Annotated in this window: 45 protein-coding genes (1 of these 45 running past the window's edge); 25 read left to right on the forward strand and 20 right to left on the reverse strand. The window is 38.8% G+C overall.

Going from position 1 to position 57,671, the window contains the following annotated elements:
* Nucleotides 1-286: 286 nt before the first annotated feature.
* The gene (gene metG, locus RV13_RS11840) at nt 287-2,296 is read left to right on the forward strand and encodes a methionine--tRNA ligase (protein WP_010745405.1); all 2,010 of its coding nucleotides are present in this window, start codon (nt 287-289) and stop codon (nt 2,294-2,296) included.
* A 45-nt stretch (nt 2,297-2,341) separates the two neighbouring features.
* Here metG and RV13_RS11845 read toward each other — a convergent pair whose 3' ends face one another.
* From RV13_RS11845 to RV13_RS11860, 4 genes are read right to left on the reverse strand one after another with little or no spacing between them, the layout of a single operon-like run.
* Entirely contained in the window at nt 2,342-3,055 is a 714-nt protein-coding gene (locus RV13_RS11845) for a hypothetical protein (RefSeq protein WP_010745406.1), read from the reverse strand.
* A complete protein-coding gene (locus RV13_RS11850) occupies nt 3,039-3,740 on the reverse strand; it encodes a hypothetical protein (RefSeq protein ID WP_249024480.1) in 702 nt (233 codons plus the stop codon). Before RV13_RS11850 ends, RV13_RS11845 begins: the two co-directional genes overlap by 17 nt.
* Before the next feature lie 8 nt (nt 3,741-3,748).
* On the reverse strand, nt 3,749-4,606 hold the full coding sequence (locus tag RV13_RS11855) for an ABC transporter ATP-binding protein (RefSeq protein WP_010745408.1): 858 nt from the start codon (nt 4,604-4,606) through the stop codon (nt 3,749-3,751).
* Between the two features lie 2 nt (nt 4,607-4,608).
* Nucleotides 4,609-5,196 (reverse strand): TetR/AcrR family transcriptional regulator, encoded by a 588-nt coding sequence (locus tag RV13_RS11860; protein WP_010745409.1) that lies wholly within the window; start codon nt 5,194-5,196, stop codon nt 4,609-4,611.
* A 176-nt stretch (nt 5,197-5,372) separates the two neighbouring features.
* Here RV13_RS11860 and RV13_RS11865 point away from each other — a divergent pair, with 176 nt between their 5' ends.
* The 8 genes from RV13_RS11865 (at nt 5,373) to RV13_RS11890 (ending at nt 15,691) form a co-directional block, all read left to right on the forward strand.
* Nucleotides 5,373-5,678, forward strand: a complete 306-nt coding sequence (locus RV13_RS11865) for a hypothetical protein (protein ID WP_010745410.1) — start codon at nt 5,373-5,375, stop codon at nt 5,676-5,678.
* A gap of 19 nt (nt 5,679-5,697) precedes the next feature.
* Nucleotides 5,698-5,832 carry a hypothetical protein gene (locus RV13_RS21545; protein WP_255212359.1) on the forward strand — a complete coding sequence of 45 codons (135 nt, stop codon included), beginning with the start codon at nt 5,698-5,700 and terminating at the stop codon, nt 5,830-5,832.
* An 802-nt stretch (nt 5,833-6,634) separates the two neighbouring features.
* On the forward strand, nt 6,635-10,780 hold the full coding sequence (locus RV13_RS11870; protein WP_231371758.1) for a collagen binding domain-containing protein: 4,146 nt from the start codon (nt 6,635-6,637) through the stop codon (nt 10,778-10,780).
* Nucleotides 10,777-12,252 carry a SpaH/EbpB family LPXTG-anchored major pilin gene (locus RV13_RS11875; RefSeq protein WP_060789294.1) on the forward strand — a complete coding sequence of 492 codons (1,476 nt, stop codon included), beginning with the start codon at nt 10,777-10,779 and terminating at the stop codon, nt 12,250-12,252. Before RV13_RS11870 ends, RV13_RS11875 begins: the two co-directional genes overlap by 4 nt.
* A 4-nt stretch (nt 12,253-12,256) precedes the next feature.
* Nucleotides 12,257-14,161 carry a SpaH/EbpB family LPXTG-anchored major pilin gene (locus tag RV13_RS11880; protein ID WP_010745413.1) on the forward strand — a complete coding sequence of 635 codons (1,905 nt, stop codon included), beginning with the start codon at nt 12,257-12,259 and terminating at the stop codon, nt 14,159-14,161.
* Between the two features lie 16 nt (nt 14,162-14,177).
* Entirely contained in the window at nt 14,178-15,029 is an 852-nt protein-coding gene (locus RV13_RS11885; RefSeq protein ID WP_010745414.1) for a class C sortase, read from the forward strand.
* A gap of 79 nt (nt 15,030-15,108) precedes the next feature.
* Complete coding sequence (locus RV13_RS21020) at nt 15,109-15,258, forward strand: hypothetical protein (RefSeq protein ID WP_010745415.1); 150 nt, start codon at nt 15,109-15,111, stop codon at nt 15,256-15,258.
* Between the two features lie 169 nt (nt 15,259-15,427).
* The gene (locus RV13_RS11890) at nt 15,428-15,691 is read left to right on the forward strand and encodes a hypothetical protein (protein ID WP_010745416.1); all 264 of its coding nucleotides are present in this window, start codon (nt 15,428-15,430) and stop codon (nt 15,689-15,691) included.
* A 370-nt stretch (nt 15,692-16,061) separates the two neighbouring features.
* On the opposite strand, the gene RV13_RS11895 is transcribed toward RV13_RS11890, so the two are convergent.
* Nucleotides 16,062-16,574: a type 1 glutamine amidotransferase domain-containing protein gene (locus tag RV13_RS11895; protein WP_010745417.1), complete on the reverse strand. Its 513-nt coding sequence runs from the start codon at nt 16,572-16,574 to the stop codon at nt 16,062-16,064.
* A gap of 126 nt (nt 16,575-16,700) precedes the next feature.
* Between RV13_RS11895 and RV13_RS11900 the strand changes: the two genes are divergently transcribed.
* The 3 genes from RV13_RS11900 (at nt 16,701) to RV13_RS11910 (ending at nt 20,773) form a co-directional block, all read left to right on the forward strand.
* The gene (locus tag RV13_RS11900; RefSeq protein ID WP_010745418.1) at nt 16,701-17,552 is read left to right on the forward strand and encodes a leucine-rich repeat domain-containing protein; all 852 of its coding nucleotides are present in this window, start codon (nt 16,701-16,703) and stop codon (nt 17,550-17,552) included.
* Nucleotides 17,553-17,888: 336 nt separating this feature from the next.
* Nucleotides 17,889-18,731 (forward strand): BglG family transcription antiterminator LicT, encoded by an 843-nt coding sequence (gene licT, locus RV13_RS11905; protein WP_028020487.1) that lies wholly within the window; start codon nt 17,889-17,891, stop codon nt 18,729-18,731.
* A 134-nt stretch (nt 18,732-18,865) separates the two neighbouring features.
* Nucleotides 18,866-20,773, forward strand: coding sequence for a beta-glucoside-specific PTS transporter subunit IIABC (locus tag RV13_RS11910; RefSeq protein ID WP_010745420.1), 1,908 nt, complete (start codon nt 18,866-18,868; stop codon nt 20,771-20,773).
* A 44-nt stretch (nt 20,774-20,817) separates the two neighbouring features.
* Here RV13_RS11910 and RV13_RS11915 read toward each other — a convergent pair whose 3' ends face one another.
* A complete protein-coding gene (locus tag RV13_RS11915) occupies nt 20,818-21,735 on the reverse strand; it encodes a MurR/RpiR family transcriptional regulator (protein WP_010745421.1) in 918 nt (305 codons plus the stop codon).
* Between the two features lie 218 nt (nt 21,736-21,953).
* Here RV13_RS11915 and RV13_RS11920 point away from each other — a divergent pair, with 218 nt between their 5' ends.
* The 11 genes from RV13_RS11920 (at nt 21,954) to RV13_RS11965 (ending at nt 44,928) form a co-directional block, all read left to right on the forward strand.
* Nucleotides 21,954-23,345 carry a 6-phospho-beta-glucosidase gene (locus RV13_RS11920; protein ID WP_010745422.1) on the forward strand — a complete coding sequence of 464 codons (1,392 nt, stop codon included), beginning with the start codon at nt 21,954-21,956 and terminating at the stop codon, nt 23,343-23,345.
* Nucleotides 23,346-23,366: 21 nt separating this feature from the next.
* Nucleotides 23,367-24,800 carry a 6-phospho-beta-glucosidase gene (locus RV13_RS11925; RefSeq protein ID WP_010745423.1) on the forward strand — a complete coding sequence of 478 codons (1,434 nt, stop codon included), beginning with the start codon at nt 23,367-23,369 and terminating at the stop codon, nt 24,798-24,800.
* Nucleotides 24,801-25,448: 648 nt separating this feature from the next.
* A complete protein-coding gene (locus RV13_RS11930; protein WP_010745424.1) occupies nt 25,449-28,715 on the forward strand; it encodes a vWA domain-containing protein in 3,267 nt (1,088 codons plus the stop codon).
* 423 nt (nt 28,716-29,138) lie between these two features.
* Nucleotides 29,139-32,405, forward strand: a complete 3,267-nt coding sequence (locus RV13_RS11935) for a vWA domain-containing protein (RefSeq protein WP_010745425.1) — start codon at nt 29,139-29,141, stop codon at nt 32,403-32,405.
* A gap of 147 nt (nt 32,406-32,552) precedes the next feature.
* Complete coding sequence (locus tag RV13_RS20805) at nt 32,553-32,783, forward strand: prealbumin-like fold domain-containing protein (protein WP_028020486.1); 231 nt, start codon at nt 32,553-32,555, stop codon at nt 32,781-32,783.
* A 1,084-nt stretch (nt 32,784-33,867) separates the two neighbouring features.
* A complete protein-coding gene (locus RV13_RS11940) occupies nt 33,868-35,361 on the forward strand; it encodes an AcpB/EbpR/MafR family transcriptional regulator (RefSeq protein WP_060789297.1) in 1,494 nt (497 codons plus the stop codon).
* Nucleotides 35,362-35,773: 412 nt separating this feature from the next.
* Nucleotides 35,774-36,496 carry a pilin N-terminal domain-containing protein gene (locus RV13_RS11945; protein ID WP_010745427.1) on the forward strand — a complete coding sequence of 241 codons (723 nt, stop codon included), beginning with the start codon at nt 35,774-35,776 and terminating at the stop codon, nt 36,494-36,496.
* An 11-nt stretch (nt 36,497-36,507) separates the two neighbouring features.
* Nucleotides 36,508-38,193 (forward strand): SpaH/EbpB family LPXTG-anchored major pilin, encoded by a 1,686-nt coding sequence (locus tag RV13_RS11950; protein WP_010745428.1) that lies wholly within the window; start codon nt 36,508-36,510, stop codon nt 38,191-38,193.
* Nucleotides 38,194-38,742: 549 nt separating this feature from the next.
* Nucleotides 38,743-42,579, forward strand: coding sequence for a SpaA isopeptide-forming pilin-related protein (locus tag RV13_RS11955; RefSeq protein WP_010745429.1), 3,837 nt, complete (start codon nt 38,743-38,745; stop codon nt 42,577-42,579).
* Nucleotides 42,579-43,346, forward strand: coding sequence for a hypothetical protein (locus RV13_RS11960; protein ID WP_010745430.1), 768 nt, complete (start codon nt 42,579-42,581; stop codon nt 43,344-43,346). Before RV13_RS11955 ends, RV13_RS11960 begins: the two co-directional genes overlap by 1 nt.
* A complete protein-coding gene (locus tag RV13_RS11965; protein ID WP_010745431.1) occupies nt 43,336-44,928 on the forward strand; it encodes a SpaH/EbpB family LPXTG-anchored major pilin in 1,593 nt (530 codons plus the stop codon). Before RV13_RS11960 ends, RV13_RS11965 begins: the two co-directional genes overlap by 11 nt.
* 108 nt (nt 44,929-45,036) lie before the next feature.
* Here the strand turns inward: RV13_RS11965 and RV13_RS11970 are convergent, their stop codons facing one another.
* From RV13_RS11970 to catA, 14 genes are all read right to left on the reverse strand, one after another.
* Nucleotides 45,037-45,462 carry a hypothetical protein gene (locus tag RV13_RS11970; protein ID WP_010745432.1) on the reverse strand — a complete coding sequence of 142 codons (426 nt, stop codon included), beginning with the start codon at nt 45,460-45,462 and terminating at the stop codon, nt 45,037-45,039.
* A gap of 429 nt (nt 45,463-45,891) precedes the next feature.
* Complete coding sequence (locus RV13_RS11975; protein ID WP_010745433.1) at nt 45,892-46,536, reverse strand: histidine phosphatase family protein; 645 nt, start codon at nt 46,534-46,536, stop codon at nt 45,892-45,894.
* Nucleotides 46,537-46,911: 375 nt separating this feature from the next.
* On the reverse strand, nt 46,912-47,277 hold the full coding sequence (locus RV13_RS11980; RefSeq protein ID WP_081630590.1) for a YxeA family protein: 366 nt from the start codon (nt 47,275-47,277) through the stop codon (nt 46,912-46,914).
* Between the two features lie 176 nt (nt 47,278-47,453).
* Nucleotides 47,454-47,606: a hypothetical protein gene (locus RV13_RS21025; RefSeq protein ID WP_010745435.1), complete on the reverse strand. Its 153-nt coding sequence runs from the start codon at nt 47,604-47,606 to the stop codon at nt 47,454-47,456.
* An 87-nt stretch (nt 47,607-47,693) separates the two neighbouring features.
* Nucleotides 47,694-47,924 (reverse strand): helix-turn-helix domain-containing protein, encoded by a 231-nt coding sequence (locus RV13_RS11985; RefSeq protein ID WP_010745436.1) that lies wholly within the window; start codon nt 47,922-47,924, stop codon nt 47,694-47,696.
* A 251-nt stretch (nt 47,925-48,175) separates the two neighbouring features.
* On the reverse strand, nt 48,176-48,487 hold the full coding sequence (locus RV13_RS11990; RefSeq protein WP_010745437.1) for a carboxymuconolactone decarboxylase family protein: 312 nt from the start codon (nt 48,485-48,487) through the stop codon (nt 48,176-48,178).
* Nucleotides 48,488-48,623: 136 nt separating this feature from the next.
* Nucleotides 48,624-49,067 carry a GyrI-like domain-containing protein gene (locus tag RV13_RS11995; RefSeq protein WP_010745438.1) on the reverse strand — a complete coding sequence of 148 codons (444 nt, stop codon included), beginning with the start codon at nt 49,065-49,067 and terminating at the stop codon, nt 48,624-48,626.
* Nucleotides 49,068-49,391: 324 nt separating this feature from the next.
* Entirely contained in the window at nt 49,392-50,069 is a 678-nt protein-coding gene (locus tag RV13_RS12000; protein WP_010745439.1) for an HXXEE domain-containing protein, read from the reverse strand.
* A gap of 260 nt (nt 50,070-50,329) precedes the next feature.
* Nucleotides 50,330-50,563, reverse strand: coding sequence for a hypothetical protein (locus RV13_RS12005; protein ID WP_010745440.1), 234 nt, complete (start codon nt 50,561-50,563; stop codon nt 50,330-50,332).
* Between the two features lie 114 nt (nt 50,564-50,677).
* Nucleotides 50,678-50,806, reverse strand: a complete 129-nt coding sequence (locus tag RV13_RS21550) for a hypothetical protein (RefSeq protein ID WP_255212360.1) — start codon at nt 50,804-50,806, stop codon at nt 50,678-50,680.
* 602 nt (nt 50,807-51,408) lie between these two features.
* Nucleotides 51,409-51,717 carry a hypothetical protein gene (locus tag RV13_RS12015; RefSeq protein ID WP_010745442.1) on the reverse strand — a complete coding sequence of 103 codons (309 nt, stop codon included), beginning with the start codon at nt 51,715-51,717 and terminating at the stop codon, nt 51,409-51,411.
* Nucleotides 51,718-51,810: 93 nt separating this feature from the next.
* The gene (locus RV13_RS12020; protein ID WP_010745443.1) at nt 51,811-52,395 is read right to left on the reverse strand and encodes a DEAD/DEAH box helicase family protein; all 585 of its coding nucleotides are present in this window, start codon (nt 52,393-52,395) and stop codon (nt 51,811-51,813) included.
* Nucleotides 52,396-52,737: 342 nt separating this feature from the next.
* Nucleotides 52,738-53,046 carry a hypothetical protein gene (locus RV13_RS12025; protein WP_010745444.1) on the reverse strand — a complete coding sequence of 103 codons (309 nt, stop codon included), beginning with the start codon at nt 53,044-53,046 and terminating at the stop codon, nt 52,738-52,740.
* 747 nt (nt 53,047-53,793) lie between these two features.
* Nucleotides 53,794-54,444: a type A chloramphenicol O-acetyltransferase gene (gene catA / locus RV13_RS12030; RefSeq protein ID WP_010745445.1), complete on the reverse strand. Its 651-nt coding sequence runs from the start codon at nt 54,442-54,444 to the stop codon at nt 53,794-53,796.
* A 649-nt stretch (nt 54,445-55,093) separates the two neighbouring features.
* On the opposite strand from catA, the gene RV13_RS12040 reads away from it, so the two are divergent.
* Both RV13_RS12040 and RV13_RS12045 read left to right on the forward strand, forming a co-directional pair.
* Nucleotides 55,094-56,554, forward strand: a complete 1,461-nt coding sequence (locus RV13_RS12040) for an NAD-dependent succinate-semialdehyde dehydrogenase (RefSeq protein WP_010745447.1) — start codon at nt 55,094-55,096, stop codon at nt 56,552-56,554.
* 218 nt (nt 56,555-56,772) lie between these two features.
* On the forward strand, nt 56,773-57,671 hold the 5' portion of the coding sequence (locus RV13_RS12045) for an AcpB/EbpR/MafR family transcriptional regulator (protein WP_010745448.1). 622 nt of this gene lie beyond the right edge of the window; 899 of the gene's 1,521 nt are visible here — the first part of the coding sequence; the start codon lies at nt 56,773-56,775; its stop codon lies off the right edge, out of view.

Here is a 57,671-nt window from a genome sequence, read left to right on the forward strand (position 1 = left end):
GTAAAGAAAAAGGAGATTTTTTGCGTATAGAAATGATAAAAGAACGATATTTAGGATATGTGTAACAGTGGATATTTTGCGTTTTACTTATCATTAAACTGGTTTGTGTTCGAGATGAAGGCTGTTTCCATATTTTTTTATAAAAAATTGATGTCAAACGGTTAGCGGATACTTTTCTGAAGTTTTGATAGATAAATAATTGACCAACAAGTAGCAATCCATTTATTAAAAGCTATTAGCTTTTGTGGTATACTACGTAGGAATCTATTTTTAAAGGAGGAGCCTCATGGCAGAGAAAGAAACATTTTATATTACTACGCCTATTTATTATCCAAGTGGCAAACTGCACATTGGGAATTCTTATACAACGATTGCCTGTGATGCGATTGCTCGCTACAAACGCATGATGGGCTTTGATGTGTTTTATTTGACTGGGGTCGATGAGCACGGACAAAAAATTGAAAAGAAAGCCGATGAACTTGGCGTAAATCCACAGGAATATGTGGACAAGATGGCGACGGACATCAAGAAATTATGGAAGACGTTGGATATCAGCTACGACAAATTTATTCGGACGACAGATGACTACCATCAAGCGGCGGTCAAAAAAATCTTTGATCAATTGTTGGAGCAAGGCGATATCTATCTTGGCGAATACGAGGGCTGGTATTCAGTATCTGATGAAGAGTATTTCACTGAAACTCAGCTGGAAGAAGTGTATCGCGACGAAGAAGGCAATGTAATTGGCGGGAAAGCGCCAAGCGGGCATGAAGTTGAATTGGTTCGCGAGGAATCTTATTTCTTCCGCATGAGCAAATACGCAGATCGTCTATTGGAATACTACGAAGAGCATCCTGAATTTATTCAACCGGAATCTCGTAAAAATGAAATGATCAATAACTTCATCAAGCCAGGTTTGGAAGATTTAGCGGTATCACGGACAACCTTCAAATGGGGAATCCCAGTCAACGCGAATCCTGAACACGTGGTTTATGTATGGATTGATGCCTTATCAAACTACATCACCGCCTTAGGTTATGGTTCTGATGATGACAGCCTATTCCAAAAATACTGGCCAGCAGATGTTCAAATGGTCGGTAAAGAAATCGTCCGTTTCCATACGATTTATTGGCCAATCATGCTGATGGCGTTAGAATTGCCATTACCAAAAAAAATCTATGGGCATGGCTGGTTGATGATGAAAGACGGAAAAATGTCTAAATCAAAAGGGAACGTCGTGTACCCTGAAATGTTAGTCGAACGTTATGGCTTGGATGCGGTTCGTTATTATCTATTAAGAGCGATCCCATTCGGTTCCGATGGCGTATTCACACCGGAGGATTTTGTTGCGCGAGTGAATTATGATCTAGCCAATGATTTAGGAAATCTGTTGAACCGGACAGTTGCCATGATCAACAAGTATTGTGATGGCGTTGTACCCGCGTATAAATCGCTAGTAACTGATTTTGACAGCGAGCTGTCAACGACAGCAGCGAATGTTGTTAGCCGTTACCGTGAATCAATGGACAAAATGGAGTTCAACAACGCGTTGGCAGAGGTTTGGACGTTGGTTTCTCGTGCGAATAAATACATCGATGAGACGGAGCCTTGGGTCTTAGCAAAAGACGAAGAACGCAAAGCAGAACTAGACAGTGTCATGGTTCACTTAGCGGAAAGTCTGCGAATCGTAGCTATTCTATTGCAGCCAATCATGACTCAAACACCAAAACGTATTTTTGAACAATTAGGCTTGAATGTGGACATGATGAATTTAGAAAACATTCATTTTGGCGAATTCCCAGAAAATACAAAGGTTACACCAAAAGGTAAACCAATCTTCCCTCGTTTAGACATGGAGGAAGAAGTGGCTTATATCAAAGAGAAAATGTCTGAAGGCAGCAAACCTGAAGAAGAAAAAATCAAATGGAATCCAGAAGAAACAGAGTTGGTTTCTGTGAAGGATAAAGAAATTAAATTTGATGTATTTGATAAAGTCGAGCTAAAAGTGGCAGAAGTCATGGAATGTAAAAAAGTCGAAGGCGCCGACAAGCTGTTACAGTTCCGTTTGGACGCAGGAGACAAACAAGACCGCCAAATTTTATCGGGAATTGCTGAATATTACGCAGATCCAGAGAGCTTGGTCGGCAAGAAACTGATCATTGTAGCCAATTTAAAACCACGTAAAATGCGTGGAGAAATCAGCCAAGGGATGATCCTTTCTGCTGAAGCCCCAGATGGTACCTTGAAAGTGGTAGAAGCACCCGCAGATATGCCGAATGGCGCGGTTGTTGGATAGAAAATAGAAGAAGGTCGAAACTCAGAAGGATGAGTTTCGACCTTTTTATGCGCTCAATTTTGTCAGAAATTTTCTAGTGAATAATGCAATCCAAAGGAAGCTGGTAAACACTCCTGCTAAGAAGGAAACGCCAAAAAGGTCTTCTCGTGTTAGTTGCCCTAACCAATAAGTTGGAAGAACCCCAAGGAACCAACGCCATGAATCAAAAATAAACCATGGAATTAGCAGCCCAATCATAGTTATTCCGGTGAGCTTGGAAATCGCCAAACCTTCTACTCGGTTCGCTGCAAAAGCGACAACCATCATAGCAACGGCGCAACTAAACAATGAAGCAATAAAGGAAATGGCAAAGAGTGAGAGAAAAGTAAGGGAGGAGAGAGTAAACACTATTCCTAAAAGAATACTGTTAATGAACCCCCAAAGAGCCGGTATCCCAATTCTCGCCATCAAATAATGCAGCCGACCAGAAGGAGTGACTTGATAATAGCCACTAATCCCCTCATCGCATTCTTCTAGCAGCAGGAAGGCACTGGATATAGTTAATAGCGTAGGTGCTAGTAGTAACATCAGCCCATCAGTTAGAGCATAATAGTTGTTAATGGCTATAGAGAACTGTTGAACTAGAAACTGATTCACTATTGGCAAGAAAAAGTGAAAGGTAGCTCCCACTAGAAAAGGAGCCGGAATCAATACCAGCATAATCGGGTCACGTAACATCACTCGAAAACCAATAAAAAAAACTTTAAGAGTGGCGCGCATAGCTATTCCTCCTTGAAGGATTGATCTTTGAGGGGACACGATGAACTACTAGTACAAATAAGACACCTGTCCAAATTGAGAGCCCAAAAATCTTGAAAAGAAACGGCTCATGGAACTTACCAAATAGGTACTGAATTAATTTTAAGACCATTGTTCCCGGTAAAAATTCCGCAAAAGGAAGAGCAATTCCGAACAATGAGGCTATTCCTGGAGTCAAAAGCAACAAGGCTGGTGGAACGCTAAGCATCAAATAACTGTTGACGGTTTTGGCGAAGGTAGCCAGTAGCAATCCCACCAATGTGAAAAAGCCGGAGGAAATAAACACAATTCCTGCTAAAGCAAAGGGATTGATCCAGGACATAGTGATTGCAGCAATGATTGTTGCAGAACAAGTAGAAACAAGTCCTAAAGAGAGCATCTTTCCTAATACATATTCATAGCCCTTTAAAGGAGAGATTGCCATATAACTGTGCAGGTCTTCTTCTTGTTCAAGCAGCCATATTCCACCAATAAAGAAGTACCCTAAGACAGCTGGATCACCGAGAATAATCAATGAGCCAGTCAAACTTCTCAGTACAGGATCATTGATTTGACTGAGTATAAGAACATAAAAAAGCGTAAGAATACCGTAGATAAAATAAAAACCATACCGCATTTGATACTGCATATCTTGTTTAGTAGTCAAAAGGAATCTCATTGCAGCCGCCTTCCTGTCAAAGAAATAAAAACATCCTCCAAACTTTGTTCGATGGAATGAACGCGGATCACTTTTTTTGCTTTGGACATTGCTTGAAAATGAGGGTCGGAATATAGCTCATTTACAGGTAGCGTCCGTTGTTCTTCATTATTTTGCTGATTAAGGAACGTATAACGGACCTTATTTTCCTGAACGGAGTGTCGAAAAGCTTTTGGTGAATCTAAGGCCCGAATTTCGCCATCAACGATGAAAGCAACGCGGTCGCAGAGTTCTTCAGCGTCGTGCATATTATGTGTGGTAAGGATGATCGTCTTTCCTGCTTCCTGTAGCTCTTTGATCATGTCTTTTAGGATTCGAGCATTTGACGGGTCTAAACCACTGGTCGGTTCATCTAAGAAGAGTAGATCAGGCTTGTGCAGCAAACAGCGAATAAATCCGAGACGCGTTTTCATTCCTTTGGAAAAACGTGCGACGGGCTTTCGAGCATCCTCCCATAAATTCATTCGACTTAGCAGCGGTTGAGGATCTAATGATTCTTGTTGATATAAAGAAGAAAAATAGGTTAGATTTTCTAAAGCAGTGAATTTACCATAAAAATTGGGGAACTCGAAGTCCACACCGATTTTGTTATAGTAATCTTCGGAAAGCCGCTTCAGTGAGCTATCCATGACAGTCACTTCCCCTCGATAATCAGTCAAGGTGCCGGTCAAAATTTTCTGCAAAGTACTTTTCCCAGCACCGGAAGGACCCAAAAATCCAAAAATTTCCCCTTTTTTGACATCGAAATTGATTTGCTTCAAGGTATCTTGATTATTCTTTGGATACTGATAAAAAAGATTTTTAACTCGGATCATAACTATTCCTCCACTAGTTCATTCACCAGACCGTTTATCATAACAGACAATACTTGCATTCGCAGCGCTTCTTTTTCCTCTTCTAACAGAACGATCACGCCATAAAGGGCTTGAAACGCCTTTGTAACAACCTCGATTGGTTGAGTGAAACGTACACCATAATTACTCAAAAGCTGTAATACTTCAGCATCTTCATTGGAATGATGTTCTATGACTTCTGGAGGGAGTTTTCGGAACAATATCGCCATAGTCTCGCTATCCGTTTTTTGAATCAAAGGGTATTGATTCATCAGTTCAAACAGAAACATCACTGTCTTTTTAACCAACTCTTTTGGCGATAAGGAGCGATTTTCTGATAGATAAGCATCTAATTGTCTCCACATGTCCTTTTGACAATTAACCAAAAGCTCGAAATAGAGTTCTTCTTTGCTGGGATAAAAGGTATAAAAAGAGCCTTTTGCGATTAGGGAAGCTTTGGCAATCTCTTCAATGGTTACTTTCTTAAGTCCATACTCACAAAAAAGTTTCTCAGCAACATGAAGCAATCTCTCGGTGATCGTTTGCTTTTCTTGAGAGCTAAATTTTGGCATACAGTTCTCCTATCTATTTATATGACTAAAAAAAATATATGGTCATATAAATATAGCTTGTCCTGTATCATCTGTCAATAAGTATTGGAGCAAGCAAGTTATTCTGTTGTAAAAATTCTTTGTGCTAAGCTTTTGATAGTAGAATAAAAATATGAAGATTAAGAAGAGGTGATTTTATGCCATTTATCGCAATTTTAATAGATACACTGACCCTAGGAGGCTATTTTCTACAATTGAACAATGGAGGTTCCATATTTTATTTGTTAGGGTTGATCTTTCAGGGAATAGTGACGGTTCTTCTACTTTTCATTACGATTGGTTATCACGGGAAAAAGCTGACGAGCTTTCGTCCAGCAGGATATCCCTATCTAACGATTCGTTATGCCGTCATTCTTCTTTCTTTTCTAATAAATGCTATCGTGCTGTTTCTATACGGATTAAATTATTTTGGTATCAATGATGTCGTTTTCTCTAATTTTTAGAAGAGCTATCCTTTGGCGATTGAATAAAGAAACTGCTGAGTGTCAAAATGGAGGGATACCGATAGCCATGGAGTTTCGAATGGTGGAGCTGCCACCGTTACAAGCAGCATTTTCTGGTGTAGATGCGAATGTTGATTTTTCCGAACAGGGTTGAGCTCAAATGGAAAATTTTATACCGATAAGATTATTAAATAATTGAAAAGAATTAGTTAGTATCCCCTTTGGCTATTTTTCATTCGTAAAAAAGTGTGTTATAGTAACTTAATACGAAAAATATTTTTATGCGACACTTTAACTCATTTTAATGAAATTTAATCAAACTGGCGTAACTATAGGGTTACAAGGATGTATTAGAAGGATTTGGGAATACATCGTTTAAACGAGAAATAGTTAATTTTTAGTAATAGTCAACACCCTCAACTTTAGAATAATAAATATTGATTAGTTAGATAGCCCGCTCTTGATTGAGCGGGCTATCGTTCATTTTAGAGGTCCTAACCCCTTACTACTTAAGTAATAAGGGGTTAGGACCTTTTTTGACCAATTAAATTATGGATTTGAAAAAATTTGGGAAAACTCTTCTTGCTAGAAAAGACAATCAAAAATTGGAAGAAAGCTTGATTTATAAGCCTTGCTTTCTTCTTCATTATTGATAGAAATCAATTCAGTGAAATTTTTTTACAGAAATTGATTTCAGCTATTAAAAATTTTTTATCTATAACGTTAAACAAAAATTATTCTTACATTGTATAGGGGAATAGGCTTTTTAAATTACACGAGTCCTCTCTTTAGTAGTGCGGTTTGTTATTATTGTGCTAATTTGATGAATATAAAGTTTATTGTTAGGATTTAGATAAGATGTATTTTGTTATATTTGGGCGATTTGGAATAATTATAATTAATTTTTAGCGATTTTTTTATAGTTTTTTAAATTTTTGGAGGGGGAGATGGAGAATATGCGAAAAGCAAGGTGGATGCCCAGTTTGATACTAGTAATCAGTTTACTTTTTAGTTTGATCCCAATAAATACGAGCAGTCGTGCTGAAAATGTAGAAGCCCATAGTGACATCGAGGTAGTAGATACAACTATTTTGGACGCAATGGGTGAATTGAACTCGCCGGACAATCGTATCAAAGAATTAGAAACAGTAACGATTGAACTTGCGTGGCAAATGATTAGTGTGGATCTGATTGAAGAAGGAGAAACGCGAGAATTGACATTACCGGAGGAACTGAGTTACATCGAGCAAAATGGGATTCTTTCGGACGGGATGGGAAGCTTTCAAGTCAGCAATGGCATCCTTCAATTTACCTTTGCTCAAAATTACCAAATGACTCCTGATGAAAGGTTGCCGGACTATCAATCTGTCAAACATTACCAAGGAAGTGTGACTATTCAAGCAGAAGTACCTAAGAAGGGAAATTCCGACGTAACCCTTGATTTTGGTAATCAGGTTATGGAATCACTATTTATTGAAACAGAAGTTGAGAATAAGAATGAAGCTCTTCGAGAGGCAGGGCGAGACTTAAATGCTTTAGGAACTTGGGTGCTCCGCAGTATGAAAGTAACGGATGAAAATGGTGAGAACTTTTCGGAGGAGAAGCCACCAACCAGAGACAATAATATCCAAGTCGATTTTGAGTGGCAGTTGGAAAATGAGGTAGAGATCCAATCAGGAGATTATTATACTTATCAGTTGCCAGATTATTTTGCTGTCCATCAGGTAATACAGAATGAACCTTTAAAAAATGAAACGTCAGGTGGTGAACCTTTAGGCAGCTTTGATTTGGACATCAACGGTTTATTAACAATCAAGTTTAATGACGAGGCCGCTGAAGTAAGTAATCGTAAGGGAACGATTCATCTTTCTACACAATTAGATGTGAAACAGCATATTGAAGAGATAGTTACTGAAGAGCAAATTAATGAGGATGGTAGTACCAGTGGTGAAGTGAAAATCAAGATTGCTAAAGCGGCGATTAAAAAAACCGGATCGATCGGTAATGACAACATCATCACATGGGAAATCAACATCAATGAAAACAGTCGAAAGCTAGCAAATGTCAAAGTGACGGATTATTTGCAAGCAAACCATAAATTTGTAAGTATTAAATGCGAGGTTCCTGATGAAGCAGGCGATTGGAAGGAGGTAGGATCAGAATTTTATCATTGTTTGCACTTTGAACCACCAAATGATCGTTCCTATTTTGAACTATCCTTTCCTAATTTAGATAAGCAAAAGCAGAAACTGACTCACCCGGTGAAATTCATTGTTCGCTCAAGAATCACAGATTCCGGCAGTGCGAATGCTTATCAGAATACCGCTGCGATCACAGGATCAAATTTCATTGAGAATGGTGTAGAAGCAACAGTTTCTTTGGTTGATATCCCCAGCTATAAATTCTTGATCGATTCCGAATTTGAAAATGGTATTTTTGATTGGCGTATGAAGGCGACGATCAAAAATGATGGTGGAGAAATCATTGATCAGATGTATAAAAATGATCATTGGTCAGAGGGGGCACTGCATTATTTTGATCCTTCAACGCTTGCAATTACAGATGAGAAAGGGCGTACGTTGCAGGAGGATCAATGGTCGTTCATCAGGGCGGAGGAAGTAACGAAGAAAGATAAAAATGATGCCGACCAAATCGTTCGATTCGGCATCAAATTTGCTAAAGCGGGAATCTATTATCTTAGCTACAAAACAAAGGCTTTTGAGATTCCCCCACCTTTAAACGAGGAATTCGTAAATTATCTTTGGGTCGAAGGGAAAAAATATAATGGGAGCAGCGGTATCGATGATGAGGATACGTTAGGAGTAACTAAATCTCATCAGGGAACCGATTATATGAAACGCGAATTAACTTGGTGGACCACCATCAACAAGAACAAAATCGTGATGAAAAATGCCAAAATTGAAGACAAATATAGCAGCGTTAACGGCAATAATAAATCCGCTTTACGCTTAAATGAGGACACGCTACACATTTATCCGTTAAAAAAGGAAGCTGCGAATGATAATGATATTGATGAATCTCGTGAACTTAGAAAAGGAAAAGATTTTATCTTAGAGTCTAAAGGTGAGAATTACAAAGACGGGTTCGTGATTAGGCTGATTGGAGACTATGCAAGTACCGATGAGACGCTGCAGATTCGCTACAACACGCATTTTATGATGGAATATCAAAGCCCCTCTGGGTCAAAGAAAAGTAATTACTTTGTGAATTCAGCAATCGTAACTTATCAATATGAAGGCGAAGAAAGACAAGGATACGATTCAGATGAAACGGAAGTATGGATCGATTCTCGGATGGGGCAGAATGGCTGGAAATACGGGACTTTTGTGGCAAAGGGGGAAGAATATAAAAATCAGGTCAGTCCCTTTGCAGGAGAGAAGCCAGCAGAGGATTCCGTTTATTGGACCGTTCCAATAAATTCTTGGGGAGTTAAATTAAACGCTGGAACAATCATTTGGGAAGATATTCATGAAGGACAATCGAATCCAGAGGTCAAAATCCACAAAGTGATTTATGACCGACCAGAGTATGGATTAACAGGATACGGTGATCAGCTTGAGGAAGATATCGATTACGAGATTATCTCAAATGGAACCAACTCTGAAAATTTTGGCATCAAACTTTTAAAAGAGATCACTGAACCTTTTGCTCTTTTCATTAAAGTGAAGGCTGATGAAGATACCTTCAAATACAAGAATAAAGCCGAGATGGATTTTGAGGGTGAAAAACTCGAAGTGGAAGCCTTTGTTGAAAAGAGCTACAAGACAGATTGGCTGACTAAAAATGGCAGTCAGGAAATGGAGGATTCAGAAGCCAAGCTGCAGGCAAACTATGAAATCATATTAAATAAAGACAGTCGAACAATCAATGACCCAATCATCACTGATACCATTACGATCAATGAGCAAACTTTTCAGCAGGAAAATGGCTCAGTAAAAGTGAAAGCTTATAAAGCAATCAAGAAGGGGAATCTGTACGTGAAAGGTGAGGGTGTTGATTTGAGTAAAGAAGGTCGTTCTGTACAACTTTCTAACGACATCGAAAAGGGTACACAAACACTGACGATCTCTTTAGGTGAATCTATATCAGAGCCTTATATCATCGAATATTCCACGAACATAGATCCGGCCCTCAAAAATGGTACACAGATATCAAATAAAGCATCGCTTTTTGGAAAGGGGCATCTAATCACTGAAACGGTGAAGCAAGTGGAAGTGAAGTCGACTCAAGGTTCAGGCACTTCTAGCGGAGTTGATGGGGCGTTAAGAATTAGAAAAATTGATGAAAAAGGAGAATTGATTGACGCTATTGCTGAATTTGCCCTTTTCCGTGTTGATAAAGATGGTAAATTACAGGAATTTCTGCCGAGTATTAAGGTGAAGAAGGACCGGATCGTCCAAATAGGAGAGGGCGAAAGTATTGACCTTGAAAAAATATCAAATCTCCGTTATGGAAAATATGCAATACAAGAAATAAAAGCCCCTGATGGGTACGAATTAGATGACACCGTTCATAAATTTATCATCGATGGTAATCTACCTGAGCACGAATATCTTCATGAACACAAGAACAATAAACTCAAACCATTTGAATTGGCAATCTTGAAGAAAAGTATGATGGACGAACGCGAATTGCAGGGGGGAGAATTCGCGTTAAGTGAGGCTGGAAATGAACAGACACTGGCAACAGCAACCACTGATAAAAGCGGGATCGGAAAGTTCCAAGATGCCGAAAAAAATCCGTATCCACTGCTATTAGGAAAAGACTACATCGTTAAGGAGACAAAAGCGCCAGACGGCTTTGTCAAATTGAAAGGAGCGTTTACAGTTTCGATCTCCAAGCAAGGAGATGTCACCGTGAGGTACGATGGCGATGAGCTAGATAAACAGGATATAAGCGTCAAAAAAGGTGAAGAAGGAGAGAATGCTCAAATTCAGTTTACAGCTAGAAATAATCCGCGCACCCCTTTGCCGAAGACTGGGGGAGCTGGTGGGGCATTGCTGATAACGCTAGGTCTTGTCGGTTTGCTGGTTGGATTATGGTATCACTTTTCGCTAAAAAAAGAGGAGGGATGGTCATGAAAAAGCTAGTTAGGCTGATGATGCTGCTTGTGGTTCTCCTTTCAACTGTCGTGGGAATAAGCGAGCGTGTCTCTGCAGCAGAGATAGACACGATAACCTTTACGTTACACAAACTCGTATTTCCAGAGAATGGAATGCCGGATGCTATTCAGAATGATGGCGACGAACGTTTGAAGGAGTACGATGGCTTAAATGGTGTAACTTTTGATGTGTATGATGTCACGGCAGATTTCTATCGTTTATTAGATGACTCTGAGGACAAAGACGTGAAAAAGGTTCAAGCGAAAATGCAGAACATGGATGTTTCCGATCGAAAATTCATCGCACGTCAAGTAACAGCGACGTTGGGAGATAAAGATGGTATAGCCACATTCATCTTGCCAAAGCTTTCTGAGGAGAGTGAGGCCGTGTATCTCTTTCGGGAAAGTGCGGCACCCAGCGACGTAAAAAGTAAAGGAGCAGATATGATCGTGGCATTACCTGTATTAGATGCTGCTGGAGAAATTCTTGAAGGACCAATCCATTTATACCCTAAAAATGAGATAACTCAGCCTCACTTTGAAAAAAAGATTCTTGACCAGCAAACGAGTTATCAGCTAGGCGATCCAATCCAGTACAGACTAACGACTCAACTGCCTTCTAATCTATCAATGTACAGCAAGTACCTCATCTCCGATCAAGCAGACGCAAGCCTATTATTAGAGGCTAAATCTATCAAAGTCCAAGTAGCGGATAAAGCTTACGAGGGGTATCAGTTAGAAAGCTCGGACCATGGCTTTAGCTTGGTTTTTGATCTAGCAAAATTGAAGGAGCATACTGGAAAAGCTGTATCCGTCTCCTACACTATGACTTTGCAGGACACAGCGAAGATTGATCATGAAATCATTAATCGTGCGGAGCTTGAGACAGATTTTGACAAGATCATTCGTGAAAGGCAGATAAAAACAGGCGGGAAAAAATTCATTAAGGTCGATGCACTAAAGAAAGACCAGACATTGGCAGGGGCAGTGTTTGTCGTTAAAAATGAGAAAGGGCAATATTTGCAGCGTGATGAAAAGGCGTACCGTTGGACAGACAAAAAGGAAGATGCTGGAGTAGTCAAATTGACCTCAAATAAAGAAGGCTTCTTCGAAATCAAAGGACTACGCTACGGCAGCTATTCATTAGAAGAAGTGAAGGCGCCTGCTGATTACCTTTTGAGTGAAAAGAATGTTCCTTTTGATATTTCGGCAAACAGTTATAGCTTCTCCAAAGGCATTCTGCAGGTGGTCAATCAAAAAACTTCTTCAACAAGTAAACAGCCAGACAAACCAGGTTCAGCTCAAACGAAGAAACAAGCGGCAGCTGGAGCGCTTGCGCAGTATCCCAAAATGAATGATAGGAAAAACGTCTGGTTTGTTCTCTTTGGCGGATGCCTAGTCGGAATTGTCCTAGTGACAGTAGTTTTACGTAAAACAAAAAGGAGTGAATGATCCAATGAAAATCAAAAAAAGTTTGATTCTGATGATCGGTTTATTAGCAGCGGTGTTAACTCAAGGTTTGTTTGGTTCGGCTAGGACAGCAGAGGCGAAAGAGCCGAGTGAACAAACAGTTGTGATCCATAATCTTAAATATGAGAAACTACCAAATGAGATTCAAAACACTGGGGATAAGATGAATGATTTCACTGGTGAACCACTAGAGGGCTCCATCTTCACCGCTTATGATGTGACGAACGTCTATTGGCAAGCATATGAAGCTGAGAGTGGCGATCATGCAGCGAAGGAAACGGCCGCAATCGAAGCAGCAAAAAAAGCAGATACATCCAGTATAACTGGAAAAGTATTTCCCAAGACAGGAGCTGATGGACTGGCAGAGCGGGCGCTATCAATAACATCGGGAACGGAAAATGCCATCTATTTGATCAAACAAACCACTATCCCAGCTGGGGTCGTTCCAGCCAAATCTGAACCATTCGTGATTGGTCTGCCTTCACGTGATGAGGCTGGAGTATTAAGAGAAAAGGTGCATGTTTATCCTAAAAATGAATTGCCGACAAACGATGTGAAATTTATCAAATACGGCATTGACTCTGCTGGAAAGAAAGAGGTTTTACAAGGCGCGAAATTCATTTTGAAGAAAAACGAAGGCAATTACTATAATTCCGCAACGAATCAGTTCGACATATCGGAAGCTGAAAAAGATACGGCCGAAGTCTTCACCTCCGATAAAGAAGGTATTGTGAAAGTGGAAGGACTGATACTGTCACCAGGAGTCTATGAGTTTCATGAAATCGAAAGTGATGTAGCGACCGCTGAAAAACAAAGTGAGAACTCAGAGAATAACTATAAATATCACTTTAAAATCAACCCAAAGGTTTCAGTCACAGTTTCAGATGAATGGAAAGTGGCTAAATACAACTACTATGATCAAAAGCTTCAACCGAAAGAACTTAATGAACCATTTGGAGGTAATCTAGCAGAAGCATATAACTTCAAGGTCCCGAATGTAGAAAAAGACGTGGATGATACAGAGGTGCGGAATGGTCAAGAGCTTACCTATACCATCTCGAAAAAGATTCCTGAAGATGTCGGAAATTATCAAACGTATAAACTGATTGATACCTTTGATAATCGATTAGAGCTTTGTTGCAGCAAGGAGAAAATCTTAAATAGCATTAAAGTCGATGGTGGTGAACCAACCGGCTTGTCTCCTCAATTTTCTATGACTCCGAATTCAAATGAATTCTCTATAACGTTCACGCCGGCAAATTTAGCGCAGCATGCGACGAAAACATTGTCTTTTGAAGCCACAATGAAGGTTAAAGCAGGAACAGATCTGAAAGAAATCGATAACGATGTTGTCTTCGAAAACTCATTCCGTGATTCAAAAGACAAACAACGTATACAAACCTATGGCAAACGTTTCGTCAAAGTGGATAGTGGTACAGATAAAAAGCTAAAGGATGCTGAGTTTGCGATAAAAAATAATGCCGGTGAATTTATGCAACTAACGAATGAAACTACTGGTGAATCCGTTGAATCAGTGACAGGTTGTGCCAAAAACTATGTTGTTAATTGGGTCGCTGATGAAAAAGTTGCCACAAAACTCATTTCGGACGAGAATGGAAACTTTGGTATTTACGGTCTTGGAACAAATGAAGCTGATTACTATACTCTGATTGAAACAAAAACTCCGGATGGCTATGTGAAGTTAAAAGATATGTCGTTTACAGCTGATGGGGCAGAAGATAATCAAATTTTACGTGTTGAAAACAAAGCCAAAGGGATCTTGCCAATGACTGGAGGCATGGGGCTCGCTGGTCTGATTGCCATCGGAATCATCGGGTTAGCAAGTGGAATCCTATACTTCAAAAAGCGTACGCAATTAGCTGAAAAGTAAAGAAATTGGTGGTTCGATGAAGAAAAAACGCAGATATTTGTTTATAGATATTCTGATGCTTATAATCATGCTTGGCGGGGCGGGGGCGTTACTGTACCCTTTAGTAGGCGATGCGTTGAATAATTTTTGGAATCAGCAGGTCATCAATTATTACCAGGAAAAATCGAATGCAGAAAATCGGGAAGCGATCCAGCAAGAAGAGAAGCGAATCAAAGAAGAAAACAAAAAAATTGCTAAGATGGGGGTACCAGGAAACGATCCTTTTACAAAAAAGAAACCAGAAAACACAACACTGGAAAAGGATTATTATCAAAAGCATACGATTGCCGTCATTCGTATTCCGAAAATCAACGTCACATTACCAGTGTTCGACCAGACCGACAATTTGTTTTTGAAACGAGGGGCTGCCTTACTGGAGGGCACCTCCTATCCTGATGGTGGGAAGGGTATCCATACAGTGATCACTTCTCATCGAGGATTAAAAGAAGCCCGATTATTTAGTGATCTACCAAAATTAAAGAAGGGCAATCACTTTTATTTGGAGTACAAGAATCAGACTTTTGCCTATAAGGTGGACAAAATCCAAACCATTGAACCGACAGAAGTCGAAACACTGAATATTGTTGAAGACAAAAACTACGCGACGTTAATGACCTGCACGCCTTATGGAGTTAACAGTCATCGTCTTTTAGTCCGAGGAACGCGGATTCCTTTTAGTGAAGGGATGAAAAAGACGCTTGCCAAAGCGGATCGAGTTCATCGAAATCGTTCTCTTGCCATTCTGATTTTCAGTCTGTTACTAATGATTGGGATAGGTAGCATTGTTTTCAAACGAATTAAATCCTTGAAGGGACGGAAAAGAAGCTAGTACTCCAAATGATAGCGTTAACATCGCTCTCAACATCTGCTAAAATAACTGGTAGATAAAAAATGGAGGGATAGCGCGTATGAAGTTTAAAAGAGTGTTAGTCTTTACAGTCAAGGAGTTCAATAAAAACAAAGAAAAGGACGGCTATCTGCCGCAAAATGGAACAGTTATCAATGCCTTCGTTGGTTCGAATGGACTGAACTGTCTTGCAGTTGGATATGTAGTCTAAACTAAAAACAGTCCATTAAGGGCTGTTTTTGTTTTGAACTTCAATAACGCGATTTCTGGTGGTAAACTAAGGGTGCAGGAAGAAATAGTTATAAAAAGTTGCGGATGAATCAAACACGTGTGTCAATGCTGTTGTTTGTTGTCGTTTTTCTTGAAAGCAGGTGATTGGTATGGATCGTTATATGCTGGAGCAAATTGGTTTTGGAGGCATCATAGTTACAGGACTTTTGCTGCTGATTGCGGTACTGCCAAAGTGGACGAAGGGGCTTTTTATCGCGAGGTTTCCTTGGGAGTTCAGGAAAGATAGAGAAGATCCGAGATTCGAGACAGAGCGAAGGATCGGAAAAATGTATAGTCAGTTCATTTTTAAGTATGTACCACCCTTTTTTATCGGTTTTCTGTTGATTTTGCTCCTGTCCTATCTTATTTTATAGAAAGAGATGAGAAAGAATGACGTCGTTACAGTTTTTGTCCCTTGGCTTTTGTGTGTTAGGTCTTTTTGGTAGTCTTTCGCTAGTAACGCCTCATTTGCTTTGGAATGATTTGACCTATTTCTTTCGGAAAGATCGGAAAGAATACCTCACGTTTTCCAATCGCTATCATAGAAAAATGTAACTTACCATAGAGTTAATTTCTCTCGTCCTTTTTTTAGTCAGCTGGGTCGTTAGAATGGCCGTCTCTTTATTTGTTGTATACTTTATCTATAGTGTTTGCTAGGTTTTGGCAGAGGCCCTAATCCAAATACATTGGCTTAGAAAAAGCAAAAAGGACTAGAAAAAAATCTAGTCCTTTTATCGTTAGAGATTACGCATGCAATACTTCGACAATTTTCTCATTAAAATCAGGAAGATCGTCGGGTGTTCGGCTAGTAACAAGTTTGTTATCGACTACCACCGGTTCATCCTTAACGATTGCCCCCGCATAGCCAACATCGGGACGTACTGTGTCATAGGCAGTCATTGTGCGGCCTTTTGTTAGTCCTGTTTGGATAAATAATTGAGGCCCATGGCAAATAGCGAATAATGGTTCATTCTTATCTAAGAAATACGTAACGAACGCGACAAAACGTGAATCACTCCGCAATTGATCGGGTGAAAATCCACCTGGAATCAATAAAGCATCGAAGTCTTCAGGCTTCACTTCATCGATTCCTTTATCACTTTTGAACTTGGTTCCTTTTTTACCAGTAATTTCTTGATCGGCTTCAAAGCTGATAATTGTCACTTCATTGCCGTCTTTTTCTAATGCTTCTTTTGGAGAGGATAGTTCAACATCCTCTACTAAATCTGTGACGATTGCTGCAATTTTCTTGGTCATTGACTGTCCATCCTTTCTTATTTTAACTACTCTTTAACCCTAAAGGATAATCAATGAGAATTCAATTAATCTGTTTGCAGCTTCGTGATTAGGGTCAAGCTGTCGGACTCAAATAGGAGGTTTTTAATGAAACTAATAGCCATGAATCAAGGATTAACAAAGCTTCCAGCTTTAACAACTTCTGCTAAAACCTATACAGAGATCAATCTTTTTAATAACCAATTTAAGGCTTTTCCAGCAGAAATTTTTCAGATGGAGAGGGTAGAAATATTCAATATTTCTGCCAATAAAATCACCGAGATTCCTGATGAAATTAGCAAGCTGTCTCAATTAAAAAACATCGATTTTGGACATAATAAGATAAAGGAAATACCTGAATCCTTTTTTGATCTTGTAAATTTAAAAGAGTATGTCTACTTACATAACAATAAATTGAAGCAATTGCCTGACCTATTCACGCAACTGCCAGCGATTGAATATCTAAATGTAAGTGGAAATGAGTTAGCTGAACTACCAGCAAGTATCGGTAGTTTAAATAACTTGATTGAACTGCGGGCGATGGAGAATGAATTACGAAATCTGCCACAATCAATCGGCGAACTCAAGCAGCTTCGTGAGCTTCACTTAAGAGATAATCAACTCACTAGCTTTGTTTTTCCAGCGAGTCATTGGGAGAAGCTGCGGGTTTTAGACCTAGAAAAAAATGCTCTCACTACGTTTAAAATAAATTTTTCTATTACAAAAAATCTTCAAAGAATCAATTTGCGTCACAATCAATTAACCTCGCTTCCGATGGAAATAGGGGAGGCCACTTCATTGATTGAACTTGATTTGCGCAGCAATCAATTACGTACATTGCCAAAATCATTGTTGGAATTAGAAAATTTACAAAGACTTGATTTACGCTGGAATCACGAACTAGTCATACCTAGCTGGATCGCTGATTTAGGGCGAAAAGGCTGCATTGTCTATTGCTAAGAGGTAGAAGGCGTCTGTTCACAAAATTTCTTGTGAAGAAAAGTTTTTTTGTAAAACTTGTTGACAGCGCTTTCTGGATTTGTTAAGCTAACTTTGAATTAAATAGACCAAATGATGGATAGTGATTGTTTAAATACAAGCTAAACCTGATGATGTGTACGATTTATTTGTCGTGCCCTCATTGGGTTTTTTTGTTGCTCAAAATTAGGAGGTGACTTTATAAAAAACAACAATCTTGGGTTTGACAACGATTACGAAGGTATCTATCATTTTAAGTGAACGAAGTCAGTGGAAATGATTTTAAGTAGCGAATGTCACAGAACGGAGGAGCATTGGATGCAGATTCAGAAGATTTTGAATAACAATGTAGTCATCACGACCGATCAAAAAAATAACGAGATCGTCGCGATGGGGCGTGGTCTAGCCTTTCAGAAAAAAATAGGGGATGAGATCACCGAGTCGGCGATCGACAAAACCTATCACCTTGCGAATAGTGATTTATTCAATAAGTTTCAGGAGTTACTAGTAGATGTTCCAATCACCTATGTAGAAATCGCCAATGACATCATTGATGAGGCGAAGGTCACATTGAAGAATCCGTTAAATGACTCGCTCTATATCTCCATCACGGATCATTTATATGCGGCAATCCAACGAGTCAAAGAAGGGGTTCGTGTTCGGAATTTATTATTGTGGGATGTCAAACGTTTATTTCCAGATGAGTTTTCCGTCGGTGTGAGTGCTGTGAAGAAGATCAAAGAGAAGTTCAACATTGATCTAGGAGAAGATGAGGCAGGAAACATTGCCTTGCATCTAGTAAATGCACAAACAGAAAGTGACAATGAAGACGCCTATATGATGGCGGAGTTGATGCAGGAGATTATACAAATAACCAGCTATTATTTTAAAGTTCAATTGGATGAAGAATCTGTCTACTTTTATCGTTTTACAACGCATTTACGTTTCTTTGCTTCTCGCATCATGAACAAGCGGCAGCTAACGGATGAAACAGACAACGAACTACTGTTGATCATTCAAAAGAAATATCAGAACGCGTATCAATGTGTAGAGAAAATCGCTGATTTTATTAGTAAAAAGTATGCTTATGAAATGTCAAATGATGAGAAATTGTATTTAACGATTCATATCGCTCGATTGGTTCAAAAGGTAAGTGAATAAATGTGGCGCCCAATGACTTCTCGTGTCATCCCGGGTTACCGAAGAGTGAAAGGGCATACATTTAAACGCTGTTAAAAAATGGATCAATGGATCAAAGAAATCAATGAATTTAGTGCAAACAAGGAGGAAAAATAGTGGGTAAATATCGGGAATTAGCAGAAAAAATTGTCGCAAATGTAGGCGGCAAAGAAAATATCAACAGCTTAACGCATTGTATCACACGTTTGCGTTTTAAATTAAAAGATGAAAGCAAAGCGAATGATGACGTGCTGAAAAACATGGATGGTGTCGTGACCATCATGCACAGTGCAGGACAATATCAAGTGGTTATCGGCAATCATGTCGGACAAGTTTATGAAGACGTGGTAGATATGACGGGGCTTGGCGGTGAAAGCAGCGCACCAGAAGAAGCTTCTGGGAATATTTTTAACCGATTAATCGATGTAATCAGTGGGATATTCCAACCTTTCCTAGGTGCTTTAAGTGCCGGTGGGATGATCAAGGGGTTAAACGCATTGCTTGTAGCAGCAGGTGTTTTAACAGCTGAGAGCGGGACCTATATTGTATTGAATGCCATTGGTGACGCTATCTTTATGTTCCTGCCGATTGCGGTAGCGGTAGCTGCGGCTAAGAAATTCGGTGTGAATCAGTATGTTGGGTTAGTCATCGGGGGAGCTCTATGTTATCCAGCTATCCAATTATCCACGCTGACTGCCGGCGGAGATGTCCAGCCGCTTTACACTTTATTCTCTGGCAGCATGTTCGAAAGCCCAGTATACATGACATTCATGGGCCTACCGTTCGTTGCCAATGATTATACGAGTAGTGTTATTCCTTCGATCTTAATTGTCTGGATGGCAAGTAAATTGCAACGTCCGTTACGTAAGATCATTCCAGAAGTTATTCAAAACTTTTTCGTGCCATTTTTCTTATTGCTAATCGCATTACCTATCGGTTTCCTAGTTATTGGTCCAGTTATTACCATCTTGACTAATATGTTAGCAACTGGTTTCGACGGATTGTTGAAATTCTCTCCTATCCTATTCGGTTTGATCGTAGGTTTCTTCTGGCAAGTATTAGTAATGTTCGGCCTGCATTGGAGTCTTATTCCAATCGCGATTCTGCAGCTGGGAACTATGGGCTACTCAACAGCTTTAACAGGGATGTTTGGTGCCAGCTTTGCTCAAACAGCAGCAGTAGCGGCAATGTATTTCCGTCTGAAGAATCCAAAAGAAAAAGCATTGGTTGTACCGGCAGTTATTTCTGGTATCTGTGGGGTAACAGAACCAGCAATCTATGGCTTGTCTCTTCCTAAGAAAAAACCGTTCATTTTCTCAATGGTTGGTGGTGCAATATCAGGGGCCTTCATGACAGCGATGGGTGTACGTTCATATGTAATGGGCGGTCTAGGTGTCTTCGGTATTCCAAGTTATATCAATCAACAAACAGGAGATTCATCAGGAGCGATCTATTCAGTTATTGCGATCGTGATTGCTTCAGTTATCGGATTTGCACTAACATTCTTCTTCTGGAAAGATGAAGAAGCAGTAGAAGTTGAAGAAGGACAAAAAGCGATGGAAGTTCGCAAAGAAATCGTCACTGCTCCAGTAACTGGCACAATGATGCCATTGTCAACAGCGAAAGATCAAGCCTTTGCACAAGGTGTTCTAGGAAAAGGGGTTGTGATCCATCCGACAGTCGGAGAAGTAGTTGCACCGTTTGATGGCACAGTCATGACGATGTTCCCAACAAAACACGCGATCGGCTTAGTTTCAGATAATGGGTTAGAGCTATTGATCCATATTGGTTTAGACACAGTACAATTAGATGGTAAATACTTCGAATCCCATGTGGAGCAAGGCGCAAAAGTCAAACGCGGCGACAAACTTGTGACTTTTGATATTCAAGCAATCGAAGCAGCAGGTTATAGTGTAGAAACCCCAGTGATCATCACGAATTCAGCAGATTATCTAGACATCATTGAATCCGACAAACAAGAAAATGTGTGTAATGATGATGAACTACTGACTGTTTTAGTTTAGTTTCTTAAAAGGAAAAAAGAAGTTCGGAGCAATTGCTCCGAACTTTAATTTGGTCGAAAAGACTCAGTAAACTGAATTAAGGATTCTGGTGATTCGGCCATGATAGCAGAACTGGTTTTTCGTTTATCGACTAGCTCACTGACCTCGATCAAGTGATTCAGATTCTTTTGGTAATCCTCTGCAAAAATGCAGCTGTAAAGAACGTCCAAAAGATAGCAGATCGAAGAATTGATCGTGAAGTTGCCGATCTTGGAATACAATCGCTCGCGGGTAGTCATACGTAAAACGGCCTGACTAAAGGAAGCCAAGGTATTTTCACCGATGCTTGTTAGAGCGATAATTGGAATATTTTGTTTTTGCAGGATTTTTGCAATCTGCATAATAAAACCATTTTCACCGGTATAAGAAATCAAAATGGCACATGTATCTTCTTGACTATTGAAGGCTTCGTAGGCATCTTCCCCCATGGTTTGACTCATAACGACATTCTTTTGAATACGGCGCATTTTTAAGGCAAAATCTTGAGAAATCAATAAATTCGCGTTACTACCAAAGATTTTTATTTGCTTTGCATTTAATAGAAGCTGCTTCGCCTTTTGCAGTTCGTCGTGATTCAACAGACTCAAGGTATCATCGATCGTCGTTCGTTCTAATGAAGCAATCTTGTTAGCGATCGTCATCAAGCCGTCATTTGTTTGAAAAGGGAAGTTGGCATCCACATCTTCAAAATAGGTTTGCAGATATGTTTGTTCAGCTAAAAATTCTTCCCGCAGCTCTAACCAGCCTTTATAGCCAAGCTTTTTAGCGACACGGATCAAAGTGGACGGATGCACATAATTTGCTTCTGCGATTTCTTTGATCGTCAACGGTTCAATGGCCGTTCCTTTGGCTAAAATGTATTCTACCAAGGCGCTTTCTGCGTTGGAAAAATCTGTTTGCTTCATTTTTTCTGACAATAGCATAGCGATTCCTCCTTTGATTTACATCCATTATAAATTATTTGTAAACATGAATGTACTCGAATGAGGAAAAAAGGAAAATAATTCCACCGATATTTACAAAATAAACCGTTTTCAACTGCTTATTTGTGAATTGGAATGGAATTACTTGTAAATGCATTGAATTAAAATTTTACGTAACAGATAATAAGGTTGTAAATAAAACAGAAGGAGTCGATTGAATGTCAGCAGGAGTAAAAATCGCCACAATTGGTGGAGGAAGCAGCTATACACCGGAATTAATGGAAGGATTTATCAAACGCTATGATGAGTTACCAGTTCGCGAGATCTGGTTAGTCGATATTGAGGCAGGTCGTGAAAAGGTTGAGATCGTAGGCGCAATGGCTCAACGGATGTGGGATGCTTCGCCATATGATGTAAAAGTTCATATCACGTTAGATCGTGAAGAAGCTTTGAAGGACGCAGACTTTGTTACTACTCAGTTTCGTGTGGGTCTATTGGAAGCGCGGATCAAAGACGAGCGTATTCCAGCGTATTACGGCATGCTAGGACAAGAAACCAATGGTGCTGGTGGGATGTTCAAGGCGTTCCGAACAGTGCCAATCATTTTAGACATCGTAGAAGATATGAAACGTTTATGTCCAGATGCATGGCTGATCAACTTTGCTAATCCAAGCGGGATGGTGACGGAAGCAGTCGTTCGTTATGGTAAATGGGACAAAGTGATCGGCTTATGTAATGTACCTGTCATGGCACAAATGATCGAACCAGAGATGTTAGGCAAACAACCAGATGAATTGATCTATAAATTCGCAGGCTTGAACCATTTCCACTGGCATAAAGTCACAGACAATCATGGCAAAGATGTCACTATGGAAATCATTAAGAAAATGTACGAAGGCGACGAAACAGGGATGCCGAAAAATATCCATGACATTCCATTCCCAAGAGAAATTTTGGAACAAATGCAAATGATCCCTTGCGGCTACCATCATTATTACTACCAAGAAGAAGAAACACTTGCACATGCCTTAGAAGAGTACAAAACGATCGGCACACGTGCGCAGCAAGTAAAACAAACAGAAACAGAATTGTTTGAATTATACAAAGATCCAAACTTGGATTACAAACCAGAACAATTAGGCCAACGTGGCGGCGCTTATTATTCTGATGCGGCTTGTGAATCAATCGCTTCTATTTATGCGAACAAGAATACGCAATTAGTTGTTTCTACTAAAAATGATGGTGCTGTACCAGATCTTCCAGCCGATTGTGTGGTTGAAGTTTCTGCTTATATCGGCGGACAAGGGGCTCGTAATGTCGCATTTGGCGAATTGCCAACAGCAGAACGTGGCTGGCTGCAAGTCATGAAAGCAATGGAATTATTGACCATCGAAGCAGCGGTAACGGGTGATTACAATACAGCGTTGCAAGCATTTACCATCAACCCAATGGTTCGCTCTGGGAAAACAGCGCAACGAATCATGGATGAATTATTTATTGCTCACAAAGATCACTTGCCAAACTTCAAGGAAACCATCGAACGTCTAGAAAAAGAAGGCATCGAAGTCCAAGATGAAGTGGCACGTGAATTAGATTTGGAAAAAGTATAGAACAAAGAAAGCAGGGAAATTATGGGATTTAGAAAAGACTTCTTATGGGGCGGCGCAACTGCTGCTAATCAATGTGAAGGCGGATATAACGAAGGCGGACGCGGCCTGGCAAATGTAGATTTAGCGCCAGTTGGCGAAGATCGCTTTGCGGTGATCGCAGGGAAAAAGAAAATGTTCGATTTTGATGATGAACATTTTTATCCAGCAAAAGAAGCCATCGACATGTACCATCATTGGAAAGAAGATATCGCGCTATTTGCAGAAATGGGCTTTAAAACCTATCGTCTATCCTTAGCATGGAGCCGGATCTTCCCTAAAGGTGACGAAAAAGAACCAAACGAAGAAGGCTTGAAATTCTACGAAGACATATTCAAAGAATGTAAAAAATTCGGGATCGAACCTTTAGTAACGATTACCCACTTTGACTGCCCGATGCACTTGGTTGAAAAATATGGCGCATGGCGCAGCCGTGAATTAGTCGGCTTCTACGAGAACTTATGTACCGTCATCTTCAACCGTTACAAAGGTTTAGTAAAATATTGGTTGACCTTCAACGAAATCAATATGATCTTGCACGCACCATTCATGGGCGCCGGTCTTTACTTTGAAAAAGGCGAAAACGAAGAACAAGTCAAATATCAAGCGGCACATCATGAATTGGTCGCATCTGCTATCGCCACCAAGATCGCACATGAAGTCGACCCAGAAAACCAAGTCGGCTGTATGCTAGCGGCAGGCTCTTATTATCCATACACACCAAAACCAGATGATGTCTGGGCAGGCCGTCAAGAAGAACGCCAAAACTATTTCTTCATCGATGTACAATCTCGTGGCGAATATCCAGCCTATGCCTTGAAGGAAATGGCACGTAAAGGGATTGATGTGAAAATGGAAGAAGGCGACGCAGAGCTGTTGAAGACTCATACCGTGGACTTCATCTCCTTCTCTTATTACTCTTCTCGTGTAGCGACGACAGATCCAGAATTATTGGAGCAAACGGCTGGAAATATCTTTGCTTCTGTGAAGAACCCGTATTTGGAATCCAGCGAATGGGGCTGGCAAATTGACCCATTAGGATTGCGTATTACAATGAATGATCTCTATGATCGCTACCAAAAACCATTGTTCATCGTTGAGAACGGACTAGGCGCGGTAGATACACCAGATGAAAACGGCTATGTAGAAGATGATTACCGCATCGACTACCTTGCGCAGCATATCCAAGCCATGAGAGACGCAGTGGATGAAGACGGCGTGGATCTATTAGGCTACACGACTTGGGGCTGTATCGATCTAGTATCTGCCGGAACAGGTGAAATGAAGAAACGTTACGGTTTCATTTATGTAGACCGTGACAATGAAGGCAATGGGACCTTGAAGCGCAGCAAGAAGAAATCATTTGATTGGTACAAAAAAGTTATCGAAACAAATGGTGAAGATTTAAGCAACGAATAAAAAATTATCGAAGTCTGCATTCGTGCAGGCTTCTTTTTTTTGCTGAAATTAGCTATAGAAATCTGAGCTGAAAAAAACAACAATAATTATCTTAGAATTGCAGAATGAAATGAAACAGCAATTATTTTCTATTTGGTAATTATTTTGTATTTATTGAAAGATTAATAGCTAAATAAGCGGATTTGAATAGAATAACTATATAAAAAATCGAATGGTTTATTCAAAATTTTGAAAATGAATACCAAAAATTTTAAAACTGTTTAAATGAAATGAACTCAATAACACTTTGAATGAAAGAAAACAAGAGGAAATCGCCGTTTTTTCGATTTTCGATAACTATAATAATTAAATGATTACAAAAAAATGAGTAATTATTTTCTGGTAGTATGTAAGTGCAAGAATAAGAGAGTATGGAGAATACTGTAAATTAATAATTGAAAATTAAGTGGAAAATCTCTAGATTGGCGAATACACATATTATTTTTGATAAAGAAAGTCTCATTGTAAATAGCAAAATTGGGTAGGAATCTTCTTATGTTTGAAGCGACTTTTAAAGGAGAAGGGTGATTCTTTAAAAAACAAACAATGATAATTCCATATTTTTGTTGTGATTGGTAGAGTACGAATGAAAAAAGGGGGATAAAAGAAATGAGGAAATCGAAATTTCTAGTATTGGTATTGCTGCTTTTTTCGATTGTCATAGAAATGGCGATGCCGCTTATTTCTGTTCAAGCGAAAACCAATGAAATAGAGCTTGTTGATGACGAATCTTTAAAGCTTTCATATACATACGAAGAGAAGAAAGAGACAACGAAGTGGCAATTAACGTTTGATCGTCAGAGTGAAAAGGGCTATCAACAACGCTTGAAATTCAAACTAACGGATGCTAAAGACAAGACGATCGATTATTCAACAGTGGATATGGATCATCTAATCGAAGAAGACGGCTGGCTGAAGGAAAAAAATTTTTCCGAGAGCATAAATGATCAGCTGTCTTGGGAATTATCTTCGTCAGTCAAAAAGCTGAATGTATACGTTCAGCTAGATCAGGAAAAGACGGCGACCGAGGATGGGAAAAAAGCCAGCAGCCTGCAGGAAAACATTTTGAAACGGGAAGAACCGTTCGTGCTGGAAACAAAAAGCACGACAGAAAGCCAAACCAAAACAACACAGTCGTCTGAAAAAACAGCGACCCAAGCAACCAAAACCACCTCAGAAGCTTTTATCGGTCCTCAAAAAGAAGGGGTAAACGCAGCACAAAGAGCAGCCACTGCGACGAACGGAATTTCTAGAATGTATGCCAATCACTATGATGCAAAAACGCCTACGTACTTAGATAATGGGGGCACTCATCCTGAAAATTCCTGGCAACCGACTGGTCAAACCAATGTTATTAACCATCAAGGTGGGCAGGAAGGACAAAACGGTTGGGATAATAATGCTGGCTGGGATGTCACTCAGGATAATCATACAAACTCCTATATTCATTATGGACAAGATTTAAATAATAGTAACGTCGCCTTGAGAAAACTGGCTCAGCAAACCGATAAGGAAGATGAGTTCAAGGTCAAACTGAATGTTCGAGGGAATACGACTTATAAACCAGGAGTGGATATTGTCTTTTTATTGGATAACTCTGGGTCAATGACGGATGGTCTTCCTGGGAAGCCAAATGGACGAAAAACCGATGCAATAGCAGCTATGACAAAAATTGTTGATGAATTGAAAAAGGTTTATGTACCTTCAGCGGAGAACATTCGAATCGGTGCTCATATCTTTTCGGACTATCAATATAGTGCTTGGGGCAACAAACCTGGTCAACAAAGAACATTCCCATTAACGAGTAATACAGCCGCTTGGAGTAACATGGTGACTGTATATTCAGGTGCAACTGCAACAGGAGCGACATTTACACAACGTGGACTAAAAGAAGCACAAGATATTTTTGATGATGCCGGAGACACAACTGGTCGTCAACAATTGCTATTTGTTTTAACTGATGGAGCACCAAACTATAGCTGGGATACTGATGATACTGGAACCCCCAATTTGGACATGTTCGTTGACTTACTGCATTTTAAAAATTTTAAAACCGGAACGAAAGGAAGTTACAAAGTTGGTACACCTTTAGGAACTAGTGGTTATAAGACAACGATCATTCCGGCTTATAACGGAGTAATCAATAGTCATATCACCACCACAAACTCAACGGCGATGGATATCAAAAATGCGGGGATTGAAATTCATACGATTGCTGTAGAATTAACTCTCAACGTCAATGAGCCAGAAAGTAAACGGGCAGAGCAACTGCGCGGATTATACAAAATGTCGACTAAGAAAGCCAATGCGACAAACGGTCCATTGAATGACGTAGCGTCAGATTTTCACTTCTATAATGTAGAAAACGCGGATGATTTAGTCGACACCTTTAAAGCTTGGTATGACACGGTTATTCGAACGGTTGATAGAGGAATTATCTCCGATCCATTGGGAGATATGGTCGAGCTTGTTGGTGATCCGACATGGCGACAAGTGGACTCCACAGGGAAGGCTATCGAAGCCGATGCTGAGCCGCAAATCTCGGTCTCTTCGGATCGGCGGAAAATCGAAGTCAATAATATTAATCTGACGGCGAATCAGGAAATAGAGGTCGAGTATACGGTTCGCCTGAAGACGTCCGATCCTACGTTTGCTTCTAGTACTTGGTACCCAGCGAATAAGACAACGACCTTGAAGCCTACACCAGAACGGACGGGAGACAGATTGGATTTTGGCGTTCCTTCTGTCCGATTAAAAACAGCTGATTTCGTTATTCCAGTCAAAAAGATCTGGTCTGATAAGCATCAAAATCAGGAGAACTATTGGGGGTTGAGACCAAACAAAGTAACTGCTACGCTTCAACGATTGGACGGGGCGACTTGGCAAGATGTGGAATCAATAGACTTGAAGTCAACTAATAACTGGGAAGGAAATTTTTCAGCGGTAGAAGGCGGCGAAGATAAAACCTATCGCGTGGTTGAAGGATCGCGAACCGCAGGCTATAAAGCTCCTGTCGTGAATCAGCAGAACTTCACCTCTGAGAATATTGCCAGCGGAGGCATCACGATCACCAATGAGCTTTTGCGTGGGAACCATCAGTTCTGGAAGTTCATGGAGGATGGCACAACCAAGTTTACAAGTGATCTGCCAAAGTTCAAGGTAACACGCCGCGATGGAAAAGTATTAGCAGAGAATCTAACGCCAGACGCCACAGGAAAAGTTGCGATCAATGATTTTCCGATCGGCACTTATACTGTGGAAGAAACCTATGTGCCGGAAGGCTTCCAAAAGATGGCTGACTTTGAGATAGTCGTTACGGAAAATAATCCACCCACGTCCCTTGTATTTAAAGTGAATGGTCGTACTGACGATTATCATGCGATCAATCGATTGAAAGACTTTTCGGTAAAAGTGGAAAAGATTGACCCTAATGGTAACGCGTTGACTGGAGCAGTGTTCAAATTAACAGGGCCAAATGGATATGAGGAAACAATCAGCACCGGATCGACCTTTACTTTTACTGGTTTACGTCCGGGTATCTATTCTCTGAAAGAAGTTGATAATCCAGAAGGGTATCAGCGAATTCAAGAACCTATTGCGTTTGTCATCAATCAGGATGGAAGCTTCGATGTGAGCAGTCATCCGAATGTTAGTGATTCAAGCGGTGGGACTGGCTCCAATAATACGATCACTCTGAAAGTAACGAACAAAAAGGTGAAGCCGGGTACCTTACCGAGAACCGGTAATTCTGGGATCAAGGGATTTTTCTTAATCGCTGGAATGCTGGCGGTCACAGGAGGCACAGTAGGTGGGTTCTGCTTTTATAAAGTGAGAAAAGAACTCGCAAGAACAAGAGAGAAAATGAATGAGGAATAAAGGAAACAATAATTAAGTCAAATGATTGAGAGAGACAGCAAGTCTGAAAGCGGAAACCCTGCTTTCAGGCTGTTTTTTTGTAAATACAAAGGATAGTGGCTAGTCAACCATTGAAGATGTATAGTAATAAACTCATTCTGTCAATTTATTATTTCAAAAATGAGTAATAAATAAATTGAAAATATTTAAAAAAAAGGAATAAATAACGGTTTTAACAAGAGGATCTTTTTGTTTAAACTGCTTTTACAAATTTTAATAACGAAATATCTGGAATTTTTTTAAATAAAAGAGAAAAATAATTTCTGATATGATGTATTTATTAATAAAAGATGAAAAAACGGTGAGTAAAAGTTAGTGTAAAGACACACGAAACTAAAGCGCTATATATTTTTTCATCAGTAAAGGGTTAAAGGGGGAGATAAGATGAGGAAGGTAAATTTATTGCTGCTGCTAGTAGTAGTCTTGTCGCTTGTAGTGAAAGCAGCATTAGAAGTCATGCCTGTTTATGCTGAGGAACATGCGATTGAATTAATTGATAAGAAAAATTTAGACCTCCATTATATATATGAAGAGAAGGCAGAGGTGAATGCTTGGCAGCTCATTTTTAATCGCCAAAGTGAACGAGAAGAAGAACATCAGCTATTAAAGTTCAAAATCACTGATGAAAAGGACCATGTGATCGATTATCCAGAGTTTGAAAATATGGTCGAGAAAGATGGCTGGCTTGTTGAAAAGGATTTTTCTGTGAAGAGAGAAGATAAGCTATCTTTGCATTTATCGAAATCAATCAAGCGGCTAAATCTTTATGTACAGATGGATCAAAAAAGAAAAACATCAGATTCCAATGAAGTGAAGGAAGAAATTCAAGAGAATATTTTAGAGCGAAAAACACCTTATGTTCTAAATAGCAGTAAAAAAGAAACAACTTTCTCGACTACAGATGCTTCAGGAAAAGAGGAAGAGAAAGTAACTGTAAGTTCAGAGAAATTTATAGGCCCAAAAAAGGACATACAAAAAAATTCGTTGATCCAGACACAAGCAGCTAGAAATGTAAGCAGTCGAATGTACAGTCCTTTATATACGAATAAAGAAACAAAGTATAAAAACGATGCGGGAACTTATCCAGAATTTTCCTGGAAACCAACAGGTCAATCAAATGTGATCAACCATCAAGGAGGAAATTCAGGCCAAACTGGCTGGGATGGGGTGAACAGTTGGGATGTAGCGAATGACGACCATACACAGTCTTATATAAAATACGGAGATGATTCCTCCAATCCAAATATTCAATTACGAAAGTATGCGCAGCAAACCGATGAGCCAGATGAATTTAAGATAAAACTAAATGTCCGAGGGAATACGATCTACAAACCAGGGGTAGACATTGTTTTCTTATTAGATAATACAGGCTCGATGGCATCAAATAATAAGAAAACAAATAGCTTGAGTGCGTTAGAGAAAATTATTACAGAGTTGAAGAAAGAGGCTGATCCTACATCAAATGCGATTCGTGTTGGAGCGCATGTGTTTGCTAGTTATGATCCGGTAATTGAAGAACCACAATATGGCTGGAAAAGAGAAAATACACATTTCCAATTATCTAATGACCCAACAGATTGGGAGAAAATAAAGCCAGCTTATAAAAAAATTCTTGCTGAAGGCGGGACCTTTACACAACGTGGGCTACAAGAAGCAGCGGATATTATGAATGATCCATCAACAGATATAGGTGAGGAACGCTACAAATTATTATTTATGTTAACAGATGGTGCTCCAAACGCAAGCTGGGAACCATTGACAGCAGAATACAATAGTGCGATGTATTATGATCCAGTTTTGATTACCAGTTTTAACTCAGGGACATCTCCGAACTATTTACCAGGAAAAAGTTTAGGTGCAATTGGGATTAATACGAAGTTTGAAAGCAATCGCTATCTAACTGTTAACGGACAAATGATTCGAAGCCACTTAACGACAACCAACTCAACTGCCCAAATGTTAAAGGATCAAGGAATCGAAATGCACAGTATCGCTGTACAGATTACCTCACCGGGAAGTCCTGATCACTCGGCAGCAGAATTGCGAAAAGGATTGTATCGACTTTCTACCAAGAAGGCAACTGCTACAGGAGATGAGCCAGAAGATTATTTTTATTATCATGCGACAGATCCTACTGAGTTGACCGAACGGTTCAAGGATTGGTATCAAACAATCATTCGAACGGTGGATAAAGGGATCGTGACAGATCCATTAGGAGATATGGTCGAGCTAGTCACCGATAATGGAAAGGGACCGAAAGTAACGCAAGTAAGTAACGGTGCCCCTTTGATTGAGGATGGGGACAAACCCAATATCTCAATAGAAAATAGCAATCGTCAAATTAAAGTGGATAATATCAACTTAACACGTAATCAAGAGATTGAATTGGAATATACGGTTCGTCTAAAAGTCGACGATCCAACATTTGTATCTAATCAATGGTATCCAACCAATAACGAAACCATTTTGCGTCCAACACCAGAACGAACCAATGACCGGTTAGAATTTGGGCGGCCGTCTGTGAAATTTCAAAAAGCAGATTTTACCATTCCTGTAGAAAAAATATGGTCAGATACTCATAAAGGGAATGCGAACTATTGGAAACTGCGGTCTGATAAAGTTACCGTCACGCTACAAAAACAAAATGGATCGAATTGGCAGGATGTTGAATCCATCGATCTTGAGGCAGATAAGAATTGGAAGGGAAATTTTTCACCGGTTGAAGGTGGAGAAGCCAATACGTATCGAGTCATTGAACCAAACCGAACTGCTGGATATAAGCAGCCTTCCGTAAATCAAGCAAGTTTCACTTCTGAAACCATGATTTCAGGAGGAATAAAAATCACGAATGAACTTCTACGAGGGAATCATCAATTCTGGAAGTTCATGGAGGACGAATCGACGAAGTTTACGGATGATTTGCCGAAGTTTAGCGTGAAGCGAAGTGATGGAAAAATAGTAGTGGAGAATCTCTCACCAAACGGCGATGGAAAAGTTGCGCTGAACGATTTGCCGATTGGGGATTATATCGTTGAGGAAACATATGTACCAGTAGGCTTCCAGAAAATGGATGATTTACAGCTTGAGGTTCGCGAGAATAATCCGCCAACGTCACTGAACATCAAAGTAAATGGTCGTACAGATGATTATCACGCAATCAATCAACTGAAAGATTTTTCAGTAAAAGTAGAGAAAATTGATCCAATTGGGGACCCGCTTACTGGAGCGGTGTTCAAATTAACAGGGCCAAATGGGTATGAGGAAACAATCAGTACTGGATCAACCTTCAACTTTACTAGCTTACGCCCAGGAAGCTATACCCTAGAAGAAATTGATAATCCTGAAGGGTATCAACGAATTCAAGACCCTATTGTATTTGTCATCAATCAGGATGGTAGTTTTACCGTGAACAATCATCCTAACGTCAGTGATTCAAGCGGGGGTACTGAAGCTAGTAATACAATCAGTTTAAAAGTCACGAACCAAAAGGTAAAACCAGGTTCCTTGCCGAGAACGGGTAGCTCTGGGGTTAAGAGGTTCTTTATAGTCGCAGCGATGGTAACAATTACTGGTGTCACAGGAGGCAGTTTCTACTTTTATAGGATAAAAAAAGAGCTTGCGGAAACGAAAGAAAGAATGAACGGAAAATAGCGAGTATGAAGTAGCGACCGTATTTAAAATTGTCAACTTAGTCCATGAAGCAGCATGAAGTCGTATCGTTTACGATTTTGTGCTGTTTTTTTACACTACGTTTAAAAGTTATGAGCGAGTGACGGAAGCGTCCATTACAGATGGCCGGTGGGATTTATCGGCCATACTACGAGCCAAAAGTCGGGTCTTGTTGCCATTCATGATCTGTCTGCTGATGGGAACTATTTCCAATTAGTAGAAACAAAGGCACCAGTCGGATATATAAAATCTCAGGGGCAATGGCGATTGACGTTTGATGGAAATGGCTCTTTTGATTTGGCTAATTCGGTGGGATTGCAGGAGAATCAGATAATCTGTTACCTCCAGTATTTGAGCTGATCAATGAAGGGCAGTTTAGGGATTATTGTCGTCTGAAAAATAAACGCGCTCAAAGTCAATTACCCGAACCAGTCGGGGTTGGACGTCTATCAAAATTTTTCGTAAAAGCGATGACTTTCTGGTCATCAGGGTCAGTTCTTATCGGATTATATTACCTTAATCGCAGAATAAGATGACAAAAGAATGCACTTTTTCTAATGAAGTAAATGTTTATTGGGTTTCCTGCAAGCGAAATAACAGAAGAAACGGAAGAATTTCAGAAGAGAGAGCTCCTTTAGATAACTGTTGATCTTAAAAAATGAGCAAAACGTTATAAAATCATTAATCCGTACAGAAAACAATAATTGTTATCTGTTCCAAGATAATCAGGTGAACTGAAGATAGAATACTGAAAATCCGGTCATGTATAGGATAAGAATGGTTGTTAAACATGGACTTAAAGTATGAAAATTGCTTTAAGTCCTTTTTATTTCTTATCTTTTTTTTACTAATAACTTAAAAAATAAGAATTCAAATATTTTATTTAATATTTTCAAATTGAGTAACAATAATTTTTACACATTTTAAAGAAAAAGATTTAAATAACGATTTCTAATCGATAAATTAGATAATAATAGGGAAATAATGAGTTTTTAATAACTGATAAAAAATAAGTAATGAAAAAGCAAAAGGAAATAAGTTTGGTTATTATGAATATATAAAAGAAAATAGTAAAGAATTTGGGTCGTTACATTAAAAGAATAAAAAACAATAGACAAAATTGACTGTTTAAATTTAATCATTTTATTAAAAATTAAGTATATATGTTTTTAAAATATGACTACTTGATTTTTAGGTGCATCAATGTAAGAGTCAAAAACTACTTTATAAGAGATTGTGAGAGAGATAGCAAGTAACAAGCGACATCTTCAATGAGTATGTTATGCGGATAAGGGGATCCGCATTTCATAAATATGGTGAGTAACTGTTGGCAGAAAAATATTGAGAGAGTTGCATCTATGTGAAGAATTGGACGATCTCTTCATATAGAAGAAAAAGTTATTTGCTACGTTTTAAAAAGGGGAAGGACAAAGGGGATGAGGAAATGGATTTCAGAGAGGTTTTAGGAGCAAGTAGTTTAAGACGCTTACGTTTTGTTGAACTACTCTATGCAAGCCAGGTCGGTCTACCGAGTGACCAGCTGCTTGAAGAGCTAGAGTGTTCATTGCCTATCCTGTTGAAGGACGTCAAGATGATCAACGATGAGCAGGACGACTTTCACATTGAAAAATTCAAGGGACTGTATCAAATTCAAGTAAAGCCACACGTTAGTATCAATCGATTGTATGCGGATGTTCTTCAGCAATCACCAGAGTTTCAGATTATTGAAGAGCTGCTCTATGAGAAATGCTCAAGTATTAGTGACTTAGCCGATAAATTATATCTCAGTGCCTCAAATACGCAGCGTTATTTGAAGAAAATCGAATCGGCCTTTAAGAAGGCTGGGATCAAGCTGGATTATCGCCCTTTACGGATCGAAGGAAAGGAAAGCGTGATTCGTCATTTCTACTATCGTTACTTCTTAGAAAAGTCTGATCGGCTGGATTCTTTGTTTGCGGATCTAAAGGATTACCAGATCAAAGCAATTACCGATTTGGTGGATCAATTCATTCAAGTTAATCACTTAGAAAACCGCCATATCTTTAGGAAACGTCTAAGCTATAACATCTATATCAGTTTGTGGCGTATCAAAAATGGTCGTGCGTATCCAAAGGAAGAACTAGTCAGTCCGTTAAGCTTGCCGGATCAAGAGACACTAGATGCTTTTGAACGAATGGCATTAGAAGTTTTCCGTGTTCGTCTAACGGAGGAGGAGATCAAGGATTGTCTATGGCTTTCGTATGCGGACATGCTGATTTTCAGTGAAGATCAATGGAAATCAGCCATGAAGCAAAGTAGAAGTTACCGAGACCTTTATCAGAAGCACTATGAATTAGTCGAAGAATTCAATCGTCTATTGGGCCACTCGTTAGAAGAACTTGAGATGAGTGAGCTGACCATTGTTTTAGTGAACGACCAAAGGATGTACTCGCCTAAGGGACGCTACATTGATATCTTGTATCGACAACGGGGAATCTTTTTAGAAAAGATGATGGAGACCCACTATCAAGCGGTGAAAAAGGTATTGAAGATCGCGGAAACCTTCGTAAAACGAAACCGAATCTATCAAGAAAATGATTTTGCCTGGAACTATACCTATTTGCTTATAACGATGGTGCCTCAAAGCTTGAATCTATTGGCTAACGCGAATCATCCTCTGAAGATATTGCTGCTGTCTGAGCTTTCTCCAACAGAAGAAACCTTCTTGGCAGAGCAAATTGAAGAACGGGTCTACGGAAACTTTAAGATTCATTTTGTGGAGGAGCGTTCTCGAGATACACGGATCACTACCCATGAGTTGAAAAAGTATGATGCGTTAATCACTTCTAGCAGTGTAGAGGAAGTGCCTTACGATTACCCAACAGTGATCATTGATCCATTTTTGACCAGTCAAAATATCGTTCAATTACAGCAGTTAATCAGCGACCTTTCTGATTAACGACGAATAATTAAAGAATTCATTTCGGAAAAGGAGTTTCTATCCAAATGAATTCTTTTATTTAAAACAAATGAGTACTACAATTTGCAAAATAATTTAAAAAAAATGAATGGAATAACCATATTAACTGATAGAAACGTGAAAATAAGGCATAAAAAAGACGAATATAATAACTAAAAAACACCCAAAAACGAAAAAGCGCAAAAAAATAATATCGGGTACTATGGTGATGGATGAAGAAATAAGAAGAGAAAGTCGGAGGGGGGAGTAGCTGAAATGTGAATGTATTGGGAAATGCACACATATCAATGCTGATAGGTTATTTTGCTACTACATGTTCTATTTTGAAGGATGAAAATTCTTCATTACTTATCAGCAATTTACTCATTCCGTGACAGAAGGGGGGCTGGGAATGGGAAAAAGAATTTCCTTCATATTTTGTCTGCTTCTAGGAATTTGTTGTTTCGGTATGATGGGTTTTGCAGCAGATGGGCAAGAGGAGCAAGTGGAGTTATGGATCCACACATGGGGAGAAGATGGTAAAAAGGTAGAGGGAACCGACAAACTATTTTTTGATGTGTATGACTTGACTGCTTGGAGATATGAACACGGAGGGGATGAAAAGGAAGACAAAGAACACTTGTTGAACACGTATGCAACAAAAGAAGAGATGGAAAATTTTGTAAAAGAGGAACAATTAGAAAAATGGAATCAATCCGAGCTGGGTGTTGACGGCAGCGGAAATGTTTCATTCGATGTTCCACGATTTAGTAATGGAAAGGACGCGGCGTATCTGATTTTGGCAAGCGGGGAAACAGGAAATTATCATATGCTGCCGATCGTTTTATATTTACCGCAAAAGCATCCAGAGATAGACGAAGAAGCGAAACGTCTGCTGATCTATGGTAAATACCAAGATATCAGTACACCGCCACCCACCACCACGACATCAACGACTGAATCGAAGGAGGATACTCCCAGCGATAGTCCGAGGTCTTCCCCATTAAGCGGTTCAGACCGAACGGGGAAAAACTATCCTTCGACCAATGATTTGGTTCGGAATTTCACGGTATTGGGGTTATTACTAGTAGTTATTGGGCTTTTAGGTTTCAAAAAAATACAAAAGAAGAAATAGGGGGAAAAATAATGAAAGCAAGAGGGAAACTTGTTAGTTTATTAATGGCACTTGTTTGCTTACTGCCTTTAGGCGCGGGCTTACTTGGCTTCGGCGACAGTGCTTCAGCTGCTACGCCTCAAGATGTCAAAGTAACCTTACACAAGAAAAAAATGGATGATTTTCCAGTTGGAAAAGAAAACACAGGTGAAATTGATTCAGACTTTGATAAGTATGAAGGCTTAAAAGGCGTAGAATTTACACCATGGGATGTAACCGATACATTTTATGAAATGTTAAAGGCTGCAGGTGTAACTGGATCTGAAGATGAGGCAACTTATAAAGCAAAAGTTAAAGAAGTTATGGAGGGAGCCAAAAAAGAAGATTTTGATGGTCAAAATACAGAAGGTCAAGATAAGAAAAAACCAGTAAATGGAGTTGGACCAAAAACTACTGGAGACGATGGTACTGTTGACTTTACCTTACCTGATCGCAATACAGATGGGGTTTACAGAGTATATTGGTTTGAAGAAACAGAAAATCCAGACAATACACAATTTAGCCAACTAGTGCTTTTGGCTTTGCCAGTTATGAAACCAGGTACTAGTACTCCAAATCAGGACATCCACTTATATCCAAAAAACAAATTAGAGAATAAGCCTGTCAAAGAACTTTTGGATTCAGAGGAAAAACCAGAAGATCCAGCTTTAAAAGATCGTGTTTCGTATGACGTCGGTAAAGAAATCAAATACAAAGTAACTTATCAAATTCCTTTGCATATTGGAGACGTTATTACAAATGCTGATGGAACAAAACAAACTCGCTACAGTAAATTAGTTTTTAAAGATGAAGTGAGCCACTATGGCGTACGTTTCGATAGATTTGATTCCATTAAGGTTATCGGTGGATCCCCCGAAGATGTTAAAGGGGAAATTGATGCGGTAGCTAGTCCCGTTGCTGTAACTGAGAAGTTCAATCATGGAACTGATTATGCAGCAACAGGTAAATATGCTGGTTTCCAGATTGCATTTAAATTAGATGACGGAATGAACTCGTCTCAATCTCAAATAACTGCTGATTGGTTGAAAAAATATGCAGGTAAAAAAATAGAAATTGTTTATGTCGTAAAACTCACAAAGGATACTCCAGTTGACGAAGACATTAACAATGAATTCTTTGTAGGATTAGAACAATCAGGGAAAGATGACTATGAGGAACTAAAACCTGACGAAACGCCTCCTCCAATCACTACTGGTGGTAAGAAATTCTTGAAACACGACAATGCAGACGTTACCCAAACATTAAAAGGTGCGGAGTTCGTTATTACGAGAACATCTGGCGCCAATACTTATTATCTAAAAGGTGATTCTAATAACTACACTTGGGAAGAAGTAGTAGATGATGAATATGAGGGTGCATACAAAATCACATCCGGAGACGATGGAATTTTTGAAATCAAAGGACTTGCGTATGGCACTTATACACTAGTGGAAACTAAAGCACCTGATGGCTATAAGACGGGCGTTCCAATTAACTTTGAGGTAAATAAAGATTCTTATTCTGTAACAGAGGATTTACGTACAAAAGTACCTAACGTTTCAAGAGGCGGCTTCTTACCATCTACCGGGGGTATTGGTATCGTGATCTTCTTAGTAATTGGTGGATCATTGATGGCCTTCGCAGTTAATCGCTACCGTAAGCAACAACGCACAGCATAATCTGACGAACGATTCAAAAGTTCAAAAGTAGAAGAAAGATGAGGTAGATACTTTTTCCTCATCTTTTTTGTGCTTTTAAAGAGAAGTGATTACTATAGTAAGAAAAGAATAGCTCGCTGTTTAAATACATCAACTGATGATGGAAGAAACCATCTTATTCATAGTTGACTTTTTCTTGAACAAATAAGGAACTATTGTTGGATGAATCAATGGTTAAAAGTGAAATTACTCATTTTATTCCCATAATTCTCATATAGACCCCAGAAAAATCTATTTCTGGGGTCTTTTTTGTGTTCTTTTGATGATTAATTCAAAAGACGAATTTTTTTTGCGACATTCAAACTTTATTATTCTTTATTTCAAATTAAAAAATTGGATGGGATAACACTAAAAATCATAAAAAACAACAAAACAACTACAAAATATCCGATTTGAATAACAAAATATTGTAAAAAAACACAATAAGCGGAAGAAAATGATATCAGTTATCATATTGTTACGTGGAAGGGAGAGTGGGTGAAAAAAGGAATGAAGGGAGGAAAATATGAAATGAAAAAGAAGCACTTACTCATGTTAGTTGTTCTGTTGTTTTCTTTTATCACAGAAACGCTGCCATCATTCGTTACAGCACATGCTGAGACGACCAAAACAGAATTGATCGACGAAAAATTTTTGAATGTCTCCTACGACTATGAAACAAAAGAAGAATCGACTCGTTGGCGAATCACGTTTAGCAGGCAAAGCGAAGAAAGTGATAAAGAGCAACGCCTCAAATTGAAAGTAACCGATGAGAAAGGAAAGGTGATAACCTATCCAACTATTGATGACATGATCGAAAAAGATGAATGGTTAATTGAAAAAAACTATTCATCCTCAATGGAAGGGCAACTTGTTTTTGATCTGCCCAAATCAGTAAAAACACTCAATTTGGACGTTCAAATGGACGAGCAGACTCTTTCTGACAAGCAGGACACTAAGACGCAAGAAAATATTTTAGATGTCAAAGAGCCTTTTGTTCTAAAAGTGAACGATGCAAAAGAAGAAAAGGAAGAAATCGAAACTTCTGATAGTAAAGCTGCGGTCAAAACCAGCTCCGAAGATTTTATCGGACCGCCTGAACCAGAAGAAATCGTACCAGTGCCAGCGACAGCAGTCCCGAATAATGGTCTGCTTCGAATGGATCCACCGAAATATACCAACAAGGCACCTGTTTATACGAACAATAACGGCCTTTATCCTACATGCTACTGGACGCCAACTGGACAATCAAATGTGCGAAATCATCAAGGTGGCTATGAGAGAGAAAGTGGTTGGGATGGTCTAACGCAATGGAGTGTTACACCAGATAACTATACGAATTCTTATATCAAATATGGTGTTGAGAAATCAAAACCAAATATTTCACTACGTAAATATGCGAGTGAAACCTCTAAAGAAGATGAGTTCGATGTTCGCCTAAATGTTCGAGGAAGTACGATTGCTAAACCTGGGGTAGATGTTTGTTTTGTGTTGGATAATTCTTCTTCTATGATTCAATCAGAGGGGTATATTGGAGGAATATCAAGAAAGAAACTAGCTGTAGACTCGCTCCAAAAGTTGATTGATAAATTTAGGGCTGCTGAACCAGAGACGGATAGCCTTAGAATTGGGGGAGTGATTTATTCTTCTTCTGAAAACACTTCTTACTCTAATGCAACCGTAGCTATGTCTAGCAACGAATCCAATTGGCAAAATTTAGTAAATACTTATAACAGAATGACACCATATGGGAATACCTATACACAAAAAGCGTTAATGAATGCACAGACAATGCTAAATAATGCAAGTGGAACAAATCGACGAAAGGTGATATTTCTTTTAACTGACGGAGCACCTAACTTTAGCGCAAGACCTGTTTCAGCGGTTGCGGATTCTAATATTTATTATGATGGTTTACGAATTACAGAATACTCTTCAATAAATACAGGAGTTGATTTGCAGCCATATCAATATCCATATCCATCATATACTGTGAAAATTCCATCGGGTTACAGATTAACAGGAACTGGTCAACGAATATATAGTCACTTAACACCAGTCAATTCCACTGCGCAAAACATCAAGGATCAAGGAATGGAAATTAATTCGATCGCAATCAATATTAAAAAGAATCTCACTTATGAACAACATACAGATTCGGAATTAATCAGAGGATTGTATAAGATTGCTTCGAAGAAATCTAACGCTACTGGCGATACACAAAACGATTATCAATTCTATCATGCCAACACTACCGGCGATTTTGATATTTCCTTTGAGGATTGGTTTACATCAGTCATTCAAACAGTTGATAAAGGGGTCATCGAGGATCCAATCGGAGATATGTTTGAGCTAGTTGGAAAACCGACTGTTAAAGAAATCAAAAAGTCTGGTGTGCCAGCGATTGAAACGAGTAAGTTACCAAATGATCCGAAGGTCGTAAACAACAAGATCACGGTTGATAATATCAACTTATATGGAAATCAAGAGATTCAAATAGACTATAAACTTCGCTTGAAGACCGAACTAGATGAATACGAAGGCGGCAAGTGGTATCAGACAAATGGGAAGACGACGTTGCTACCGACACCGGAACAATCAGATGTGAAATTAGAATTTGGGGTACCTTCAGTCAAAGGAAAATCGAAAGAGTTCAAGGTTCCAGTTGAGAAGAAATGGTCAGATTCGTTTAAGAACACAGAGGATTATTGGGGACTTCGAGGAAACAGTGTCAAAGTTATTTTACAAAGAAAAAGTGGAAACTCATGGGTTGATGTTGAAACGAAGACGCTGAATGCAGCGAATAATTGGCGGGACGAGTTCACAGCGGAAGGCGGAAGCCATGTTTACAGGGTCGTTGAGGCTTCTCGAACAACAGGGTACGCGAAGCCGACTTCTAATGTGGATGAATTTACAGCCAAGACAGTACCGAGCAAAGGAGTTATTCTCACAAATAAATTGCTGACGGGGAAAGCAGTTATTTGTAAGTACAAGGAAGATGGGAAAACACCATTTACCAAAGATTTACCGAAGTTTACAGTAACACGCAAGTCAGATGGCAAAGTCTTAGCCGCTGATCTTGAGCCGGACGCGAATGGTCAAGTAACGATTACCGATATTCCGCTGGGTGACTTCATCGTGGAAGAGTCCTATGTACCTGATGGCTACAGCAAGATGGAAGACATAGAACTTAAAGCGGTGGAAAACAGTGCGGGAACAGGCTTGAACATTACATTGAACGGCAAATCATCGCCTTACAAAGTGACCAATAAGCTATCGAAGGACTTTGAGATTCCGGTGGAGAAACTCTGGTCGGATGAATTCAAAGGAACAGATAATTATTGGGGGCTGAGAACCAGCTATGTAAGGGTCACCTTGCAGAAACAAAGTGGCAGTACTTGGCAAGATGTGGAGACATTGACGCTGACACCGATCGACAATTGGAAAGGGGTATTCCAAGGCGTTGAAGGTGGCAATGCGACCTATCGAGTGGTGGAAGAATCACGGACGACAGGCTATGCCAAGCCAACCTACAATTATGGGACTAGCTTTACGGCGAAAACAATTCCGACAGGCGGCATTAAGTTGACCAATAAGCTGCTGACAGGAAAAGCCGTGATCTGCAAGTACGGCAATGATGGAAAGACACCATTTACGAAAGATAAACCGAAATTCTCTGTGACACGTAAGTCAGATGGCAAAGTCTTAGCGACCGATCTTGAACCAGATGCAAATGGTCAAGTGACGATCACGGATATTCCAATGGGTGACTTCATTGTAGAGGAAACCTATGTGCCAGCCGGGCATGAAAAAATGGCGGATATCGAACTAAGAGCGGTGGAAAATGCTGCTGGAACAGCTTTGACGATTACTTTGAATGGCAAGTCATCGCCATACAAAGTGACGAATAAATTGTCTGATTTCACATTGAAGATCAAAAAAGTAGATCAAGACGGCAATGAACTAAGAGGTGCCAGCTTTAGGTTGATCGGAACAAATTACGATGAAACCAAAGCAGGCGGACCAAACTTTGAATTTACCGGTTTGCGACCGGGTGAATACAGTCTATCTGAAACGGTCGTTCCGAATGGGTATCAAGGAATGAGCGGGACAGTCAGAGTCAGTATTTCGCAAACAGGGAATGTCACAATTCAGCCGAATTCAAGTGTCAGCGGATCAGGTGGGGTAGGAAATCCGAACCTTATTCAATTAACTGTCACCAATAGGAAGCGCGGACAAGGACCTTTGCCATCAACAGGTGGTTCAGGTACCGCAATGTTCTTCAAAGTAGCCATTGGCGTTATTTCAACAGCAGGTGGACTGCTAGGCAGCCTCTACTGGCTTCATACTAAGAGGAGGGGATCGTAATGAAAAAAATGATTCTTCTCTTGGGACTAATTCTGGGGATTTGTAACTTGGGGGTTACTGCTTTTGCAGAGGAAAGTCAGGTAGAAGTACAGATTAATACACGGGACGAAAAAGGCTTCGTGCATGAAGGCACTGAAAACATCGTATTAGATGTTTATGATCTGACTGAATGGCGGGTCAAACGGGCAAGTAATGAGAAGGTGGATAAGGAGTACATTTTAAACACGTATTCCACGAAAGAGAAGCTGGACAACTTTGTCAAAAGCGAGCAGATGAAAAAAATCACTGAATCCTCGCTTTTATTAGACGATACAGGCAGTGCGAAGATTACTCTGCCACGCTATCAAAATGAACAAAATGCAGCCTACCTGATTCTTTCTTCAGGGGAAACAGGGAAATATCACATGCTGCCAATCGTTGTCTATTTACCACAATTGCTGGAAGGCACAGAGATCGAATACACAAGTTTGCTCTTTAATTGCAAATATGATGAGATTCCGACGACGCCTACGACAACACCACCAACGACGACATCATCGTCTACTACTACGCCAACTAAATCGACAGAACCGCCGATAACAGATAGCTCAGAACCAAGGAAAGATTTACCAAAAACAATTGGAACACCAAGCGGAGGGGAGGGACCGAAAAGCTTTCCTTCTACTAATGAGTTGATACGTAATTATTGTTTTCTAGGGTTGTTGCTTATGTCTGTTGGTTTAATTGGGTTGAACAAAAACAAGGGGGAAAAAAATTATGAAAAATAAGAGAAAATGGGTTGCTTTATTGACCACGTTGCTCTGCATGATTCCACTATTAGCAGGGGTGCTAGGTGGAGGAGAAAGTGCGTTCGCAGCTGATTCTGCGAATGTAACGATTCACAAGAAAAAAATGGACGAGTTTCCGAATGCAAGCACTGAAAATACTGGGTTAGAAATGCCAGAATTCGATCGCTATGACGGTTTAGAAGGTGTTACTTTCAGAGCGTGGGATATTTCTGAAGATTTCTATGCAGACTTACGTTCGCGTTTGACTGGAAATGAAACAGATGATCAATACAATACAATTGCTAGACAAGTGATGGCTGATTTTAATTTAGCTACAGCAACAAATGCAACACAAGTTGGTGCGGATCAAACAACAGATGCAAATGGAGATACAACGTTTGCAAACTTACCAACAAAAAATGCTGATGGTACCTACAAAGTATACTTCTTTGAAGAAGAAGCTCAACCAGGAGTGGAAATCGGAGAATACAAATTAATCTTGATGTTACCACTTAAAGACGGCGGCAGAGAGCTTACAGATATTCACTTGTATCCGAAGAACAAAGTAGAAGGCGAAAATCCTGTGAAAGAATTAGTGGATGAAGATGGTAATCCATTACCACCACGCCCTGCAGGAGCTTACGACTTTGAAGTTGGACAACAAATCCACTACCGTGCGTCATTCCAAATTCCTAGCCAAATCGGTGATATTAAAACTGACGGTACACCACGTTACGAAAAATTGGATTTCCACGATGAAGTCGATCAAACAGGTGTGAAATTTGAAGGAATTGATCGAATCGTTGTGGATGGCAATACGGTCAATGCGAATGACTTTTTAGTTACACATGGTACTTATACGCCACTAAATGAGAATGCGCCTTGGGCTGACTATGCTGGCTTCAATCTTTCAATGAACTTGACTGGTGCAGCAGGTCCTGCAACAGCTGCTTTCTTAGGTCAATATGCTGGTCAAACAATTGAATTCTACTACACGGTGTCATTCACTGAAAATACACCAGTTGATTTAGACATCAACAACGAATTCACTGTAACAATGAGTCATGATGGCGGACAAGACGATGTGAAGACAAACGATCCAATTGATCCAATTATTACTGGTGGTAAGAAATTCTTCAAACACCAAGAAGGTGAATCAAATGGATTAGCAGGCGCAGAATTTGTTGTTATCAAACAAATCAATGGCGTGGATCATTACTTGACAGCTGGTCCAGATTCAATGACTTGGACAGCAGTTGGAGCAAACGAAGATTACGCTACTGCAACAAAATACATCTCCGATGCAAATGGTCAGTTTGAAGTAACAGGATTAGAATACGGCGACTATCAATTGCGAGAAATCAAAGCGCCGAACGGTTTCCAAAAATTAACAGACGATGTAGACTTCACTGTTGACAAAGGTTCTTATAACAATGCAACGGAACTACAAATTGCCAATACGTCTAAAGGCGGCACATTACCATCAACTGGTGGAATGGGTATCATTGCCTTTATCGTAATCGGTCTTGGTTTGATGGCAGCAGCAATCGTTCGCTACCGTCGCGTACAGTTTGAAGTTTAATTGAAATACGAAAATGAGCAAAAGGCTGAGGCCTTTTGCTCGTTTTTGTTTTGATAGCAGGTATGTTATGCACGCCTATCAAAGAGAATACAAAAAAATGATTGAAAATTACTCTTTAGGATGACCATGTTTTTTCCAAAATTTATCAAAGTCACTTCCTCTAATATCGCCACAAAGAATTTTCCGCTGTTTAATCCAGTCTTTATCGTAAATATAGATTGGATAGATAGCGGGTGCTCTATAAGTAAATTTTTCTCTAACCCCATACCTAACTTCAATATGAGAGAGAGAAAAAGTTTGCTTTCTAAAATTGCCAATTTTCCTTACAACCAATTTGTCATTTCTAACTTCTATTATAGTGAATTGCATCATAAGAGCGAATAAATAGAGACAAGAAATAGGCAGGACAGACAACCAAGAATCCATGTTTGTAAATCCTTCTTCTATGGCAACAGCCCATGCAGCAAATAGATAAATACTTAAAAATAAAAGGAAAGAAACATAACTCCAACTCCAAACGACAATTTTTTCCACGAAAGACTCCTATAAAATTTTTATTGACTATTTTTAGTTAATATATCAAAGATGCAAGCAAGAAAGAAAGGAAATTTTTAAGCGAGTTTCAACTAACTCAGCCAATTATAGAAAAGTATCTGTCAACAACAATTGAAAAAGCTGCTAAACATTATGGTGTTACAAAAAATCCGAGGTAGTTATGGTTATCAAGCAAATGGGACCTCCTAGTAGTGGAGGTAATTTCAATTTATATAAGAGAGGATAATTATAAAAGATCTCAAAAAATGATCATAGCTGCATTTCTGTTTTTATGTAAGTAGTGTGACATTATCCTTTTCGATATATTTCACACGTCCATATTGGTTGTTGTAAACATCTTTCGCCATATTTCCAGATCCTTTCTTAATTCGCATTATCGCCTTGAGCCGCAAAAGCGTACTAGGCTTATCATGTAAGGATAGAAAAACTTTTACCATCCCATTTAATACAAATAATATCGACATTTTTGATTTTAGGTTTTTTTCGCAACATTTCTTTTGAAAACAAAAACTGTAATGTTTTAATAGCAAAAGCATGAGTAACGATCAGGACGCTTGGATTATTCAAGTGAATAAAATGATCACCTGTATCTTTGAGAAAACTTTCCAATCTATCTGTAATCATATGAAACGGTTCAACCATTCCTGTTATGTCGGATTTATAAATAATCTCATGAACTTCTGGCAGACGGAAATTAAGTTCTGAAAAATCGTTTTGTATCTGTAATTCATTCATCATACTGGAAATAAACTTATTATTATTTTCTGCTTCCCAACTGCCCAAACACCACTCACGGAGCCTTTTATCCATAATAACTTGCAGTTCATTTTGCCCCTGTGCAGTTAATATGGTTTTTCCAGTCTCTAAAGCTCTGGATGTATCACTGGAAAATGCTGCCGAAAATTGGACATTTTTCAGTTGCAGTCCTAATTGTGTGGCCGTTTGGATTCCTCTTTCAGTTAATGGGGAATCCGCCCAACCTTGTGCTTTATGTAATTGATTAAGTAATGTTTCACCATGTCGAGTAACATAGAAAGTAACTGTTGAATTCATGTTTTATCCTCCAAAAAAATCCTATGTAATCGCTTCACCTTATCGGCAATAGTCGAACCAAGAAATTACTAGCAGTATAGCAGAACCACTTGTCCAAAACAACGCTGTAGGAGGAAGTGATGCTGACGAAAGAGGAGTTAAAAAAGAACTATAGGAAGTAAGCTCAAGAAAATTTTCCTACATTATAGAATAGCTATATAAAACAAATTTAGTGCGGTTGCAAGGAAACTTCATATGACAATCCCAAAAAAGCTTTTCCTTATGCGAGTAATACATAAAAAAGCGCAAAGCCCAAATTATTTTGTGCTTTACGCTCAACCATTATACGCAGTAAATACCCTGTCATCGTATAAGAAATTGATTTCTAAATAAGAGCTACTTATCCAACGAATGCAACACATAGGCCGGCACATCACTAGGTTTTACTTCTTCCCAGCCCATGACGCCTTTTTTATCATTCACATGTAAAACTAGATATGAATTTGGTTTTAATTCTTTATCCTTGGCGGAGTTAAAAGAGAGTGTTTTCTCATGATTATCTTTGGTATAACTTGGGAGATGATAACTGTATCGATACTGCTCCATTCCGCCACCGCTGCCAATATCCACGCGTTTGCCTTCCTGAACTATTTTTGTATAGTAATCCGTTGTCCCATAATTTTGATCGTACCAAAACCATGCACCGCCGCAGACTACGAATACGGGGATTAAAAAACCAATTATGCGTCTCACATCAATCATTCCTTTCAAAAGAAGGATACCTAATAGTGAAGGGTTAAAAATCAAACTAAAGTCCGAAATGAAACGAACATTTTTGTAAGGCTGAGCGAGATTTATTAAATGAAGGTAGTAGGGAGGATATTGATTGAAGATGGTTGTAAGAAGAAAAAAAAAGCTACTGAAAATCAGTAGTTGTCCTAAGAAGCGATGTTCAGTTTTTTGATGGCTTGCTCAATGGTAATGCCAATCGCAAATTCGTGGGGGATATTCTTATCGTAGACGAGGAATCGATTTAATTTGGTATTAAAGAGTACGCAAAGCTGTCGAATCTCTGGGGTAGTTTCTGTCATAGTAGCCGCCTCCTTTCTTTAACTATAGTATAGTCTCTGAATGTTGAGCAACGGTTAATTTAATGTAAAAAAAGGGTAGGGACTAGTTTATTCCTCTGTTCTCCCTACTAAGTAATCCAAAGAGACTTGATAAAGAATTGAAAGGTCAATCAATTCGAAAATAGTAGGTAACACTTCTCCTTCTTCATAATTTTCGTATTGTTCTAATGAAAGGTTTAGTTGGTTTGCGACGTGCTCTTTAGAGTAGTCTTTTTTTGTTCGCAGGAAGTTCAGCCTGCACCGCAACGTATCAAGTAGGATGGCTTCTTCAATAGACATAAAATACCTCGATTTCAAAAGGCAGCCAATCACTGGCCGCCTTCAACATTGATCACCACTAGTTTCCGCTAGATGGCTAGACAGGTTGATTTTAGCAAAAAAGGTCGTTGAGTCAACCGTGAACGGCTCAAATAGTTCGTGAATGAGAAAATATTATTTATAAAGAGAATTTTAAAATTGACGTGCTTGAGTTGATATTTAATCAAATAAAAATGCCTAACAATTTTTATTTTAAATTGTTAGGCATTTAATTATTCATTCATATCATAGGCTTCAATTGCAGCGGGCAACGCATTAATAACTTCATTTCCAACGGCAGGTAGGCCAACTAAAATAGCACTAATGACTTCCTCTTTTGTTGCTCCAGATTTTTTTGCCAACATAACATGAAAGGGAATGCCGCTTGTTTTCCCTGTCGCGGCGAGAACAGCTAGATAAGATAAATGATTGGTTTTATCATCCAAGGCACTAATATCACCCCAAGTTTGTACTAGCTGTCCAAAAGCTTGTTGATGTTCAGGCGCTTCTTTGGCAAATGTTTCAAATGAATTACTTAGCTTCATATAGGCAACCTCCACTTTTTGAGTAAGTATACCATGAAGAATTTCTTCTGTTAAAGAGTAAATAAAGCTAGCTAACGAATGTGGGGCTGTCAAATAGAAAGAGAACCTATGAAAGATTCTCTACATGAATGTCATTTTATTTTATTGGTACTAGCATTTCGCATCGTCCATCGTTGATTAAACTGTTTTTATACCTTTCTAAAATGGGTCTTGAAAAATCTATCGTATAAGAATCTCGACTTAATAAAGATGGAAAGGTGTTCCAAAAAGCTGAAACAGCGTTGCTAGTATGGTCGATTTGGAAAATTGCGTATTTTCCTGAATCCAATTCTCTTGAGTCCATGTTTGTTATGGCAGTATCCGACTCTACAGCAACATCATAACGACAATGTTCTGCAGAGACTCTATTTGGGTCATCTAATGCAATACCGTAGATAACTGTATTTCCTGAGAAGAGGTCTTTTTCTTTCAAAAGAGCCTTTATAGAGTCCATTAAAGCATAATTTTCGGGTCCATAAGCACCAACCCGACGTTTGTAAAATACTTTTTTTGATGGTAGTGATTCAACTGAATAATTCATATAGGTTCCTCCAAATATATTATTGGAAGATTGGCCAATCATTCCCTACATTCATTCTATAGTCATTTAAAATGTTTTTCATCAAAATTTTTAAAATTGATGAATAAGTCATACATTTAGGAGGGGAGGAGTATTTAAGTAGAAATGCTCTTGTAATTAGGGCAATTAAGAAGGTTTTCAAAGAAGATGATTAGTTTTGTCAGAAAGATTAATGGCGTGCAAAAATGAAGTTAAAGAAAATTTGATCGGTTATTGGGTGGGTATTAAGAGAACCACATAAAAACAAAGTAGCTACAGCTATCTTGTTTTCTGTGGTTCATACACTTATCTTTTTTGTTCATATTTAGCCCAGTAGCCTAAATCAGTAAAAGCAAAGGTTTTACTTTTTATTTTTCTTGAGATTGAAAAAGGTAAAAGAATCAGTCCAACGATAACAAAAGCTACCAAACCAATGCCGGCGAAGAATTGACTGATGGACAAGCCATTTTTAACTAACCAATCAATCCCGTAAACACTCATACTAAATAATACAGTGAAGGCAGTTGCATTTCCTGGAGCATAGATGGTTCGTTTTCCTTTTGTCCGATACTTCTTGTATATAGCAAGCCCATCTTTCGTGTGCATGAATGTTTCGCCAAGACCAAATAGAACCACAACTAAAACAGAGATAGCAGCTAGATCCTTCGCGAAGAATAATAGAAAGATAAAGTAAATTTCTGCACCTAAATTGGTGATCATATTTGTTAATCTATTTTGAGGATAAACCATAGGCGCATCCGAATGCTGTCCGATATTATTCATAAAGTAGAACCCACCAGGGTATGTGTTTTCTTCAAAAACGTGAAGCGGAACCATTATTGTCAGGAGTCCCATCAATCTTTGTGGAAGATCCCAATCATTCCAGTGAAGAAATAGGACGACTCCCATCCCTACGCCCAACATATAGAGAATCTGCAACCAAATACGGTCACACCATTTGGATAATAAACTTTCTTTATTCATTCTTCCCACCTCCAAAATAATTTGTATAAAAATTTCTGTAAGAATCATTATGAAGGATGAGGTGAATAATTAACAGCAACAAATATCGTTATTGTACATTTATACAGAAAGTGATCACTTATTCACATTTAATTGATGTTTGAGCCTCTTATTTTACTTTATCTAAATAATCTTGTGCTTCGTTTTTGTTTGATCAAAATACTTTAGTAAGTACAGATAATATATATGCTACTACAATTGGAGCTATTTCGTAGATTCTTCTATCGAAGTCTAAGAATCCCATCAATAATTAGGCTCATACTAATTAGGATATTGATAGTAAATCCTAGCTTATTGTTAGTATTTAGTCCATTGCCGAAGTTCACGTACTTGGGAACAAAAATTCTCTTATCAGAAGTGAAAAAAACACCATATTCTCGTTTGTTTTTTAGTAAATACGGAATTTTGGCTAGTGGCCAAACTAACAATAGAATACCTAGAATTAATTCAATCATTACAAGCCCTCCTAAATACGTATTTCAGAATTAATTCTATCTCTTTAATTTTGTATAGTAAAGGGAATAATTTTATTCCGCTAATGAAGATATCAAGTAAAAAAAGACTCATAATCATGAGTCTTTACGGGCTTTCTCTTTGTCTTTTAAGTTGTTCGTAATGGCGATTCCTGTGATCATTCCACAGCTGGCTATGGCGATCCACCAAATAGCTATGATAGGTAATAGTTGTCGTGCTTTCATTTTAATCACCCCTAATTTAAGTATGCAAGATCTGATACAGCCGAGCAAGTAAAATTGGTTTAAGAGTAAACGAATGTTTTATTAGCAGCGGAACAAAACTAGCGTACTGAAATTGCGAATATAGTAGATATAAAAGGAGAAAGAAGTGCCTCAAATAGAAATAAAATAAACAAGAATAATCAAGAGGGCATAGATGAGTAGGCCTAGTGGACTTCTAGGATTTATTGTTAAGCCGTAGCCTATAGGTCTAGATACAAATAATTTACTCTGTTCTTTTGGAGTTAGAATCAAAACAAGCAAAGCATTCATAATAAGAATCAAAGACATGATGATCCCAATGTAATTTATGTTTACGTTTGAGAGCACAGTATTTTTTAAAGTGTAGAGAAAGATGAGAATGATCGTAAATACTCCAAGTGAAGCACCTAAGACTTTATTCTTAGTCATTAAAAAATTACTATTTAACTATAAAAGTATCCAAAAATTCATATTAAAACAAGCTTTTAATACGAAAGCCAAATAAAGGAAAGTTCAGTAATCACGCCTATAAAAGAAGAAAGACAACTGATAGTAGGGATAATACAAGAGAAAATCTCCTTTTATTATCTTTCTTGATTAATAGCAAAATAATGATCAATACATGTCTTTATTCCTTCAAAATCTTTAGCCATAAATAATTTTGCAGGGACTTTGATGATTGGAAGGTTGTGTTCATTGTCAAAAGAGAAAAAAGGATTCGGCAGGACTAAATAATCCACCTGGTCTTTATCTCTAAGATAGTTGAAGGAAACATTATAATAGTGAGAGAAATATTCTTTCATATCAGAGTATTCCTCAAAGTTTACAGGTAGGGGCATCCTGCCATACCCTGCGCCCGAATTAACTGTAAAAACGAAACATAGCTTAATCATGAACTATCCTCCTCAATAATCTTAAGCATAAAAAGAGCTTTGGGTTGTCACTCATCTCAACAACCGAAGAAAATACCTGATCTGGGAAGACTTCTACTCAAGCTGGAAGCAAGTAATAATCTGATGACAAACTTCTTCCGGTGAGAGCCTAGTATTGTTGATTTTCAAATGGTGCACAGTTGGGAAAAGAGTCTCTAACTCGTGGTCGCGACTTTCTAATCGATTTCTTTTAGCTGATGTTAGCAGCTCTTTTCTTGAAAATTTAGTGTCTCGTTTGGAGGGCTTCATTTTTAGTCGCTCTTCGTGGACATTTCTCTTTAGTCGTTCTCTCAAGGTTGCAACTAATTCGATAAAGTAGATCTCCTGATTGGCAGCTAAAAAAATGTCAGCGATATCGTGCAAAAATTCAATGTCATAAGCCAGATCAAAATCAATCACCACAGTGAAGATAATCGTTTTAGTTGTATTGTTTTCCGTATTATTGACGAATGCCTTGAAGAGCTCTTTTCGTGTTTTATCAGAAAGCATGAAGGCGGATTTGCTGTAGCCTAGAAAGTTCGCGAAAAGATCCAATGTCTGATGGTTAAACAACAACTTTCCATCGATTCGGTTTTCCAGTTCTTTCCCAACGGTCATCTTGCCGACCGCTTGAGCGCCGAGCAATACGATTAAAGCCATCTTACTCACATCCATTCATTTTCTTACACTAATAAAAAGTCTTGAGCCTGAAAATTATCCTATCTCCAAAAAAAGCGTTTAATGATTTTTGTAATAAAGACCAAACACAAAAAGTACCATGCTAGGAAGCAAATAATCCAACAATCTATCAACAAGTCGTTCCATAGTAACAGTATGGTGAAGGATGAAAAGATCCAGGAATAGCCTAAAAATGAAAATCAACAATAAGACAAACGCAAGGATCAAAAAATACTTATAAAACTCTTTTTTCGTCTTTTTCAAAAGATCACCTCAAAAACCTTCTATTACTAATAGGAAAATACAAGAGAAATTCCTCTTGTATTAACCTTCTTGAATAGTAGCAAAATAATGATCAATACACGTCTTTATTCCCTCAAAATCTTTAGTCATAAATAATTTTGCAGGGACTTTGATAATTGGAAGGTTGTTTTTATTGTCAAAGGGAACAAACGGGTCAGGAATAACTAAATAATCCGCAGAATTGTTGTCGTCAAATTCATTAATCGAAACATCGTAATACTTGGAGAAATAATCTCTCAAATCATTATGGCCTCTAACAGCAGCTCCAGCAAAGATTGATCCGTAATTTATCCCAGTGCTGACAGTTAAGACAAAGCATAGTTTCTTCATGGTGAAACCTCCTAATAAGATATAAGAAATTCTATTTATTGATTAACAAGCTTATTGAGATGAATCCTTTAAGAAAAATGCTTAGCGCTAATTGAAAACTGCCAGTTTGATGCATTTTTGACAGCTTTAGTTGAACGAAACCCATAGAGTGAGTTAAAGCGATAATGCTCACTTTTTGATAGATGCTTGAATAAAGAGGGAAAGATAATTAGAAAGACAAAGGCTGGCAATGAACTAAAAATAAAAGGAAACATGGCTATACTTCTTGTTCTATTTTATCATCCACATTCCAGTTATTCCATATTAGGAGTACCCATGAATGATGGAAATAGTTCGAATCGGGATTTTCATGTGGAGACCATAAATAAGCTTTAGGAGGCATCATCAGATACATTGGTGCAAAAAAACTAGCAAACGGCTAGTCAGATGGTTTATTCTTATTTGCGTCTTGAATGCCATGTTTGACAGCTATTCGAATGACAAAGTATAAAAGTAGCAGCGCAGCTCCGTAGTAAAACAGACTAAATAATATGTCCGTGGGAATCCCTTCTTTTAGATTATTGTACCATAGAATACTGCTACAAATTTCAAGTGAACATTGCACTTGTTGTATCATAATTTATTCGATTCCATCAGTAAACGTATAATATAAAATGCAGGGAGTAATCTTGATTTTTAAGATTGCTCCCTGCTTGACTTACATTCAAAAGAGTCTGAGATTCCTCAATAGTACAGGCGAAAATGAAACTACTCCTCAAAATACTTCTGTGGTAAGGCCGCCATTTCTTCAAACCGATTAAGAAACTGTGCCGCATGATATCCATCACATACTGCATGATGGACCTGTAAGGATACCGGCAGAAAAAGTTTATTTTCACGAGGAATAAATTTTCCAGCGGTAACGATTGGCAAGAGGTAATTTCCGCCATTATTCACATTTAGATTAAAGCCAGTAAACGAAGTCCAAGGAATCATGGATAGGTTAATGACATTCTCAGGTATAGATTTTTGTGGAAATAGTTTTCCCGTATTGCTGAAGGCTGCTAAGTCAGCCAAGTAGCGTTGCTTAAAAGTTCCGAAATCGGGTGAATATTCTGTTGCTAATGTAGAAAATTGATGTGTTTCTTTGTCAAAAATTGTGTACAAGGGGGATAGCTTGTCCCAATACCCAAGCTGTCCCTGGCTATTGAAGCTCATTCTGAAATGGATTTCTTGATTGGCAATCGCAGTCATCAGGTAGATAAATCCTACATAAAAGGAATGCTCTTTCTTTTTTAGATAAACATGAAGTAGTGTGATATCTATTTCTTTTGTTAGGCTAAACGTAGTTTGCTGCGCCAAATAATGATGAAATACCTCAGCTCGATTCCATTTTTCTACATTGATGATGTTAAACATGTGATGAATCCCTCCTAATCATTATATTTAAATTGTTAGGAGGGGAAATCTTGTGCTTTTTTCATATGAAATCAGTCCTTTTTTAAGAGTACAATAAACGTCTGGTCTATTGGATCAGTCTGTTAAAAAGGATACAAAATGATAAACCAACAGCCATAAATGAACAGATCAACTAGTAAAGGCAAGAGAATCTTCTCTTCTGATTTTGATAGAAAAAAAGAATCAATCGCAAAAAACATAAGAAATAGAAAAATAATTATGCCGGCATTAGGACGAAGGAGCGCCAACGCGAGGAAGGTAGTTAGTAAACAAATCATATACGTGATATAAAAAGATTCATATTTTTTTGGTATGATTTTCAAGTTTGCGAACATAGCAATCAGCCTCCCTATAAATAAGTATAGCAACGAAAGGAAGCGCAAACAATCGAATTTCAAGTTTTCTCAAGAATGATAGAGAAACTGCCTGAATAAAGACGTTTTTCGTCAAGTTTTTCTATTTTCTTTATAAAACAAGCTGATTTTTTGAGCTTTCATTTTATCCATGTTACGGTGATCAATGTAGTAAACAGCAGGAAATCTATGATTAACACCGCTGTTTATCGTATTCGACCACTACCATACGTGATAAAATAGGAGGAATTAGACACATGGCAAAATATCAAGATTTACCAGCAGTCGAAACACGTCTCTATGTCAATGGCAAATGGGTGGAAGGCTCAGAAGGAACGAAACCAGTGACCAATCCTGCGACAGGAGAAACACTAGCAAACGTTCATGTCGGGGGCGAAAAAGAAGTCAAGGCAGCGATCAAAGCTGCGAATAAGGCTTTTCCAGAATGGTCGCGAAAATCAGCCTCTGAACGGGCAGAACTAATGAATAAAATGGCGGACTTAGTCGAAGAAGACACAGAACGCTTAGCAACAATTATGACGATGGAACAGGGCAAGCCTCTAACGCAAGCAAAAGGCGAGATTCAAACAAATGTTGAAAATCTGCGCTGGAATGCAGCAGAAGGTCAGCGTCTTTTAGGAGAGATTGTCCCTTCACCAGCAACAAACCAATGGCAGGTACGGAAGCAAGCTGTTGGAGTGGTGGGCGCCATCACGCCTTGGAATTTCCCGTCTAATATGATTATTCGGAAAATTTCTCCAGCGATTGCGGCAGGTTGTACCGTGATTTTGAAGCCATCGAAGGAAACACCGCTTTCTGCGTTAGCTTTGATGGAATTGTTTGATAAGGCGGGCTTTCCTGAAGGTGTAGTGAATATTGTCTTAGGAGATTCTTCAACAATCGGAACGATCTTGTCAGAATCTGACGATGTACAAAAAATCACCTTTACTGGTTCGACAGAAGTTGGTCAAAAATTAAACGAACAAGCAGCACCAACATTGAAAAATGTGTCCATGGAGCTTGGCGGACATGCGCCATACATTATTTTCCCAGATGCGGATATCGAACGAGCAGTGGATACCTTGATTCAAACGAAGTTCATTAATAATGGACAAGTCTGCACGTCGCCAAATCGGATTTTCATTCATAAGGACATTAAGGAAAAAGTAACGGATCGTATCGTGGAAGCAATCAAAGACGTCACAGTTGGAAATGGCTTGGATGATCCAACAACAGGACCGTTGATTAATCAATCGGGTGTCGAAAAAGTGATGGATCAGCTGAAGGACGCGACGGATAAAGGTGCGAAAATTTTAGCCGGCGGTCATAAGTTAGAGGATGGCGAATATGCCAACGGCAATTTCTTTGAACCGACTGTTTTAGACGGTGTGACGAAGGATATGGACATTTTCTATCAAGAAACCTTTGGTCCAGTGATTCCGTTGATCACCTTCGAGGATGAGGAAAAAGTCATTGAAGATGCAAATGATACAGCATTTGGATTGGCGTCTTATTTCTTCTCAACCAATATTCATACGGTGGAAAATGTAAGTAATAAATTGCAATACGGCATGGTAGGTGTCAATGATACCGAGATATCAAATTCTGCCACACCGTTTGGCGGAGTGAAGCATTCAGGCTTTGGCCGTGAAAATGGAACCTATGGCGTAGAAGAGTATGTTGAGGTGAAATTTGTCAATATTCGTACGGCAAAATAGCGGACAGCTGGCTCTACACAACTAAATAGAGAACGAAAACAGGATCACTTTTTTGATCCTGTTTTTTTCTTGTATAGAACAAAGAAAGTCAAGCTTGATCTGTATTTTCGAGTATCTTTTTTTTTGGAAATTTATTTAGATTTTGGATTTTTGTTCAGTGGGGTTTCCTTGTATTCTTTTAGTGAAAGAAGTTTTTTTAGCAGAAGGGAGGTCTCTTTATGGATTTTCGAGAGATTTTAGGAGCGAGTAAAAAACGGCGATTAGAATTATTAGAAATACTGTATTATCATCGAAAAGGCTATTCACAGAATCACTTGTTAAGTGAATTAAATTGCTCTTTACCTGTGTTGAAAAATGATATCAAAATCATCAATAGTAAAAACACATATTTTCAGATTGTAAAAAAAGAGGGATGGTATTCTCTTTCCCTTGATCGATCGGTCAGCTTAAGCAATTTGTATTCAGATATTTTACGTTTTATTCCAGAGTATCAAATCATTGAGGAACTTTTGTATGAAGAATGTAATAATATCACTGCATTATCTGAAAAACTACAGTTAAGTACATCGAACACACAACGCTGTATAAAGAAAATCGAAAAAACGTTGGAAAGTTCGAAGATGAAACTATGTTTTCGACCGTTAAGAATTGAAGGCAGTGAAAGTGAGATACGTCATTTTTATTTTCGGTTTTATATGGAGCGTCAAAGTACTATTGAAAACCTGCTGCCTAAGCTGACAGTACAGCAATATTTGACCATTGAAAAATATGTGGAAGAATTTGCGGTAGCCAATGACATTTGGCGGAAATATGTATTTGAAAAAAGGCTGAATTATAACTTCTATATTAGTTTGTGGCGAATAAAAAATAATCATGCGTATCCAAAGCACGAGTTAAGAAAATTAGGGTTGAAATTACCGCAAAAAGAATCATATAAGCAGTTAGAGAAAGTGGTATGGGAAATTGCTGGGATTCGACTGAGCCCCGATATATTGAGAGATTGTCTATGGCTTAGTTTCTCGGATGCCGTGGTTTTCAGCATCACTCATCGGGAATATGCATTGATCGATAATCCTCGGTATCAGTATTTGTATATGCTGCATTATGATTTAGTAAG

Source organism: Enterococcus raffinosus, assembly GCF_001886185.1.
Taxonomy (GTDB): domain Bacteria; phylum Bacillota; class Bacilli; order Lactobacillales; family Enterococcaceae; genus Enterococcus_A; species Enterococcus_A raffinosus.

Bases quoted from the DNA above. Each gene is read 5' to 3' on its own strand.
- RV13_RS11990 (WP_010745437.1), bottom strand. From the start codon at position 48,487: ATGAAGCTAAGTAATTCATTTGAAACATTTGCCAAAGAAGCGCCTGAA.
- RV13_RS11985 (WP_010745436.1), bottom strand. From the start codon at position 47,924: ATGTCTATTGAAGAAGCCATCCTACTTGATACGTTGCGGTGCAGGCTG.
- licT (WP_028020487.1), top strand. From the start codon at position 17,889: ATGCAGATTCAGAAGATTTTGAATAACAATGTAGTCATCACGACCGAT.
- RV13_RS11975 (WP_010745433.1), bottom strand. From the start codon at position 46,536: ATGAATTCAACAGTTACTTTCTATGTTACTCGACATGGTGAAACATTA.
- RV13_RS11865 (WP_010745410.1), top strand. From the start codon at position 5,373: ATGCCATTTATCGCAATTTTAATAGATACACTGACCCTAGGAGGCTAT.
- RV13_RS12015 (WP_010745442.1), bottom strand. From the start codon at position 51,717: ATGATTAAGCTATGTTTCGTTTTTACAGTTAATTCGGGCGCAGGGTAT.
- RV13_RS11955 (WP_010745429.1), top strand. From the start codon at position 38,743: ATGAAAAAGAAGCACTTACTCATGTTAGTTGTTCTGTTGTTTTCTTTT.
- RV13_RS11890 (WP_010745416.1), top strand. From the start codon at position 15,428: ATGGATCGTTATATGCTGGAGCAAATTGGTTTTGGAGGCATCATAGTT.
- RV13_RS11885 (WP_010745414.1), top strand. From the start codon at position 14,178: ATGAAGAAAAAACGCAGATATTTGTTTATAGATATTCTGATGCTTATA.
- RV13_RS11935 (WP_010745425.1), top strand. From the start codon at position 29,139: ATGAGGAAGGTAAATTTATTGCTGCTGCTAGTAGTAGTCTTGTCGCTT.
- RV13_RS11870 (WP_231371758.1), top strand. From the start codon at position 6,635: ATGCGAAAAGCAAGGTGGATGCCCAGTTTGATACTAGTAATCAGTTTA.
- RV13_RS11945 (WP_010745427.1), top strand. From the start codon at position 35,774: ATGGGAAAAAGAATTTCCTTCATATTTTGTCTGCTTCTAGGAATTTGT.
- metG (WP_010745405.1), top strand. From the start codon at position 287: ATGGCAGAGAAAGAAACATTTTATATTACTACGCCTATTTATTATCCA.
- RV13_RS11950 (WP_010745428.1), top strand. From the start codon at position 36,508: ATGAAAGCAAGAGGGAAACTTGTTAGTTTATTAATGGCACTTGTTTGC.
- catA (WP_010745445.1), bottom strand. From the start codon at position 54,444: ATGTTTAACATCATCAATGTAGAAAAATGGAATCGAGCTGAGGTATTT.
- RV13_RS12020 (WP_010745443.1), bottom strand. From the start codon at position 52,395: ATGGCTTTAATCGTATTGCTCGGCGCTCAAGCGGTCGGCAAGATGACC.
- RV13_RS11980 (WP_081630590.1), bottom strand. From the start codon at position 47,277: ATGATTGATGTGAGACGCATAATTGGTTTTTTAATCCCCGTATTCGTA.
- RV13_RS11960 (WP_010745430.1), top strand. From the start codon at position 42,579: ATGAAAAAAATGATTCTTCTCTTGGGACTAATTCTGGGGATTTGTAAC.
- RV13_RS11860 (WP_010745409.1), bottom strand. From the start codon at position 5,196: ATGCCAAAATTTAGCTCTCAAGAAAAGCAAACGATCACCGAGAGATTG.
- RV13_RS11880 (WP_010745413.1), top strand. From the start codon at position 12,257: ATGAAAATCAAAAAAAGTTTGATTCTGATGATCGGTTTATTAGCAGCG.
- RV13_RS12040 (WP_010745447.1), top strand. From the start codon at position 55,094: ATGGCAAAATATCAAGATTTACCAGCAGTCGAAACACGTCTCTATGTC.
- RV13_RS11965 (WP_010745431.1), top strand. From the start codon at position 43,336: ATGAAAAATAAGAGAAAATGGGTTGCTTTATTGACCACGTTGCTCTGC.
- RV13_RS11940 (WP_060789297.1), top strand. From the start codon at position 33,868: ATGGATTTCAGAGAGGTTTTAGGAGCAAGTAGTTTAAGACGCTTACGT.
- RV13_RS11930 (WP_010745424.1), top strand. From the start codon at position 25,449: ATGAGGAAATCGAAATTTCTAGTATTGGTATTGCTGCTTTTTTCGATT.
- RV13_RS21020 (WP_010745415.1), top strand. From the start codon at position 15,109: ATGAAGTTTAAAAGAGTGTTAGTCTTTACAGTCAAGGAGTTCAATAAA.
- RV13_RS12005 (WP_010745440.1), bottom strand. From the start codon at position 50,563: ATGATTGAATTAATTCTAGGTATTCTATTGTTAGTTTGGCCACTAGCC.
- RV13_RS11920 (WP_010745422.1), top strand. From the start codon at position 21,954: ATGTCAGCAGGAGTAAAAATCGCCACAATTGGTGGAGGAAGCAGCTAT.
- RV13_RS11995 (WP_010745438.1), bottom strand. From the start codon at position 49,067: ATGAATTATTCAGTTGAATCACTACCATCAAAAAAAGTATTTTACAAA.
- RV13_RS11925 (WP_010745423.1), top strand. From the start codon at position 23,367: ATGGGATTTAGAAAAGACTTCTTATGGGGCGGCGCAACTGCTGCTAAT.
- RV13_RS11875 (WP_060789294.1), top strand. From the start codon at position 10,777: ATGAAAAAGCTAGTTAGGCTGATGATGCTGCTTGTGGTTCTCCTTTCA.
- RV13_RS11915 (WP_010745421.1), bottom strand. From the start codon at position 21,735: ATGCTATTGTCAGAAAAAATGAAGCAAACAGATTTTTCCAACGCAGAA.
- RV13_RS11895 (WP_010745417.1), bottom strand. From the start codon at position 16,574: ATGACCAAGAAAATTGCAGCAATCGTCACAGATTTAGTAGAGGATGTT.
- RV13_RS21550 (WP_255212360.1), bottom strand. From the start codon at position 50,806: ATGAAAGCACGACAACTATTACCTATCATAGCTATTTGGTGGATCGCC.
- RV13_RS11900 (WP_010745418.1), top strand. From the start codon at position 16,701: ATGAAACTAATAGCCATGAATCAAGGATTAACAAAGCTTCCAGCTTTA.
- RV13_RS12000 (WP_010745439.1), bottom strand. From the start codon at position 50,069: ATGAATAAAGAAAGTTTATTATCCAAATGGTGTGACCGTATTTGGTTG.
- RV13_RS12025 (WP_010745444.1), bottom strand. From the start codon at position 53,046: ATGAAGAAACTATGCTTTGTCTTAACTGTCAGCACTGGGATAAATTAC.
- RV13_RS21025 (WP_010745435.1), bottom strand. From the start codon at position 47,606: ATGACAGAAACTACCCCAGAGATTCGACAGCTTTGCGTACTCTTTAAT.
- RV13_RS11845 (WP_010745406.1), bottom strand. From the start codon at position 3,055: ATGCGCGCCACTCTTAAAGTTTTTTTTATTGGTTTTCGAGTGATGTTA.
- RV13_RS11855 (WP_010745408.1), bottom strand. From the start codon at position 4,606: ATGATCCGAGTTAAAAATCTTTTTTATCAGTATCCAAAGAATAATCAA.